We start from the raw sequence: 57357 nt of genomic DNA on the forward strand, positions 1-57357 counted from the left end.
AATATGTTTGCCTTGCTGGGCAAGCCGGGCTACGAGCGGCAGAAAGCGGAACTGGAGGCTAGATTGCGCGAGAATAAGACGTATTTGACCGTCGAGGAGACAGCTGCCTATTTGGAGCTTCCCGAGGCGTTTATTATGGAAAAAATCAAGCAGGGGCGTATCCGTGCTGTCCATGACGGCAATGAGTACATCATCAACAAAGAGCAATTCAATCATCATCTGGAGGAAATTCGCAAGCTCCAGGAGTTCGAGGATGCCGCGCGTCATGAGCCGATTCCGGAGAGCTACGATGTGAAGGATGAGGATTAACCAGCGACGTGCTTGTCAGATGGTTGCAAACAGGACTATACTTACAAAGGAATATGATAATGAACAAGCAACTTGGGGAGTCCTTCATGCGGGGCTGAGAGGATGGAAGCAATCGACCATCGACCCATTGCACCTGATCCGGATCATGCCGGCGCAGGGATACGGTTGCCGGCAGACAGCGCTTTTTTGCTTGATTGTTACCTATGCGCGTGTAGCCCACCTTTTCCTGCTCGGGAACTGGTGGGCTTTTTGTTATGGAGCTTACAGGTGCTCCAGTGGAGAGAAGAATATTTCCAGTCTAGGCTCCAGGCTCCGTCCTGCTGGGGGCTGGGACTGCCCGCTCCGAAGGGATTCGCGGGGAAACGCAAAAGTGGTAGCCGCTTCGTAGCCCGGGCACGGTTGCGTTTCTTTTGCCCGCGAATCCCTTCTCCGCTCGGTAGGACTCCACAAGTCGCTACGTCTGGAAATATTCTTCTCTGGCGTAACTGATTGCGTTCTTCAACATTTTTAAAGCTTTAAAAGACCGGATCACACGGAAAGCTCGTAGAGGAAACAGGAGAAATAAGCGAAGATCTTAGGGACACCGACCGAGACGCAATGCAAAAAGCGAAACACGCTTTTAAGCGTCCACCTCTGAAACACATCCTGAAGAGACCACTTTGGACGCTGTTTCGCTTTTTGCATGGAGTCGTGCAGTCAATCCCCCAGGGAGTGGTCCTAGAAGCTGAGCGTTTTCTCCTGTTTCCTCCACACCGCAACAGCAACGAAATTGATGTTTTTATTAGACGTGCAACTTAGTGAGGAGAGAAAAAAGATGAGTGATTGTCTGGTAGTGGGTGGAGGAATTATCGGATTGAGTTTAGCATACGAGCTGTCACGGCGTGGGGTGAGCGTGACCTTGGTCGAGCAGGGTGAATGGGGAGGTCAGGCATCTTCGGCCGCAGCCGGAATGCTCGCTCCTTTGAAGGAATTCACGGCACCTGGACCGATGCTCGATTTGGGCATGGAGTCACTTGCGCTATACCCGGAATGGGTAGCAGAGCTGGAGGAATTGACTGGTGGAGATGTACAGCTAAGCCTGGATGGGTTACTGACCGTCGCTTTAAATGAGGAGGAAGTCCAACAGCTCGCCGACAAGTACCGTTGGCAAAAAGAAGCGGGACATGCTGTGCAATGGCTCTCGAATACAGCGCAAGTGAAAGAGGTAGAGCCGCTTCTGACCGATCAAGTGCAAGCCGCTATCTATTCGCCGTACGAAGGGCACATCAACAATCGAATGCTTCTTCGCGCCTTGGCTACTGCTTGCCAATTGCAAGGAGTGAAGCTATTGTCTGGCTGCGTGGTGAGCGGCATTGCGGTTAAAGGCGGAAAAGTGATCGGGATCGAGACCTCTTCAGGGTCACTGCGTGCCACACAGACGGTGATTTCCTCGGGAGCGTGGGTTGGAATGATGCTTGAGATGCTGGGCGTTTCCGTGCCGATTCGCCCTGTACGCGGACAGATCGCGGCTGTCTCGTCCGTAGGGATTCCACTGCGAACGGTGATTTTCGGAGCGACAGGCTACATCACTCCGAAAAAGGACGGAAAAATTGTCATTGGTGCCACTGAGGATGAAAGTGGTTTCCAGCGGGACGTCACAATGGCGGGATTAGCCAGTATCCTGCAAGGGACCATGCCGTATGTTCCTGCGCTGCACTCCGCTACCTTTCTGGAGGCTTGGGGTGGACTTCGACCTGCGACACAAGATGGCAAGCCGCTCCTGGGCCCCGTTCCTGGCTGGGAAGGACTGTCGATCGCAGGTGGACATTTTCGCAATGGCATCCTGCTTTCCCCCGTCACGGCTAAATCGATGGCGGACTTTGTGGAAAAAGGAGAAACGGAGCGCCTTTTGCCATTTTTACCTGCCCGCTTTCTGTAAATTGGGCTAGTCTCGCCTAGATTCCGGTAACCTCCCCATGGGCACTTGTATATGGTAATAAAGAAACACCAGAAGGGGAGGAGTTTCCATGCAGTCTGATTCTGATAAAAACCTGTATCAGGCTGACATTCAGTTTGTCAGCCTGTTAAAGGATATGCGAGAAAATGTGCACAACATTTGCAAGGAGCACGTGGAGAAAAAAGTGCGCATCGAAGCAATTGACGGGCAAGTGTTTGAAGGCGTCATTGTCGATTATGATGATCAGAACGTATACGTAGAAGTTGTAGACCAGGATGCGGAGGAAGAAGAAGTTTTCGAAGAGTATGATTATGAGGACTATGAGGACTACAATCCTTATCAAGTAATGGAAGTAGCCAATCGGCAGCCGTATGGAGGATGGGGGCAATATCCTGATTATTACTTTCAGTATGTGAGCTATAATCCGTATGCAGGTTATCCTCCCTATGGCGATCTCAGTCCTTATGGGGGCAATCCATACTATCCGCAGGTCAGTCCCTACGGAGATGAGTTCAATCCTTACAGTCAGGTCAGTCCTTTCGGCAGTTCCAACAACTCACGGGTCAGCCCATTTAGCAGCAGCAATCGTCCCGCCCCCCAAGTCAGCCCATTTAGCAGCAGTAACCGTCCCGCCCAAGTCAGTCCGTATAGCGAGCAGAAGCCGCAGGTAAGTCCTTGGGAGCAAAATATTTCGCCATATCCACCATTCCCGCCGTATCCGCCATTTTTTTGTCCGCCACCACCACCCCCACCGCCATATGTTTTGCCAAAAGTACAAGGGAGAAGGAGACGGAAAAGATGCAGGAATGGACGTAAAATCATTCCATTGGCGCTCTTTACGCTCCTGACAATTGTCTTGATTTAATGGCGGGAAACTTACAAGCCTCTCAAGGCCATCACGGCTTAGGAGGCTTGCTGCTTTTTGTAAGTGTGAGAGTACAACCTCTCCTTTTGTCACACACTACGAACAAAACGGTGGACGTTTCTCACAGAATAAATAAAGGCAGGGATGGACGATGAAACAAATAAACAGCAGCTTGCCAGGCACGCGGGCGACATTCGGTTATTTTCGTGAAGCACTTCAGCCGCATTTTACATTATCCAACTGGGATTATGAGCAAGGGTATTTTGACCGGGCGCTGGATGACAAGAACACGGTCTTTTTGCGCTTGCCTGTAAAAGTCTTGCAAGGCGAGCTCGACAGCCCGGATGCCTGGCTGGAACTCGGGCGGCCGTTTGTGATCCGGCATGTGTACCAGACTGGGGTAGAAGAAGATATCGGCTACACGGAGGCACTCGCTTCGGGCTTGATGAATCAGTTTCAGGAGCCGGTAGACAAGGACGCACAGATTGATTCGAGATGGATTCGAAAAGCAGAGGCGGTTGTCAAAGAGCTGGAGAATCGCCTCGCGTGAGACAGGCCGCCGATAGGCCTGTTTTTTCTTGTTCCTGGCAGGGAAAATATAGGTGGCTAAAGAATGGTAGCACATGGAAAAAGTGAGGTGGAAATATGGCCTGGTACCATGCAGTGGCGAAATGGTATTGGAAAATCCGCAAACCTCTTACCTTGGGTGTCCGTGTCATTGTAACGGATGAAGAAAAGGGAGTCTTGTTAATTCGGCATACGTATGTCCATGGCTGGTATTTGCCGGGAGGAGGAGTAGAGCGAGGAGAGTCGTTTGGGGATGCTGCTCGCAGGGAGCTGTGGGAGGAGTGCGGAATACGAGCGGTCGAACTTACCCTCTGCCATCTTTTTTATAGTGAGCGGGAAGGGAAACGAGACCACATTGCCTTGTATCATGTCGACCTCACACCTGGCCAAGATTTGCATAAGGATGACAAGGAAGTAGCGGAAATGCGTTTTTTTGCTTGGGATGAGCTTCCGCGGGAAATATCACCAGCTACAGAGAGGCGCTTATCTCAATTTCGCAAGCAGTCTTTTCAGAGTGACCGCTGGTGACAGGTGGGATTTTATGCAAGTCGATTTTTCCTATGGTATAGTGAAGACAAACAACAGAGCGTACAAGACCGCTTGTAAGGATAAAAGTGAGGGCAGACCAGCATGAAGATTGCGACTGTACTGCGAAATGACGATTTTACACGAGAAGTGGAACAAGCATTAAAAGAAAAGCTCCATGCAGCCAATAGCCCATTTACCTTTGTGAAGGGACCAGGTGAGCAGCCGGATATGGTGTTGTCCATCGGGGGAGACGGGACACTTTTGGAGGCCGTCCATCAATACGGAATCGAGCCGTCTTATGTGGGGATTCATACGGGACATCTCGGCTTCTATGCGGACTGGCGGCCTGAGGAGCTGGACGAATTCGTTGAACGTCTGATGAACGATGAGCCTCTGATCGCGGAATACCCGACGGTCCAATGCCGGATTAGTACAAGAGATGGAAAGCAGTATGAAAAGTGGGCGTTGAATGAAATGGTTTTGCGTAACGCGAATTTGTCTACCTTGGTGTCGTGCGTCTATATAAACGGCGATGAGCTGGAGACGTTTCGCGGTGACGGCTTGATCGTTTCATCACCTTCAGGAAGTACAGCCTACAACAAGGCCGTGGACGGAGCGATTGTTCATCCGTCTATTGAGGCGATTCAGTTGTCCGAGATCGCTTCGATCAATAACCAGGCGTATCGGACGATCAACAGCTCGCTCGTATTGCCGAAGCATCATGAAGTAGAGCTGATCGTCATGAATCCTGAGATTATGATCGGCTTGGATCGTGAGCAGGCTGTATGGAGAGATGTGTGTTCCATTCGTTGCCGAGTGGGACCTGACAAAGTGAAATTCGCTCGCTACAAGCGACTGACGTTTTGGGGGCGGGTTCGTAATTCGTTTATATCCGGATAGAGAAAGCGTTGGGGAGGGGAACCAAATGAAAAAAGTAGGAACACTGCAGACCATTTTCCGTCATCCTGTCAAAGGGATGCGGGGGGAAGAGCTATCATCAAGTACGGTCGATGAATTTGGCTTGTATGGAGACCGTGCCTATTATTTTTGGGATCATGCCCGTCAAGGTAAGTATCTCAGTGCGGATGTTGTGCCTGCTCTTATCGGGTATCACGCCAGCATGAGCGAAGGGACAGGAAAAGAAGCGTATCCGCCGATTCGGATTGAAGCCCGAGATGGCAGTGTACATACGTGGGATGATGCTTTATTTGCCCATGTCGCAGAGACGGCGAAGCGCTCCATTACGCCTATGATTAGTAGTCCGCAAGAAGGTGGCGTGAACTGGGAAGACCACATTCTGCTGGTTACGGATGCCTCTCTTAGAGAGATCGCACGGCAGATTGGCGCAGAACAGATAGATCCACGACGTTTTCGGGGGAATTTGGTCGTGGTCCTGGAGGATGATGAGCCGTTTGCGGAAGACAAATGGATCGGCAAACAGATCAAAATCAATGATGTGACCTTGCAAGTCAACAAGCACTGTGAGCGCTGTGTATATGTCAATATCGACCCAGATACGTTGGCGATGACTCCTGCCGTATTGAAGGCATGCGTCAAGCGTCACAATAATCACTTCGGTGTATATGCTTCGGTTGTCACGACAGGCAGTGTGTCACAAGGCGATGATGTTTTTTTAGTGGAGATGGGAAGTGACGGGGAATGATTGCAAGCCCTCTGGAAAAGGTTCGCAGTTACGTACAACGCTATGACTCGAGCATCGAGCCGATATTGTTTGAACAGCCCTTACCTACGTCCGAAGTGGCTGCGCAGGCATTAGGTGTCGAGATTGGCCAAATTGCAAAGTCAATTTTGTTTCGGGTAGATGAGCAGTTCGCCTTGTTCGTGGCAGCAGGCGACGTACGTGTCCATCCCAAGCAAGTGAAGGCAGCTTTTGGCCAAGGAAAGCCAAAGATGGCTACACCGGAAGAGGTAGAAAAAATGACAGGCTTTCGTGTTGGAGCGGTTTGTCCGTTTGCTTTACAGGAAGAAGTGCCTGTCTATGTGGATCGGTCCTTGAAACGCTTTGCTGTGGTTTATACAGCGGCTGGCATCGCTGAATCGCTTTTACCGGTATCTTATGAAGCCTTGTTGGAGATGACAGGGGCGAAAGAAATCGATGCCGCTTCGGCAGAAGGGAGCGCATCATGAAAAAGGTTGCAGTCGCCATCGCAGTAGTAGCCATCGTCGTAGTCGCGGGTCTTTCCATGCTGGGAATGTCTAATCAAACGACTGCAATTGAAAACAACATCTCCCATTCTGCTTCCTCGTTTAAAGAGATGACAACAGACACGTATCTGAGTCATTACAACAAAATCAAAGAAGAGTTAGCTGTGAAAGGAATTCATACCCTGCCTTTTCAGCTTGAGCTGGACAAGCAAACGAATTACTACCGCTTTTATTATCCAAAACAAGAAAGTGCGGCAAATGAAAAAGCGATATGGGTAAGCGTCATGCTGAGCGGTGATCAAAAAACAATAGACGGTATCATGTATGAAGGGGTTCCTGACGTTCATACAGTGAAGGCGATGATCCAAGCTACTGGACTTAACTGGACACCGGAGCTGGATCAGTTCATTGCGGTTACCAACGTTGCAAAAACGCCAAAAGAAATGGTTGTTTCCGATGTGAAGGTAACGATTGAAGGAACGTCAACACAAATAAAAGTAATGGTTGACCCCGTGAAATTAGAAGCTCCGAAAAAATTATAATGCTGAATGAAAAAGTGGTTGGCAGGAGGCTATGGCTGCGCAACCACTTTTCGTTGTTGTAGTTTAGCTGCAAGGAGAGGACTCGCGTTTCAAAACGATTTGGAATAGCCTCCCATAAAGAAAGGCACTTAAGAGGGAGCATAACAAGATAAACCCAAAAACGCCAATCGGCATGATCCACTCCGAAAGAATGACGGTCACGGGAGCGAGGAAGCGGCCGAGCGAGTACTGCAGGTTAGCGGCACCCATGTACTGTCCTCGTGCATGTTCTGGTGCGTATTTGCTGACGAAGCTCTGCTCGACCGGAGTTCGCATCACTTCCCCTACTGTAAAAATGACCACGCATCCGAACAACAGCCATGCATTCGTCGTGAATCCCACCAAAAACATGCCTATGCCAAATAGCAAGGAGGACAAGAGGAAGACATTCCGATCGCTCCAGTTCTCAAACCATTTGGTAACAGGCAGGGCACACAGAACAAACAGAAGGCCGCTGATTCCCAGCATCCATCCGAAAATCTCCGTACTGCTAAGCGAGAGTGACCAGGTATTCCACGAAAGCAGTGTCTGCGCTGGAACGAATTCCTTTACATAGACTGCCAAAAATAAATCGAGCTGCACGATTGCAATCGTTATCAGCATGCCTGCGAAAATATAGATGGCAAAAGCTTTGTCGCGTAGAATGACAGCATAGCTCTGCCATTGCTCCTTCATAACGGAAGGGAAATGGATAGAGGCGACAGAGCTTTTTACGGTCGGTGGCAGTGTCTCTCTCACATTAATCCAGATCGCAATCGAATACAAAAAAGTGACAAGCGCACAAGTCCACAGCAGTTCACTGCGGTATTGAAAGAAAAAGATGGCCCCCAAGGCGGGTCCCAATACGGCGCCAATGTTCATAGCTGTAACGAAGGTAGCGAAGGTTCTGCGTCTGTCTTTTTCGGAGGTGAGATCAGCGACCATCGCAGAGCTCGCCGGGCTGTATATCGCTTTGCCGAGCCCGATTCCAATAAACGCAAGATAATCGATCCAAGAGGAGAGGGAGAAGGCAAACAGAACAAACATGCTTGCCTGCAAAAATGCTCCTGAAAGCATGACGTATCGACGACCAAAGCGATCAGCTAGATAGCCGCCAAAAAGATTGCCGATCATACTCATAATCGGTGGCACTGTCATGAGTAACCCGGCAACATTTTTGCCAAAGGTATCACTAAAGTGGAGGGTAAGAAAGGGAAAGTACATCCAAAACAACAGGTTAAAAAGCGTCTCGCCGATCAATCGGGTCTTCAAATTCAGATCCCACTTCAGCCATTGCACAGCAGGTGTACCTCCTGTTTTTGATTCCCTGGCCAGGTACACCTACTTTAGTGCAAATTTTCAAAAAGATATAGACTTATAATCATCCGTCGGGTACACTAATATCATAAGGGCTAAGGGATTAGACCCTGACTTAAGATGTGCCACTTTTAGGTATTCGCTTCCTACACAACAAATAAGCCGACACTTCCTTGTGGAAAGGGGTGTCGGCTTTTCGCATGCTGTTACTTGACCATCCATTGATAAAAATGAACATCGTGCCACTCTCCGAATTTAAATCCCACCTCTTGAAACTTCCCTGCCAAGGAAAAGCCGAATTTCTCGTGCAGCTTCACACTGGCATCATTGCCACCTACGATTCCGCTCACGATCGTGTGGTATTCGAGTTGTTTGGCGCGCTCCAGAATCGCACTCATCAAGGCAGTGCCGACACCTTTCCCGCTTTGATCAGGGGCGATATAAATAGACAGTTCCGTAGATTTTTGATAGGCGGGCTTCTCACGGAAAACGGACAGACTGCAATATCCGATCACTTTCCCTTCGTATTCGGCGACGATGATCGGATGTTTGCCACCGTGCTTGTGAAACCACACTTCACGCTGGGCCAAGGTCTGTGGCTCCAAGTCAAATGTTGCAACAAGGTTTTCCACCGCGTAGTTGTAAATAGCGAGCATAGTGGGCAGGTCACCCAGAACTGCGTCTCTGATCTGTAACATGATATTCTCTCCTCATGTTGGTTGGTAGGACTTGTTGAACTTATTCGAACTACTTCTAGCGTACGGCCTCGTAAACCTGCCGCAGATTTGTAAAGCCTTGGGATTGTGCTTTTACCAAATACTTCGCCCAGAGAGCACCAGCGGCAACAGCGTCACAGTAAGCGTGATGCCTGCGTGAGATCGGGATGTCGTGTGCCGTACAGAGTGCGTCCAGCGAGCCGTTGCCAATGGGATTACTCAACAATCGGATGAGCAGCATCGTATCCAGCATGCGGTGCGTAAGCGGACGTCGGCTCGTTTTCCAAAGCCCAGATCGTAAAAATTCACGCTCATGGCGAGAATGATGGGCGACGAGCGGACGATCTCCGACGAATTGAAAAAAACGGGACAAAGCTTCTAATAGCGGCGGGGCATCGGCAACCATATCATCGGTAATCCCTGTGAGAGAGCGGATGTGTGGAGGAATCGCCCGCCCGGGATTGACCAGCGTATAAAAAGAATCACCAAGGAGGAGGTGCTCTCCTCTCATGGCGACGGCTCCCATCGAGATAATCGCGTCTCCGTGATCGGGATAAAAACCGGTCGTTTCCAGATCGACGACGACAACCTCTAGATCGTGCAGAGGAATATCGGCACTGGAATCGACTGGTTTATTCGCTTTGGAGATGGAGCGCAAATAGGCGATGTGCTGTTTGTCATCTGTTATATCTGGAAGAGCCTGACTCATATGCCAAATACGATCAAATAAATCCCATTTTGCCACGCAAATCGCCTCCTATCCCCCAAAAACGGACGGGAGCTTTTCTGTCATTTTTTGCAGGCGGATCGCTAGCTTCATTGACTGTCGCACCATCACTTGGGTGTCAGGAGAAAGCTCCCCTAGTTTGATATAGCTATTGCTCGTGTATTGCCCATCTTCCCAATGGAGGGGAGCAATCAGTCGCAGACCTTGAATTTGTCGGAAGTACGCGGCTACCTCGTCACAGAAGCTTTTGCTCCAGACTCCTTTTTCGCCGAGTAGATCCAATCGTTCCAAGGTAGAGCTGGCAAAGATGCCATGCGCCAGGGCAAAATGCCGTACGCAATTCACCAGTGGCAAATAAATGCCGTACTTCACATTGATGGCGCCGCGGAAGCGTCCATGGACCTCAGGTAAAACTCTGCCGAATATTCCGAGTGGCACCCGATAATGCAAAGTATTGCTCACCAGTCGATTTAGCAAGAAGCCATTCCCTGCAAGCAATTGACGGAAGCGGTCATGGACGGGAGTAAAAATGGCAGATTCGCCCCATAAGACACGCACATCACTTGCGAGCAGTAAATAACGAGCGTTTTCCCAGATGGGGTGAGAGACCCATCTGTCTATTTGGTCCAGCCATTGTTCGGTGCTGCCTCGCCATTTTGGAGAGAGGCAAGTGACATTCCCTTGGCAGGGAGGATAGCCGGCTACCTCCAAGCCAGCAACGATCGTCGCTCCCAGCAACTGAAAGTAGCCATGTATCTTTTCTGTGTCCTGTTCGCCCAGATGATCTGGCAGTTGATAGACGAGGCCGTTATCCTGATCGCTGATGAGTGCTTGCTCTGACCGGCCACCACTGCCGAATTGCAAAAAGGCAAAGGGGACGGGAGGGGTACCCAAGCCCCTTTTGGCAAGGTCGTTCACTGCGAGGAGCACCCCTTGTCGGATGAGATTGTCGTGAATCAGATTGACGACGATCGAAAAGGGGGCCAATTCCCCTGCGCGATTCAATGGACGCAAGACAGAGGGATTCAGCAATTCTCGTCGCAATAAGGCCAGCTCGCCAAAGGAGTCAACATTCCGTATTTTTTCCACTTGTTCAGGTGAGAGAGTGAGAGGTGCTGCTTTGAGTAGATGCAGCCGGTCGTACGCGTTCAGGCTGGAGTAGTTCGGGATAGCCGTATCCCCCGTGTTCGCTAAGGTCAAGACCAACCACCTCTTCCTCTTCTGTGACTCGCAGGCCAATGGTTACTTTTAACACATACAAAATGATGAAGGCTACTAAGAAGACGTAGAGCGCGGAGCCAGCCAAGCCCAACGCTTGAATCCCTAACTGGTGCAGGCCGCCGCCATAAAACAGCCCAGGACCGCCTACGCCGACCTTTTCGGCAAGCTCCGGAGTAGCGAATAAACCCGTGGACAACGTTCCCCAAATACCAGCCACCCCATGCACGGAAAAAGCGAAGACAGGATCATCAATTCCCATGCGGTCAAACCAAATGGATGTATAGAATGTGAGAATACCTGACACCGCGCCGATCACGACAGCTGCCCACGGATCGACGAAGGCGCAGGATGCTGTAATCGCGACGAGAGCAGCGAGTACGCCGTTGAGCATGCTTGGGATATCTGCTTTTCCCATGACGATCCAGGAGATGGCGAGAGCGGCGACAGCTCCTGCTGCGGTAGCGAGATTGGTAGTGACGGCGATATAGCCGAAAAATCCAGATGTGCTACCGAGCGTGGAACCGGCGTTAAAGCCGAACCAGCCGATCCAAAGAAACAGGACACCTAAGACAGAGTAGACTTGGTTGTGACCAGGAATCAGATTGGAGCTGCCGTCGCGATTGTATTTTCCGATGCGAGGCTTCAAAAGGATAGTGGCGACGAGTGCGACGATGGCACCTTGGAGATGGACAACCGTAGAACCAGCGAAGTCTTGCATTCCGAGCTGTGCCAACCAACCGCCGCCCCATACCCAGTGACCGACGACAGGATAGATGAGGACAGTAAACAGTACGCTGAAAATAAAATAAATAGACAGCTTGGCGCGTTCAGCAAAACCGCCCCAGGCGATCGCGAGTGAAACGGCCGCAAAAGCGAGCTGAAAGAGGAAGAGAATCGAGATAGGAACAGTTGCTGCGGAAAAAGCGGAGAAAGCGTCTTTTTGCATGCCGTCAAAAAAGAATCCGGAAAGTCCGATGAAAGAGTTGCCGTCTCCAAACGTCAGACCAAAGCCAAACGCCCAAAAGACAATCGAGCAGATGCCAAAGGTAAGGACCGTTTTGCCTGCGACGTGACCAGCGTTTTTCATGCGAGTAGAACCAGCTTCCAGCAGGGCGAATCCAACCTGCATGAGAATAACCAGAATGGCTGAGACCATGACCCATGTGGCGTCAATGGCAGATGAGAGACTTGCGACAGTAGGTTCCATCCATCTACCTCATTTCTGTGTCATATAACCTGACACTAATTCATTTATGTCAGATTATATGACATGAAAATTCCGGTTGCAATTGTTTTTTTGCAAATAATGAGAAAACACCAATCCTTCCGTCTTAAGCGGAGGAGGATTGGTGTTGTGTGGTTGGTTTTCGTTTTTCAATCAGGAAGCCTGCGAAGCTCATGACCGCGAGGAATAGTCCACTGACGAGGAAGAGCTGCTCGACAGGCCATTTGCCCATCCAGATGGCGCCTAGGCTGCTGGACAAGGTAGAAAAGAAGGTGAACATGAGCATGTTGATCGCAAATATTTTGCCTGTACTGCTGCTCGTTGCTTTGATTTGAATGGCAGTCACGGTCGGGATACCAATGAGCGGTCCACCGAACCCTGCAACGGCTGCTCCGAGAAAGGCAATCCAGTGAGCGGTGCCTCCTGTCGTAAGCAACAGGAATCCAATTGCCTGAAACACCCATCCAATCAAAATGATAAACAAATAGCGGTTGTAGAACGATCGAGCCATGTACAGGCTTCCCAGCAGGTTTCCGATCCCGTAAAAGCCCAACAAGACAGCTAGTGTACTTCCGTTTCCTTGCTGCATGCGTTCGGCCATAAATGGGAAGCCCACCGTATAAGTGACCTGCCAGACGAGAAAGCCCATATTACTAAAGAGAAGAATCAAGAACAGGGCGCGATTCTGTTTTAGCTCCTGTAAACCTGAGGCAATATCCCGGGTGTACTGGCTGGGTGTCATTTTCGTCGTAGACATTCGCTGTTGATCAGTTAACGAAATACGAATGGCATAAAGAAACAAGACGGATATTAAATAGCTGCCTGCGTTCACGAAAAACAAAGTAGACAGCGGCATAATCGAAGCGACTAGTCCAATCGACATTGGCGCAATAATCCGAATCGTCCGGAAAGTCGTGTCCAAGATGGCATTTGCTCGTCCTAGCTGTTCTTGGGGAACAACTGATTTGAGCGCAACAGTCCGTGCTGGCTGAAACAGACTGGAGAACAACCCCAATAAGAATTGAGCTGCCAGAAAAAAAGCAAACTCTTCCACACCGATGTAGACCAGGATGCCAACGATGATTGCGACAACAATTCGCGCAACATCCGCTCCCACCATGAGCATGCGTGGGCTGTACCGATCAGCCATGACCCCGCCGACGAGGTAAAACATGAGACCCGCCACCATCTCCGGGATCACGAGCAAGCTCAGCACCGTACCCGATTTGGTTGCTTGCAGCAAATACCAGAGTAATGCGAAGCTGTAGCATTGATCACCGATGCTTGCCGTCATTTGCGCGAGCCAGAGTTTGAGAAACGAACTGTTTTTCCATAAAGATGGGGATGAATCCACGTTGACCCTCTCCGTCCTGCTGACTGCGATAAAATGAATTTGACCATAGCGTAGCAAGGCGAAGAGGGAAAGTAAAGGACTCATGCTCGTGCGGTTACATTTAATTTACCAGTCCTCCAGACAAAGAGAAAATAAGCGATAAGAAAAGTGAAGGAGGCGAAGGTGCTGACCCCCGCGAAACCAAAATTAGAATACAAATTGCCTGCGAAAGAAGAGGCAATGAAAGTCCCTATGTACATGCAAGCGTTGGCCAAGCTCGATATGGTACCGCGCGCGGTGTCAGATAATGATTGCAAGTAGCCCATCAGGACAGGCACGAGTACACCGCCGAAGCAGTACAGGAAGAAGAGGACAACCTGCAAAAAGCCAACTCCCGGTATGTAAGGCAAAACAAGATAGAGCAGGGCGCTGCCCAGAAACCCAACAGTCAAAATCGTATTTCTCTTCCAACGCTCGAGTAACCAACCGCTGAGTAAGCTGCCAACGGTGTTGCCAAGCCCGATAACTAGAGTAATCAAGCCAATTTCGGTAACGGATTGCTGATATTGATCGGAAAGCCATACGCCATAGAATGAAAAGACTGCATAGACACCCGTCATGAAAACGAAATAGCCGATAAAGCTGCGTGAAGCTTGTGGTAGTCGCAACAGATCCTTGTAACGCGCAAAAATAGCCACTCGGGTGTTGTTTGTTCCAAGCCCGGCTATAGAGGTAGGAGGCAATAAATCAGGAAGTTTTCGGATGATGAGTACAAAAGCTCCGAGAGAAGTAATTCCTACAGCCAAAAAAGGAAGCGACCAATGATAAGCTGACAGAAAACTGCCTATAGGTACACCGATCACTTGGGAAACGGAAAGACCTGCCATGACAACCCCCATTGCTTTTCCGATACGAGCAGGGGGAAACAAAACAGGAATGGCAGCCCACACTTGAGGACCGATAAAGGCAGAACAGATCCCGGCAAGGAAGCGAAAGAAAAGCATCGCGGTGAAACTAGGTGCAAAGGCGCATGCAAGTGTGGAAATTGCAAATCCGAGCATACCGGCTGCCATCACATGTTTTCTATTTCGATTATCAGATAGCGGACCGGCTACTAAAGCGGCCAAAGCAAAACCAAGAGCATAAGTTCCAATCAGCCAGGCTGCCTGGTTCGTGGATACGTGATATAACTCTCGCAAGGTTGGCAGCAGTGGGCTGATGATAAATGTGTTCGTACCGATCAAAAACATGGTGAAGAAAAAGATCATCAAAAATAGGCGCTCCATACTAAAACTCTCCTCTTTGTTTTATAATTATATAGTTAAATAACTTTTGAACTATCGAGTAAAAAAAGGATACCATTACAAGGTATCTAAAAAGCCAGGCAGTATTTGATCGAATGTCTCTTTATAGATGCGCATGTATCGTGTTTGCCCTTCCTTTCTGACTTTGATTAATCCTGCCTCTCGAAGTGTCTTGAAATGATAGGAGGCATTGGACTTGGAAGTGTCGCAGGTCAAGCCCACTTCCGTACAACTCAGCTCGTTGTCGGAACGATACAAGGCCTTTAAAATGGCTAGCCTTGTCTCATCTGCCAACGCTTTAAAAATCTTGATTCGCTTTTCGGTTAGTTCAAGTTGTTCAATATTCATAAAACTATCTTACTAAGGAAACTCTATCCAAGCAACCATTTTATTGCTTTTATTTTTGATTCTTCCTATTTTCGTTGTTGTGCTGATGCTGATAGGAAGATCCTTGGTTGTCTTCGGTATGCGTATCATCGGCAACTGTACTGCTGGTTAGTCCTGCTACAGCTAATCCTTTTTGATTCAGGTTTTTGGCGCTTTTGAATTTGGACATGTTACTACCCCCTGTTTGTAGATGGATGCTTCTATAAGATGTCTTGTTTCGAAAGGGAGTAGTCATCCTCATTTTCCTAGCTGGATGTTGAGGTATACTATAAAAAAGTGCGTGAGTCAGGGAGGAGGGGAGCGGATGGCAGGGTGTGTCATGATCGTGGAGGGGAAGACAGACAAAGAACGCTTGCTTCGGGTGCTGGCTGAGCCTGTCACCATTCTTTGTACATACGGTTCCTACAGCTTGGAAAAAGGGGAGAAGCTGCTCACTCAAACAGAAGATGCAGATGAGGTATACCTATTTACGGATGAAGATGACAGCGGGAAAAAATTGCGAACGCATTTAAGTGAAGACTTTCCCGATGCGATCCATCTGCATACGCCGAAAATGTACAGAGAGGTTGCTGACACGCCTCTTTCGGTACTGGCAGAAATTTTGGAGCGAGCAGGCTTTGCGGTTATTGTGCCTCATCCTGATCTTGGAGAGCGGTAAGGGGATAAAACACCGTTTCATCGGCTATAACAGTAGTAAATGGAATGGTGGAGGTGCGAAGCAATTGCGTAGTTTGATGACGTTTTTTAATCGAATGAATATTATGGTGTGGCTGGTAGGTATCTTTGTCGCTCACGCCGCGCTCTATCTAGTGCTGGGGACAGCGACGTGGCTGGCTACCTCGCTTTTGGCAACAGCATTCTACGGCGTTATTTTATTGGTGGGCAAATTAATTGCCAGCCGTTATCCAGACAAGGAAGAAAGCAGATAAAAGCCGGTGAGCAAGCAGCCGGCTTTTTTCGCATTACCAGCCCAAGAGCTGCATGAGTAAAATGAACCCACCCAATACCCATACGTAGATGGCGAAGCCCTTCATCGAGCCTGTACTGATGATGGTAAGCATCCAGCGAATGGCAACATATCCCGCTAGTCCGGCAAACATGGTGCCCACGAGCATTGGGATCAATAAAGCTGTTTCAAGCGGTGTTTCTACGAGCTTGGCTGTTTGTAGGACACAAGCCCCCAGAATCGCAGGCAAGGATATTAAAAACGAAAAGCGAGCAGCGTCAGCACGGTCGATTCCGCGCAGGAGTGCACCGGCAATCGTCAGTCCGGAGCGGGAAATAGCTGGCAGAATCGCAGCACCTTGCAGTGTCCCGATGATGAGGGCGTCCGTGTAGTTGATTTCCTCGAATCTCCGATTTCCACGGCGCATAGACTCCACCGCCCAGAGGATCGCGCCCGTCGCAAGAAATTCCCACCCAATCGTAATGCCTGTCTGGGAGATTTCTTCAAAATAATCCTCAAAGGCGAGTCCGATTACTGCCGTAGGGATTGTGCCTACGACCAATAGCTTGGTCAGCTTACTCATCGGATTCATGATGATATAACGAACCTGTGGCCAAAAGACGATAACGACAGCGATCAGCGTACCGAAATGGAGCATCGTGTCAAATAAAAGGCCTACCTCCTGCATGCCAAAAATTTTGCGAAACAGGACGAGATGACCCGTGCTCGATATCGGTAAAAATTCAGTCAAGCCTTGTACAATGCCAAGAAAAATATGTTCAAGCAACAACAGCATAGGCAAGAGTCACTCCAGTCTTGAAAAAGTAGGGTCAAGCCAGTCTTACTGTCATATGTATGTCCGTGAATGGAAGACTTGCCTATTTCGTTGGGCATCGTTATTTTGTTAGAAAAAAGTTGTGGTATTTTCTTGCGGGAGATGGGTATAGTTAGTGTGCACAATGGTAGAGAGCGAGGAAAAAATACATATGTACAAAAGACAAATGCGTGAAAAGCGTGAGCCCCAAATCATTCAGAACGACAATTTGGCGGCAGGGATGACGCTTACCATGACGGTAGCGCGAAAAACGGAAATCGGCTATTTTTTAAGCGATGGCAAAGATGAAGTGTTTCTCCATGCCAATGAAGCGCATGAGCGTTTACATATCGATGATGAGGTCGAAGTGTTTTTGTACCATGATCACGAAAACCGACTGGCTGCGACCATGGACATGCCTCATGTCGGCATGGGTGAATACGGCTGGCTGGAAGTAGTGGACATTTCTCCGCGCATGGGTGTATTCCTGGACAACGGTATTAACAAGGATCTGCTCTTGTTTATCGATGACCTGCCCAAGCATAGTGATGAATGGCCGCGTCCCAAGGATCAAATGCTGGTAGCGCTGAAGCAAGACAAGCTCGGCAGACTCTTGGCAAAGCCGGTCACTGAAAACGAAATCGTCAAGATCGCAGCAATGGCAGATCAGAGTATGAAAAACAAGTCTGTCGAAGGTACGGTCTACAAAGTGATTCAAGCAGGTGCGTTCCTGTTGACGGAGGACGAGCATATCCTTTTCATTCATCGTGATGAAATGGTAGGGCGACTGCGCCTCGGACAAACGGTGCGCTGCCGTATCAGTTTTGTACGTGAGGATGGCCGTCTGAACGGTTCCATGAAAGAGCGCAAGGAAGTGCAGTATGGCGAAGATGCGGACAAGCTGCTGCGCTATTTGATCAATCGTGACGGGGCGATGCCTTATACCGATTCGACAGAAGCGGATGTCATCCGAGAAAAATTCCAAATGAGCAAGTCCAGCTTCAAGCGGGCACTCGGCAAGCTAATGAAGGAACGCCGCGTGGAGCAAGTAGACGGCTGGACCAAAATCATTCGAACCGACAAAGACGAATAAACAGGGAAAGCCCTTCTTTGCATGAACATGCGCAAAGGAGGGCTTTTTGTTATGTTTCACAGTGTTGTTTGCACAGATTGTTTTTGTTTGCGGGCTTTGTAATACGACAACGAAAAAACGAGCCCTAGTAAAATAATACCAGCAATATCCGTTTCGATTCCAGGAATGACCGCGAGAACACCACCTGCAACCGCGAGGATACGCTCCAAGACGTTTAGCTTGGACATCCAGTAGCCGATTAACCCTGCTCCCACCCCGATCATCCCAAGCGTTGAAGTCAGCATAACCCAAATCGATTCCAGCAAGGTAGTATTAATCAGCAGCAAGGCTGGTGAGATAACGAAAATATAGGGAGCCATAAAAGCCGCGATTGATAGCCGTGTTGATTCTACGCCTGTCCGGATTGGCTTTGACTTGGCAATGCCTGATGCGGCAAAGGCAGCAAGCGCAACCGGCGGCGTGATGTCTGCGACAATGCCGAAGTAGAACGTAAACATGTGCGCCGCGATAGGAGGAACGCCCAATTGAATGAGCGCTGGAGCTGCGATGGTCGAAGTGATAATGTAGTTCGCCGTTGTTGGCGTTCCCATTCCCAAAATGAGCGATGCGATCATGGTAAAGAACAACGTAAGCAAAAGCTGGCCGCCAGCCAGATCAATCAGACCATTTGCCAGCTTCAACCCAATCCCTGTCAACGTAATCGTACCGACAATGATTCCGGCACACGCTGTTGCAGCGACGACGCCGAGAGCCATTCTGGCACCTGAGGCAAGCGCTTCTAAAATATCAGCAATAGACATGCGGGTTTCTTTGCGGAAGGCTCCTACGATGATTGTGGAGACGATACCGATAATTGCGGCGCGCTCGGCTGATATGTTCATCATCAAGGCTGTAATAATGATCACGATGGGGAGGAGCAAGTACATTTTTTTCAAAACTTCTTTTTTGTTCGGCAGTTCTTCCTTCGAGAGTCCGCGCAACCCGAGTCGTTTTGCTTCGAAGTGCGTCATAATCCAGATGCCGACGAAAAATAAAATCGCTGGAAGAATCGCTGATTTGGCGATTTCCAAGTAAGGAACGCCGATGAACTCCGCCATCAAAAAGGCAGCAGCCCCCATGACAGGTGGCATAATTTGTCCACCAGTAGAGGACGAGGCTTCCACCGCCGCGGCAAATTCGGAACGATAGCCGAGCCGTTTCATCATCGGGATGGTAAAGGCACCGGAGGTAACCACATTGGCAACAGAACTGCCGCTAATCGTCCCTTGCAGGGCGCTGGAAAAAACGGCCACCTTCGCAGGACCGCCGATTCGTCTGCCTGCAATGACCAGCGACAAATCGTTAAAATACTCACCGACCCCTGTTTTTTCGAGAAACGCCCCGAACAGCACAAACAAAAAGATGAAGGTAGAGGAAACGGCGAGCGGCGTACCGAGAATACCCTCTAGTGTGTAGTAGCTGTGCCCAATAATCCGCTCGACATCACTGCCGCGATGCTCCAAAAAGCCTGGCATGTAAGGTCCGAAGTAGGTGTATAAAAGAAAAATGGTGGCGATTAGAGCGATTGGAATTCCGACGACTCGTCGTGCAGCCTCAAGGACAAGCACGACAGCAATACCGCCGACCACCATATCCATCGTCGTATAGTTGCCTGTTCGGGTCACAAGTCCTTCGTAGTCAATGACCCAATACAGTGACACGAAGACGCCTAACAGGGCGAGAACCATGTTCACGATTCCGATTTTGTTCTTGTTGCCTTTGGATGTCCCTGCATACAACAAATAGACAAGTACCAGTCCGAAGGCCAAGTGGATCGGACGATGAATCTGGGGAGGAAGCGTGAAGAAAAGCGTGCTGGATAACTGGTACAGGGAGAAGAGGACAAGTAGACCAAAAGAGATCCACTTCATGGGACCCGCGAGCTGGCGTGTGGCTGATTCCTTGTCGTATTGCGCGATCAGCTTATCCATTTCTTGCTGGTTCATATTTGATGTTGTGCTCATCTAGTAACCTCCTAACTCGCTCAGAATGGATCGCTTTTCTGCCTGAATCGTAATGGCTTCTCCCGGCTTGTCGATCAAGCTCAACGGAATATCCTGTCCAGCGAAAAGCAACGTATGATTAGCCCGTACTTGCCCGATAAAAAGCCGTATGGCAGGAAAAGAGCGCTGCATATTGCGAATGTGGAATCGTCCATCGGCCAGAACCAGCTCCTCGCCGGGAGCCAATTCATTTTCCATGCCGATACCATAGTCGTGAAAGCTCATCTCCGATAAAATAATTTGACCGTCTACAATCCGGTATTGCTCCTCGATTGTGGAGAGATGAATAGAATGAGTCCAGCGGATGCCAAAGGATGCTTCATCCTGGATATTGGCACTCCAAACCACCTGATTCGACCGTGTATCCCGGATAACCAGAGCGTGAATCAGCGGAGTGGAGATGCCCACATAAATGACAATGACGAGAAGAAAGAAGGAGAAAAGGCGGAACAACGTCCGCCCTCTTCCCTTTGTTACTGCCTGGATAAAAACCATCTGGCTTTACTTCACGCCTTTTTCGTCGAAGTACTTTTGGGCACCTGGGTGAACAGGGATGCTGACGCCGTTCTTCACGTTCTCCAGTTTGATTTCCTTGGCTTTGGCGTGACCGAGCTTGTCGCTGTTCTCAAAGATCGCCTTTGTTACTTTGTACACGAGGTCTTCACTGAGATCGGAGCGAATCAAGAGCATCGATTTGACGGAGACGGTTGTCACTTCTTCTGGAACGGTTTGGTATGTATTGGCAGGGACTGTTGTCTTTACGTAGTAAGGGTATTTGGCGATGATTGCATCGATTTTGTCCGCGTCAATTGGAATGATTTTTACGCCAGTTGTCGCTGCCAGCTCCGTGATTGCTGCGGTAGGTGTACCGGCAGTTTGGAAGGCAGCATCCAATTGACCGTCCTGAATGGCTTTGGCAGAGTCAGCAAAGGAGAGACGCTGGAGCTTGGTATCTTCAAAGGTCATACCGTATGCTTCCAAAATTTGCTGAGCGTTCACTTCTGTGCCGCTTCCCGGAGCGCCTACGGATACGCGCTTGTCTTTCAAATCGGCAACGCTTTTTATATTGCTGTCAGCAGAGACGACGATTTGGATGGTCTCATCGTAGAGAGCGCCCAGTGCTTGGAAGGAATCAATTTTACCGTCTTGCTGGAACATGTTCGTTCCCTTAGACGCATACTCGGCAATGTCGTTTTGCGTGAAGGCAATGTCCGCCTTTTTATCACGAATGAGGCGAATATTTTCTGCTGAAGCGCCTGTGGCTTGAGCAGTAGCAGTGATGCCAGCATTTTTCGTGATATGGTCAGCCATGCCACCACCGAGTGGGAAATAAGTGCCGCCTGTACCGCCTGTTGCAATGATTAGTTGGGAAGGATCGGCGCTTCCTCCACCTGTACCTCCTTGTGTCGAGTTGCCGCCACCACATGCCGTCATGAGCGACATGGACAGAAGCAGTGTGAGCGAGAGAAGAAAATGACGCTTATTCAAGATAATTCCCCCCAGTCTAAATGTTCTGTTTATATTGCTTTCTTTGGCATTGTAAGGGGAGGTCTATAAAAAACTACAAAAATCTATAGAAAAATATAGTAAACTAAGAAATAAACGTTAACGATTTTTTGAACAATTTCATAGGAGGAAGTGCGGGCTACATTTTATGAGAGAGACCATTTCGATCCTGCTGCTTATGCTCATTGCTGTCCCGATTGCCGGGGAGCTCAAATTTCATCCGTTTCAAGATGATTTTCGCATTAGCTTTGGTACAACGGCTTTTTTCTTTTTTTTATTGTGGCTGCGTCCTTCTTTAGTGGCAGGGATAGTAACAGGAATAATTGTTGTTCTATTTAGAATAGTCTTGGATTTTTTGTGTGGCGATGTCTTTTCATTTCTGTCATCTCTTCAGATGCACTTCCCCGCATTTTGCTATTACGCTACCTTTGCTTGTCTATTCTCGCTCTTTCGCGTTAATACACTACATCATCGACCGCTTTGGGTGGGATTGTTGGGGACAGGCGCAGAAATAGCAGCCAATTTGGTAGAGCTGTCCTTTCGTGCTGTGTCCTTGGAGGGAGTCTTAAGGCTGGAGGTCGTAGGGCCGATTGCTGTCATTGCATTAATACGCAGTTTTTTTGTTCTTAGTTTTTTCAATATGATTCAGCTGCGTCAGGCGAAATGGATGGAAAAGCAACAGCGCAATCGAAACGAGCAGATGTTGATGCTCATCTCCAATTTGTACGAGGAAGCAGTTCTTCTAAAAAAGACATTGCATCAGGTTGAGGAAATCACGCGCGACTGCTATGAGCTGTATCGCGAGATGAACGAGGTGGAACACAAGGATGGGACGACGAACAAGCGATACGCGAAGCGACTGCTGTCCCTTGCTGGGCAAGTGCATGAAGTGAAAAAGGACAATCAACGCATATATGCAGGCCTCTCCAAGCTGATTTCTGACGAGAAAGAACGTGACTATATGCCACTGGGCGAATTAATAGCCATCATTGTTCAGGGGCAACGAAAGTACGCGAAGCTGTTGGAGAAGGACATTCAGTTTGAAACGAATGTGGAGGTGCCGTATCTCGCTTGCCACATTTACACGACACTCTCACTCATCAACAATCTGGTCGGCAACAGTGTCGAAGCCATCCGCGACCGGGGGATGGTATCGATCGTGGCTTCGATTGACGAGAGTCGGGAGTGGATTCATTTTGTTGTAACCGATGATGGGCCAGGCATTGTGGTGAAGGACAAGGAGCTCTTGTTCATGCCTGGATTTACTACCAAATACGACGTATCAGGCAGGCCATCCACGGGAATTGGGCTATCCTACGTCAAGGAAGTGACAGCCAGTCTCCAAGGAATGATTGATTTATCCGAGGACTTATGCGGACAAACAACACAGTTTTGTATTCGCCTGCCAATCGCAACTCTGATTCAGAAAGGGTGACCTCATGCGCTACTTCATTGTGGACGACGATCCTGGAATTCGATTCATGCTCGGTCAAATGATTGAGGATGCTGATTTGGGAGAGGTATGTGGGGAAGCAGAGGATGGCTCACAAATTGACCACGATTTCTTGAATTGGAAGCAAGTAGACATCTTGTTGATTGATCTTTTGATGCCGAATCGAGATGGCATTGAAACAGTGCGCCAGTTGAGGCGTTTTACAGGCAAAATTGTCATGATCTCGCAAATCGAAACGAAGGAGATGATCGCTGAGGCGTATGCGACTGGGATTGAATACTACGTGACCAAACCGGTGAATCGACTGGAGGTCATCAGTGTTCTACAAAAGGTACGGGAACGCATATTGCTCCAGCAATCCATCGAGGGTATTCAGCGGTCGCTTTCCGTTCTGTCCGGCAGTATGAACGTGACGCCTGCACTTTCCAAAGAAGCATCGTATCCTGAAAAGGGCATCTTGTCTTCCGCACGGTTTCTCTTAACGGAACTGGGGATGATCAGCGAAAAAGGCAGCAAAGATTTACTCGACATGATGGAGTGGCTGTACCGCTGGGAGAAGGAAAGGGATGGGGAGGTGAATCTCCCACCTTTACGCGATATTTTTTGGGCGATTGCAGCCCGCAAGCTGGGGAAGGGAGGGACTGTCCTGATTCAAAAGGAAACAAAGGCAGCTGAGCAGCGGGTTCGCAGAGCGATCTATCAGGCATTAACGCATCTGGCTTCCCTTGGGCTGACTGATTACAGTAATCCCAAATTCGAGAGCTATGCGACCACATTCTTCGATTTTACTGAGGTGCGAAAACGCATGCTGGAGCTGGAGAATCAGATGGAAATGACGATCTCTTCTACTCGTATCAATACCAAAAAGTTTATTTTTGTACTCTATATGGAGTCAAAAAGGCGAATTGGTGTATTTCAGGGCTGACTTTTGGAGTGGGCATCCAAATGTGATAAGATAATTCTATTGGTCATGAGCGAGGGCTTCGATGTAAGCTGGTAAAAGCTTTGGAATGCCTCCGTTTTACATTTGTTTTGGGAGGGAAATAAGTGAGCGAACTACGTAATCCATGGCAGCTACTTTACCGAGTCTATCGTCATGTGCAACCTGTTCTGGAGCGAGAGTTTGCGGCCTGGTACAAAAGAGCACAGGCGATTCCCAATCCCGAGCTGAGAAAACAGGCACAAGACAGCATGAACTCCAAAAAGTTTCACTGCCAAGGGGGATGCGTTTATGCAGCACAAGTCATCCCGTATGTGGAGACAATTGTTCCGCTGATTGTCGCCTACCAAACAATCAGTGACTACTTGGATAATCTGTGTGATCGCAGCACGTCACTAGATCCGCAAGACTTCCGTCAGCTTCACGTGTCGATGCAGGATGCACTGACACCAGGCGCGCCCTTGCGAGACTATTATTTGTACCGCGAAGATAAGGATGACGGCGGCTTTTTGGTTGGGTTGGTTCAGACCTGTCAACAGCATGTCGCACAATTGCCAGCCTATGAAAAAATCCAGGCAAAGATACTCGAGTTTTCTTGTTTGTATAGCGATTTGCAAGTATACAAGCACATTGCTCCCCATTTACGCGAGGATCACTTGTTGACGTGGTGGGATCAGTACAAAGAACGCTATCACGAGTTGCACTGGCAAGAATTTGCGGCTGTCACAGGCTCGACTATCGGGATATTCGCGCTTTTTTGCTTGGCGACTGATCCAGATGTAGGGGAAGAGCAAATTCAAAACGTAAGTGAAGCTTACTTTCCGTGGCTGTGCGGGTTACATATTTTATTAGACTATTTAATTGACCTGGAAGAAGATAAAGTAGGTGGAGATTTAAACTTCGTGAGCTATTACGATTCGGAACGGATAGCGACTGAGCGCTTGAAGCTTTTTATAGAACAAGCAAAGGCAAGCGTTAAACGCTTGCCAAATCCTGCATTTCACCGTATGATCGTGGACGGGCTAGTCGCGTTTTATCTCGCGGATCGCAAGGTAAATCGGAGCCAGCCACACATTTATACTATCGCTAGACAACTGCTGAAGCAGGCAAAGGGCTTGCCCTCTGTCCTGTTTTATGTGAACAGTTTACTTGTACGGCGATAACGGAGAAGAGGTTAGCGCATATGCTTGCGCTTGTACGAAAAGCCAAATCCCATCAACGAGAAGGCAACAACGATACAGCCAAGGATACCGAGGGGGCTTTTTTCCCCAATGGCAATGCCAACTCCGATGAGACAGGCGGTTACCAAAAATGCCAAAGCCAGTGTTACCAATTGATAACGATTCATCGGTCTGTAACCTCCTATCTGTCAATGTTCCCATTATACCTTATTTTCCGCGAAAAGCATCCAGGTAAAGATTTCGGAAATCCCGGTAATATATTTGTGCGAAGTGGTGGAGAACGCAGATGGAAAGCATAATACAAATTAGAAAAGGGAATCGAGTGATAGAAGGTCATGTTACCTATGAAGAAGGGGACTTGATCGAAGCCTTATTTCCCAGCCCATTGGATGTCACGGTGGGGGATCAGATCCCTTGTCTATTGACGGCTGATTATGAAACGATTAATACGTTTGAAGCCGTAGTCGTGGCTAAAGACAAAAATCGCTTGTTTTTGTTCCACTCTCCAACAGCTACTGAGTTTCGGGAACAGCGCAGACGCTATCCCCGTTTCGACATGGAAGTTAAGGGGTGGATCCAGTATCCGACGCAGGAGCCAGACTCATTTTTTTCCGTTTATAGCCAAATGGTGTACTTGGTGAATTTGAGCCTGGGAGGCTTGGCATTCCGCTCAGACAAACAGATTCCTGCGGATCAGCAAATTGTCTTTTCTTTTGAATTGTATGGTCGCAATCGCCCGGATGGGGTAGTGAAAACTGACCTGGTTATCATTCATGAGCGAATAGAGGGTCCGAACTATTTTTACGGCTGTACGATCAAAGGAATCAATGCTCGTCATTTTCACAATCTGCGAAAGTACATTTTGCATCGGCAAATCGAGGAACGAAGACAAGTGAAAATCGAGTAGGTCTTTTTCGTGAATTGGTTCAATGGGGACCAATTTTTTTTTTTTTTTAGGGGGTGTAGTGAGGGGAAGAAGCGGATTTCCAGTCTACGCTTCGGCCTACGCCCTGCCGGAGGCGGGGGCTGTCCGCTACGGAATGAATGTCGGGAGCGCCTCAAAAGTAGAGGTTCGAGGATGAATTTTCAGAGGTTGAGGCTGAAAACCCCCGACATACATTCCTTCGCTGAGTAGGGCTCCAGAGGCGCTTGGACTGAAAATCCGCTTCTTCCTACGCGGCTACAGAAAAAACGGAAAAGACTTCTTGGCAAACCAAGCAAAAAGATCTAAAAACAGGACGACGACCTTAGCTGTGGAAGCACGGTGATATGTTTGGAAGGAGACCGCCCGAACGTAGAGAGGATACAGGCGACTGGAAAACATGTCACCGGGCTTCGGCCCCGGCACAACTGCTGGAGGGCCAAGCAGATTTTTGCGAAGCGAAAAGAGGACATAAGCGTGTACTAGCGAAGATTTGTCTAAAATGCTTCCTGGTTCCTACTGAACAAATCACGCAGGGAGGAAAACGTGAGATGTGGAAAAAATGGATGCTTTGTGTGCTTACCTTGATCCTGAGTATACCGGTTGTGGCCTGCGAGGCGAATCCTGCAACAGAATCGCAGCCAGCTCAACAGTCTCTTCCCTATCGGATGGAGGTATTGGCTGATCAATTAGATGTGCCGTGGGCGATGGATATAGCCTCGGACGGTCGCTTCTTTTTCACAGAACGGCCTGGCAGAATACGTGTGATCCAGTCAGGCAAGCTGCTGCCGGAGCCGCTCATCTCATTCCCTGCCCCGTTTATAAGCGAGGGAGAAGGCGGGCTGTTGGGCCTTGTGCTCGATCCTGATTTTGCGAATAACCACTACTTGTACATTTACCATACTTACAAAGAGGGACTGGCTACTTTCAATCGTGTCCTGCGACTACGAGAAGCAAACAACTCAGCACAGATTGACAAGGTACTCCTCGACAAAATCCCGGGAAGCTCGATCCACAACGGAGGGCGAATCAAAATCGGTCCGGATCAGCGTCTCTATATTACGACAGGCGATGCGCACGAGCCGAAGCTTGCACAAGATCGGGCAAGTCTCGCCGGAAAAATTTTGCGCATCAATCTGGATGGAACCATTCCTGCCGACAATCCTTTTTCCGGCTCACCTGTATACAGCTATGGACATCGCAATTCGCAAGGCATCGCATGGTATCCGGATACAGGGAGACTCTATAGCTCGGAGCACGGCCAGACTGCACATGATGAGATCAATCGGATCGAGCCGGGGGCCAATTACGGCTGGCCGGTCATTTCTGGTGAACAGCAAAAAGAGGGGATGAAAACCCCCCTCCTGCAAAGCGGTGATACGACATGGGCTCCTTCTGGCATGACGTTTGTATCCAAAGGGCCGTGGAAAGGACAACTGCTCGTAGCGAACCTCAGGGGCAAGCAGCTTCAGAAAATTAGCTTAGACGCTACTCGACCGGATACAGTATTGGAGGCTGGTGCTTTGTTCCAAGACGAGTTCGGACGATTGCGCGATGTGATCGAAGGAAAAGACGGTTCACTCTATTTGTTAACCAACAACCGCGATGGTCGTGGAAATCCGAGAGAAGGGGACGATAAAATTATCCGACTCGTTCCGATCCAGTCGTAGCGGAAGCAATAGCCACGTCTTGTGTTGGTTTCCCCCAAATCCATCGTTGTAAGAGGACAGCGCCTGCGCCAATCGAAGCGATTAACATTCCGACCCATAAAAAAGCAGTGTTTGGACCCCAGATGGTCATAATGACGCCACCGAGCAACGGAGCAATAATGAAAGTGGCGCTCGTCAATGAATCGATAATTCCCCTCACGCGGCCCAGTGCTTGCGGGGGGCTTTCTTTTTGTATCAGATAATTGGCACCGACCGATGTCAGACCTGTTCCGACTCCAGCCAATAGAGCGGGAATCAGCAGCCAATACATGCCATCACCCGGCTGGAACAATCCAATCCACGAAAAACTAATTCCAATGAGCAAAACACCACCGCCCAGCACCCAACCGTAGGAACGAATCTCTTTTAAGCGATGTAGCCAGGTGACGGTGGCTAGTGCGCCTAGTCCAATGACACTAACTGTAAACCCGAGCATTTCCGGATTGTCGGGTAGTTTCTCACGGAAGATCACGGGAAACTGTGTATCCGCCAACTGAATCGCCAACGAGGTAACGGTTGCGAAGATCGTGGTGAGCAGCAGGACACGGTTTTGTAAAAAGATGCGCCAGCCCTCTTGCCATGCTTGACGGTAAGGAAGAGGCTGCTCTTCTACGGATGTACGGGACAACGTATGCTCCACTTTACGAATCATGAACAGAAATCCAGTAGAGAGAAGGAATGTCGAAGCATTAATCATCAGACAAATGGCAGGGGCAAAAACGGCCGCTACCAATCCTCCGGCAAGTGGGCCGATCAATTTCCCCATCTGGTATACGGCTCCATTCAAGGCAGAGGCTTGTAACAATTGATTCTCAGGTACGATTTGGCGCGTCAAGGTCTGTTGCGCTGGATCATTGAAGACAGAGGCACCTGAACGCAGGGCAATGACCACCAAGAACCAGAACGGAGTAGGCATGGCAAGCAGGAGTAAAGTGAGAGCAGCCTGAATGATATTCATCGTCATGATCATACGTACCTTATTCACACGGTCTGCCAGCACCCCGGCAAACTGCCCGAGCAAGATGCTTGGAGCCGCATAGGCAACGGGCAGGAGAGCCATCGTCATCGGATCAACCTTCCACACAAACCCCAACAGGATGGATACCGCAATAAAATCAAACCAATCGCCGAGCGTAGACAGTCCGTAAGAGATGAACAGCGTGCGAAACGTTCTATTTTCTTTTAACAAAAAAATCCCTCCATCGATCTGTTACCTCGATGATAAAAGGGATTTGTCAGAGGAATATCAGATAGTTGATGAGATGAGGGCAAGAATCTTTTTCTGCAAGTAGTCGAACTGGTACTCTTCGGATAATTTCGCCCACATTTTCTGGTATTTGCGCTCCCATTCTGGATCGTAGCCGAAGTCTTTCAAGAACAACAAGATCATTTGTGTGCCATAAATGAGATGGGGGACGAACTTGGTGCTTCGTAAGACCTCCAGACCTTCATCGACCAAACGGCGCGCCTTGGCAAGCTCCTGTCGATGGTACAGACAAAGACCGCGTGTAATGGTAAAGCTGCCGAGCTCACGCTGCATAGGGAGTTCTTGCAAGATCACCTCAGAGTGTTGAATGACTTTCTCAGCCTCGTCAACTTCACCCATGAGCAGATACAAGAGGGCTTCTTCCGCTTGAAAAAAGAGTTGAAAGCCGGGTGAATTGACTCGCTCAACAATCTCTCTGGCAGGAAGCATTTGTTTTTTTGCTTGCTCCCATTCTTTGGCTTGGGCGTAGACACTGATTGCGGTGATTTGCATCTCATCCTGATAATTTTTAGGCATACTTTTCGCGTTTTTCAGAGCCCATTGTAAAATGTCTAATGTTTTTTGCGAGTCAATTTCTGTCATATGGTATAAATGGAACAAATAAAACAGCTTGTCGGAAATGGGGGGAGTTTTATCCTCGACAAACCAGCCGAAGTCACCGGCAACAAACCGCAAATAGGTAGCATAAAAAGAGTCCATCTGGAAGCCAAGAACTTGCTGATTCGCATAGAGTGTCTGCAAAGCTGCCCCCATCCCCATGCCGTGGTAGGTGGTTAGCATCTTCTGGATGTTCTCGGAGAAATCACTGTTTAATGCCGATGGACTAGGCGATTGCTGCTCTTTTAGCGTAAGCCGATAGCCGACTCCTCGGACCGTATCAATCGTGAGCAGATGTGACCACTTTTGCAGTTTTTTCCGCAAACGGTAAATGTGATCGTCGACAGTACGGTCAGTAGGCTCTTCCAGCGGCCAGACGCGATCCAGCAGGTCACTTCTTGAAAAGGCCCGGTTTTTCCACGTGTACAGAAATTGAAACAAGGCGAATTCCTTTGGCAAAAGGACAATCGTTTCCCCAGCATAATGGATTTGATACGTATCATCGGACCATGTTATCAATCCCATTTGAAAGACTCCTCGTTTATATTGAACTTCTTCATTTTATTGTAAAGGGTGCCGCGAGATACGCCGAGCAGCTCGGCTGCTGCTTTTTTGTTGCCGTAGGTGCGCTCCAACGCTGCCAGAATGCGCTCTTTTTCGTTTGCAGGTGGAGTAGGGGACGCAATCGAAGGACGTATAATTGTCGCCGGTGTCGGAGTCGGCGGCGCATACGTTCCCCCAGTCGGTGTCAGTACAGAGACGTATGTGGGTTCGGTGTGACTGCGTATGACGGACGGCAGATGCTCAGGCAAAATAACGCCGTTTTCTTGCAGGATCGACAGACGTTCGATAACGTTACGAAGCTGTCGGATGTTCCCCGGCCAAGTGTACTCGAACAACGCTTGCATGACCTCGGGAGAGATGCGTGGTACGGAGTGGTCATGGGCGACCGAATACTCATGAATGAAAATTTGCACGAGCTCTGGCAAATCTTCTCGTCGTTCGCGCAGCGGCGGTATTTCCAGAGAAAAGACGTTCAGCCGATAATACAAGTCCTCGCGAAAACGCCCGTCTGCAACCATTTGCTCTAGCTGTCTGTTGGTCGCCGCTACAATCCGTGTGTTGACGGTGATTGGCTCTGTTCCGCCTACGCGGTAAAACTGTCGTTCCTGTAAGGCGCGAAGCAGCTTGACCTGCAACTCTAGCGGCAGCTCCCCAATTTCATCGAGGAAAAGTGTCCCGCCATGCGCCAGCTCCAGCTTGCCAGGCTTGCCTTTTTTCTCAGCTCCGGTAAAAGCACCGCCTTGATAGCCAAATAGCTCACTTTCGAACAGAGCAGCAGGAATGGCACCGCAGTTGATCGCAATAAAGGGTTTTTCATGTCGGCGACTTGCCTGATGAATCGCTTTGGCAAACAGCTCTTTCCCAACGCCGCTTTCTCCGTAAATCAGCACAGTCGCATCCGTCTGCGCCACTTTTTTTGCGGAACCAATAGCGGATTGAATCGAGGCGGAATGCCCTTTGATCGCATAAAAAGGATCGTCTGCTGCCTGAAACCGACTCATCTCTTGCTGCAAATTGTGGAGATGAGCCGTCGTATGTGCTAATTCTTCATTGAGACGAACCAATTCGGTAATATCCTGTTCAATAGAAATCGCGCCGATAATCTCACCTTCGCGGCGAATCGGTGCCGCATTAATGAGTACATGACTATCAGGACGAGGAATATGATAGACACGTTGTACAGATGTCCCTTGACGTAGCGCATCGAGCAGGCGGATTGATTCACTCGCGAAGTGCTCATCGAGAGAAGTGCCGACGACTTGCTCGCGATCGATTTCATAAATCGTTTCTGCTGCCCGATTCCAGTGTTGGACAACGTTGCGGGAGTCCACAATCGTGACAGCCTCACTCATCGTATCCATCAAGGTACTGAGTAGGGCAGACTGATTTTGGGTCAACACGACAAAGGCAGTCATGAGCTGGTAGGGCTCAACCATTCCCGTCGGAGTCCCTTGTTCATCCACGATGACGAATGCCGGCAGATCAGAAATGCCTGTACCAGCGAGAATGTGGCTGATAGATTGTTCGAGCGTGGTTGTAGGCGAGACGATGACTACTTTGCCCTTTCGTTCTTTATCAACCCATTCACCTACAGTTTCACCTGTGCGTATTTTGACAATATCGGGTGGAAGCGGAATCGCAAAGGAAGAGAGCGTACTGTCCAACGAAAATAACGGTTTCAAATCGTCACCTCTTATCCAAACTAACAGGCAAAGGGATCGTTCCTGTTGTACATCTAATCAAAAGTGTACAAGAATAGACACGCAATGTACATATGTGTTGAATGCGTCGTATAGACATCACGATAGCGCTTACGAGAATAAGTTGGCACGATTCATGCTAGTAGAAGTGGACAGAGTACGTTGAGGAGGAGACAGTCAACGATGGAACAAGCTATGAAGGATTTCTTTCTATTTTTATCCAAAAACAAAACCTTAAATTCTGCCGCGAAAAAGTGGGGTCTGCGCTTTGGAGCGAGTCGCTTTGTATCCGGTCAAACCATTGCGGAGGCAATTAACGCCGTACGCAAGCTGAACCAGCAAGGTCTCGTGTGCACGCTGGATCATCTGGGCGAATTCGTATTCAGCGTAGAGGAAGCAAACGAGTCTGCTGACTATTGCATCAAAACGCTGGAAGCGATCCACCAATCCGGTGTCGATTGCAATCTTTCGTTGAAAATGACTTCGCTTGGTCTGGATATCAGCCGTGAGCTCTGCATGAACAACATGAGACGCATTTTGGATTCGGCTAAGAAAAACGGAAACATTTTCGTTCGTATCGACATGGAGGACTACGCACACAATCACGTGACCATGGAGATTTTGAACGAATTACTACAAGAGTACGACAACGTAGGAACCGTAATTCAGGCGTATCTCTACAAAGCATCGGACGATATCGACAGCCTGAAGGACAAAAAAGTGAACTTCCGTCTCGTAAAAGGAGCCTACAAGGAATCTCCTGAAGTTGCTTACCCGAACAAGCCAGATGTAGATGAGAACTACAAAAAAATCATCAAGCAGCATCTGTTGAACGGTGGGTACGCTGCTGTGGCAACTCATGATGACAACATCATTGATTTTGTGAAAAAGCTGGAAAAGGAACACAACATCCCGCGCACACAGTTTGAATTCCAAATGTTGTATGGTATTCGCACACAGTCCCAAATTGACTTGGCTCGCGAAGGCTATAAAATGCGTGTTTATGTACCGTACGGAAACGACTGGTATGGATATTTCATGCGCCGTTTGGCAGAAAGTCCGGCAAACGTAAAATTTGTTCTCAAAGGGATGTTTACGAAATAAGTTTTGCGAAGTATACTTGACACCTTCGGAGGATTCTCCGGAGGTTTTTATTTTATCTGGAAAGGTGAGAGTCTTGTGAATTGTTGGATTATTTCGCTTACTCCCCCGTATTCTTTTGACCGGTTGCTTCGGCGTCTTGAGACACATCCAGATACGCAGATACGTGTGAATAAAGAAAAAAATAGTCTACAGCGCGTCTTTCGTATCGGCTTACGGCCAGTTCTGGTCCATATGCAATTTGAGGGCAGCTTGGAAGAACCCGCATTGCGCTACGAGACAGAGGCGATTTTGTCCACGACAGACCAGCAGTTGCTAGAAAAAATGATCCGCCGTACTTTTAGTGTTGATTTGGATCTACCCGTTATTTACGAGCAGATGAGGGAGGAAAAGGAACTTGCCATCCTGACTGAGCGGTTTCGCGGTCTTCGTCTTATGCTGGATGCCGATTTGTTTCAATGCATGGTCAAGACCATTATCGGGCAGCAGATCAATTTGACCTTTGCAGCCAATTTGACCGAGAGGCTGGTTACACTGGCTGGCGACCCAGTAGAAAACGCAAACGGCGAGGGCATCATCGCTTTTCCGACTCCTGATGCGGTAGCGAGATTGACTGTGGAGGATTTGCGTACGCTGCAATTTAGTCAGCGAAAAGCAGAGTATATTATCGATTTTGCCCGTGCCATTGTGAATGAAACGGTAGATTTGGAAAGACTATGGACAATGAAGGACGAGGAAATCATTACTTACCTCACTTCACTACGAGGAATTGGACGGTGGACGGTAGAGTGCCTGCTCATGTTTGGGATGGGGCGTCCAGACTTGTTGCCCGCTGCTGATATCGGTTTGCGAAATGGAATTGTTCACCTCTATGGAATGAACTCGAAGCCAAATGAAAACGACATTCGCAAGCTAGGGGAAAAGTGGGCTCCATGGCGCAGTATCTATTGTCTGTACGTATGGGAAGCAGTGGGGGCGATCAAGAGAAAAGAGGTATTTGACCTGTAAAAACTTTCATTTTTAACAAAAGTTCAATAATTTTAAAAAATTAAAGGTTGAATAGTGAGTAAATTTTAAGTTATACTAATGAAAATTTTATTTTATTAAATAATATTGAGAGGATTCATATGAAAGAACTTTCTACGAAAGAAACAATTACAATTGGTTTGATGCTGTTTGCCCTATTCTTTGGAGCAGGGAATATGATTTTCCCGCCTGCACTGGGACAAGCTGCAGGAGATAATGTTTGGGTCGCAATGGTCGGCTTTTTGATTACCGGTGTAGGTCTGCCTTTACTGGGCATCATCGCGGTTGGCTTGGCTGGCGGTAACTTGCAAACGTTGGCAACAAGAGTGCATCCGCTGTTTGCAGTCGTATTCACCTTTATTGTTTATCTGTCGATTGGGCCATTCATGGCGATTCCGCGGACAGGTACAGTAACCTTTGAAATGGGCGTGCTGCCATATTTGTCTGAATCCATGAAAGACAGTTGGGTTCCGCTTTTTGTGACTACCGTCATCTATTTTGCCATCACGTTTTGGTTGAGTCTGAACCCGAGCAAGCTGGTGGATCGAATTGGTAAAATTTTGACACCTGCTCTCTTGATCATCATTGGTCTGATGTTTGTCAAATCACTCATTTCTCCTTTGGGTGAAGTGGGACAACCGACAGGTGCGTATCAGGATACTGCGTTCTTCAAGGGTTTTGTCGAAGGCTATCTGACGCTGGATGCATTAGCTGCAATGGTATTTGGTCTGGTAGTAACAACGGCTGTTCAGGCTAGAGGCATCATTGACCGCAAAAAAGTGATGTGGTCCACGATCAAAGCAGCCATTCTCGCCGCTACCGGTCTTGGACTTGTCTATCTTGCTCTCAGCTATTTGGGCGCGACGAGTGTTTCGTTTGCGAAATCGGAAAATGGTGGACAAATTTTAACCGGGGTCGTGCACCAACTGTTCGGTCCATTAGGTTCGCTCTTGCTGGGAGCAGCTGTTACGCTTGCTTGCCTCACTACTTCAGTTGGGCTCGTCACTGCGTGCAGTCAATTTTTCTCGAGTCGTATTCCTAGCATTTCCTACAAGAAAATGGCTGTGATCCTGTGCGTGTTCAGTGCTGCGGTAGCAAACGTAGGCTTGACGCAGCTGATTACGTTCTCTGTGCCTGTCTTAATGGCGATTTATCCGCTGGCGATCGTGCTGATGCTGCTGACGTTTTGTGATCGGATGTTTAATGGACATCGTGCCGTATACGTTGGCGCGATCACGGCAACGGCTGTCATCAGTCTGTTGGATGGTGCTTCCCAGCTTGGATTGTCTATCGACTCGCTGACGCCAATCTTGGAACAATTGCCACTGTACAAAGTAGGAATTGGTTGGCTGGTGCCAGCTTTTGTAGGCGCACTGTTAGGGTTGCTGTGGGCTAGCCTCACACGCAGTGTCCCGATTGTAAGAGAAACGAAGTGAAAAATATGAGCGGGTGGGCTATAGGTCCACTCGCTTTTTTATTGTCGCAAACAATTTTTGTCCTGCTTTTACCAGCTCGATAGGACTTCTATCCGTCCACAACACGGGTGATCTATGTTACCATGGAAAAACGTAAATTGTCTGAACGGCATGTTTCATTCTATGTCGTTTTGAAAGAAGGGAGGTTATTGGCTATGTCCACGATGAAAGTCTTGGTTGCCGATGACGATCCAAACGTACGCGAAATTATTCGCCTTTATTTTGAAAAACAACAAATCGAGCTCATCGCAGCAACAGATGGACGAGAAGCTCTTGAGATGATGGAAAAGGAACAGCCGGATGTGGTCATTCTCGATGTGATGATGCCGCAGTTGGACGGCTTTGAAGCATGCCGGGAAATCCGCAAGAAGTGGGATACGCCGATTATTATGCTGACGGCAAAGGATGAGGAGTTTGACCGTGTACTCGGATTGGAGCTCGGAGCGGATGATTACGTAACGAAGCCGTTTAGTCCACGTGAGATCGTTGCACGTATCCGTGCGATTATGCGCAGATTACAGCCAAAGCCAAAAGTAGAAGATGAGGCAGTGCTTCGGACTTTTGTTTTTGATCAATTAACGATCGATCTGGATAAACGGGAAGTGATCGTTGCCGGGGAAAAAGTGAGCTTTCGCCCGAAGGAGTTTGATCTGCTTGTTCAACTCGTCAAATCGCCGGGAAGTGTTTGGTCACGAGAGCAATTGCTGGAACAAGTGTGGGGCTTTGATTATTTTGGCGATGTTCGAACGATCGATGTTCATATTAAAAAGATCAGACAACGTTTAGACAAGCTCCCTTATGAATGCATTCAAACGGTTTGGGGGATCGGCTACAAGTTTGGGGTGGATAACTGATGCTAGGCATGTCGAAAAGTATCTACCGCAGACTGCTGGTCAGCTTTTTGGCTACCGTTTTGGTAGGGTTGGGGATTACAGGGATCGTTCTCTCCTTTTTTACGAAAGAGTATATTTACAACGCGAAAGAAGAAGAGCTTTTGCGGATGGCCAAAAAAGTAAATGCCGCTATTCATAACAGCAATGAAGTAAACAAAAAGCTCTTGGACAAGCTGGCGATGCTGGACGAGTCATTTGATACCCGCATCTGGCTATTTGATACGGAAGGAAAAATTGTCGCGACTTCGATGAAGGATGAGATGCTTACGGGCAAGTCCGTGGCAGTTTCCATCGCGGGTAACGTGCTGAACGGAAAAAGCGCGGTAACCGAGCTGCAAATCGAAGGTCTGGATGACCCGATGTTGTCGGTCTCCGTCCCGTGGGGCGAGGGCGAAAACGTCTATGGCGGAATTATTTTGCATGCGCCGATAGAAGGAATTGAGAAAACCTTTGGTCAAATGCGCGAATCGATTCTGTGGGCGACATTATTTGGGGTGCTTCTTTCTACGATCATGGTTTCGTATTTGTCATGGTCAATCTCCCGCCCATTGCGAACAATTGAGAGAACAGCGGCTGAAATTGGTCGCGGGAATTATGCAGAGCGCGTCCAGGTCGATACGTCTGATGAGATTAGCGACTTGGCGCAAACGATCAATACGATGGCACAGAAGCTGGAGAAGGTAGAGCAGGAGCGTCATCATCTAGAGCAAGTGCGCAATGATTTTTTGGCGAACGTCTCCCATGAATTGCGTACGCCTCTCACCGCGATCCAAGGTTTTCTCGAGGCGTTGCAAGACGGCTTGGTAGAGGAAGAAGAGGCGCGGCAGAAGTATTACGCTGTGATGTACACCGAAACGATGCAAGTGAACCGCTTGGTGGATGATCTGATGGACTTGATGAAGCTGGAGAACAATGAAGTAAATCTGGCCAAGTTCCCTGTCGATGTGGCAGATGTCATGAATCGGGTTGCTTTTTCCTTCCATCCAGAAGCAGAGGAAAAAGGGCTTCGCTTGGAGGTAGAGGTAGAGGACGAGCTGCCGCGAATTTATGCCGACAAGGACCGGATCGCGCAAATTCTGAAAAATCTGGTGAAGAATGCACTCAAGTTTACGGCTGCGGGTGAAATTCGCATGCGCGCTTCGCTGGAAGAGGAATACGTCCAGATTCAAGTGATCGATACAGGGATGGGAATTGCAGCAGATGATCTGGATCGCATCTGGGAACGTTTTTTCAAAGTGGATCGGGGACGTTCCAAGAACAATAAAGGGACAGGGCTTGGACTTGCCATTGTAAAAGAGCTGGTAGAGCTGCATGATGGCAAATGCAGAGTGGATAGCACGCCTGGGAAGGGCAGTACTTTTACGATATGGCTTCCCAGGATTAAGCCGGAGAACTAAATCATGATCCGATCAAAATGATCATGGTCATACTTTTTTCATATTTTGATCATCGTTTTTTCCTACTTTCCTTACAGAATGGTTATCTTTAACCGTTACGATATAGGTGTGACAGCGAGAAGGTCACGAAGCCAAGGAATGAAAGGGGAATGAACATGAACAAAAAATGGCTCTCCATTGCCACTGTCGCATTACTCCTGTCTGGCAGCTTGGTTGCCTGCTCTAACACAACAGGAACTCCTGAACCGGCGACACAACCAGAGGGCACGACAAGCGAAACCGCTCCGGGGTCCTCCACTTCTGATAGCGGACAATCGACCGATAGCTCGGTTTCGCAAGATCAGTCTACAACGGATGCTTCTACGGGCAGTTCTGATGCATCGAAGGACACAGGTTCGTCTACGGTAGCACCTGCGACAGATGCCAATTCTGATGCAGGTACCAGCACTGGATCACCTAGTGCTGCGGGAACCGAAAGCAGTGGTTCCACTGGACAGTCTACAACGACTGACGCCAGCAAGAAGTAATCATTCACGAACCGGAAACACGTTCGTTTGAACTCCTCTACTTCCCTCCCGTTTTATATACCTTGATGACGGCTATAGGCCGTCTTTTTTTTGTTCTATTTCATGGTATGATTATCCAAAAACATACATAGTGAGCGGGAGGGAGAAGCATGATCACGTATCCATCGTTAAAAAACGGCGCTACTATAGGGGTAACTGCGCCATCATCTGGTGTACCAGAGTATTTGCATGAACTGATCAGGCTGGCATGCAGTCGTATGGAGAGCAGGGGGTATTCCATCGTTTGCAAAGATACAGTCTGGACACAGGAAAAAGCCAAGTCAGCTCCTGCCACAAATCGCGCAGCCGAATTCAACGCCCTGATGCAAGATGAAGACGTCGATATCATCATCCCTCCCTGGGGTGGCGAGCTGCTGATTGAGATTTTAGACAAGCTTGATTTCCAGTCCATGCAACCAAAATGGGTGTTAGGCTATTCAGATGTGAGTGTGCTGTTGTTTGCGATTACATTAAAAACGGGGATGGCTACGGCCCATGGCACGAATCTGGTGGATATGCGTGGAGCACATATGGATGAGACGACGGCCATGTGGGAAACGGTTCTGTCCACGCAAAAGGGCGAGTCGGTTTTGCAGTACTCTTCCCCGATGTATCAAAAGGAATGGCAGCATGCGAATCCTTCGCCGCATATCTTTCACCTGACGGAACCGACTGTATGGAAAACCACAGAGACTACTCCCCACGTAAACATGCAGGGACGGCTACTTGGTGGCTGTATCGATATCCTTCGGCATGTGATTGGCACACCGTATGGGGACGTGCAAACGTTTCAAAGAGAACAGATCGGGAATGAAGTGATCATCTGGTATTTGGAAAACTGTGAGCTATCTGCGACTGATCAGCGCAGATCTTTGGTACAAATGAAGCTGGCCGGATGGTTCGATCATTGTGCGGGGATCATGTTTGGGCGCAGTCCAGTGAATCAGGCGGTCGACGGCTACACCGTGGAAGATGTCTATCAGGAGCTGGCTTGTGAGCTGCAAGTCCCTGTTCTCTACGATGTAGATTGTGGGCATATGCCGCCACAAATCACGTTTATTAATGGCGCATTTGCTGAAGTGGAGCTATCTTTCGAAAAAGGAAGCGTCCGGCAATATTTTCGGCCATAAGCATAAAAAACGAGGGCTTCCCAACGAATGGGAAGTCCTCGTAGCATGTAAGCATACATGATTTTTAGCCTTGCTTCTCGTTGTAATGGGGGAGAGGATGTTCCTCCGTCGTTTCACGTTTATTTTTGGCCGATTCACGTGTACGCAGAGTGGACAAGGCGACACCGAGGAAAATAAATGCGCCACCAGCGAAAAAGCCAACACCCAAATGTTCATGTAGCAACAGCCAGCCTAAAAATGCACCGACAATGGGCTGAACAAAAAAGAATCCGGCCCCACTCCCTGCGGGCAGCAGCTCGAAGCCTTTGTTCCACAAATAAAAAGCACCTGCGGTAGAAATCATCCCAATATAGAGGACGCCTGCCCATATGTCCCAACCAAATTGCCAGGAGACAGGCGTGACAGACAACTCCCAAAACATGAGCGGACTCGTAAAGATGATGCCAAACAATGCTACGTAGGTAGTGACTAGCAGGGACGAATAGCGCTGCGTTGCCTTTTTGCTGAGAACGGTATACAATCCCCAGCTAATCGCTGCTACGAACAAAATCAGGTTGCCTGCCAGGGAAGACTGGGCGTCAGTTTGATCTGGAACACCGATGACGATGATGACACCAATCGTCGCTAACAAAATACCCGCTGCCTGCTTCAGATGGATGCGCTCCTTTAATAGCCAAACTGCGAAAATGGCAATAAAGGCAGGGGATGCAGAGGTAATCAATGCACCCATGTGGGCAGTAGACAGCTTGGTACCAAGAAATTGTGCGGCGATTGAGATCGTGACCCCAACGAAGGCGATGGCCATCAGCAGAGGATAATCTTTTCTCGCGACACGCTCCTTGCGACCAATGGTAAATGCCCCCAACACGACTAAAGCAATGCAAAAGCGAAAAATCAATAGCGTGAACGGTGGAATCACTTCCAACACGACCTTGCTGACGACATAAACACCGCCCCAGATCGCTGCGGCGAGTGTTAGACAGACAGCCCCCAAAAACATTTGCTTCCATTGTGATTGTGACATAACAAGTCCCTCCCGGAATAATGAATCAATCATTCGAGCGTTATTCCGTAGCCGGGAGGCAGTAAGAGAACTACTTCCTCACCGACTAGGAGAGGAGGGTGGGCACATCATTTTCAAAAAGGCGACGGTTCATATAGTTCACCTCCTTAAATTGTAGGGGTTAGCCACTTGGCTACCAGCAGCACCGGTTGTGTCAGACGACCGACTGGTGCCTCCACCTGACGATACTGCTCATAGCCAAGCCGTCCCCAGAAAAGAAGAGCGGGTTCATTATGCGCAATGACACCGTGATGAACATGCTGACTGCCATGTTGGATGCAGTAGGCTTCTATGAGTGTCACTGCTTCTTTTCCAAAGCCCTGTTGCTGATAATCAGCATGCAGGAGCAAGAGACTAATCCAGCTTTTTGAATCGTTTTCGCTGGAGAGGACGATATGGATGACTCCGATGATTGTACCTTCACGAGTAATAGCGAACCAATGCCCGGAAGGTATGCTTATCGTGGCATCATATTCGGCTTGCAGTTCAGAAAGACTTATTGTGCTCGTGCCGTTTCGAAGCTGATTGTACTTTGGATTACTGTTGTAGGTGGCGAGTAAGTCGGGTAAGTCCTCGCGCAGCAATTCGCGAATGATGAGCCGCTCACCTGTCAGAATGAGACTCATTGAGGTCCTCCGTATTTGCGGATAAGTCCAATCTGCCCGCCGTGGTAGCCCATATGATAGATCAGACGACCAAGTGCCTGACGGGGAGTCAAAGTCGCAATCGGTGCTACACAGGGGATGTCCCACGCGTCTTTTGGCAGAGCAGCCAGAGAATCCAGCAAGTGATGGTAGGCAGCATCTTTGAAAGCAAGCAGGGCAGACAATTCGGTAAAATTCCCTTCATCCTTTACAGGTCCAATTGTAGTGAGGGTGATGCCGGACGGGATTGCTCTTCCGAAAAACATCATACAGAATCGATATTCGACTTCTGCGATGTGATGAATCAAAAATCCGATGGAATTGGAGCCCGGAGCCAGCTTCCAGCCAAGCTCGGATTCATCCAATTGGACGAGTGCATCCTGATAACGGGAGCGAGCTGTTTGCAAGGTCGGCAATAGTTCTTGTTCGAACATCCAATCTTCCTTTCTGGTGTTTATTTTTATTATAGGAAAAAGTTCAGGAAAGAACAGCATGACCATTCGGAATATTTTGAATGAATGTTCACTCAGCTACCTGAATTCGGTATACTGAAGAAAAACAAGGAGTGAGAACGATGGCTCATCGCTATCATCTAACGGTTCGATCTACTGATATTGACGTAATCGGACATGTGAACAATGCCAAATATTTAGAGTACATGGAGTGGGCGCGTTTTGAGTGGATATGGGAGCAAGGATTTACGCTGGATGAATTGAGGCGACGGGCCATCATGCCGGTAGTGGTCAATATAAACATTAACTACCGTAAAGAATTGAAGATGCGTGAAGAGGTAACGGCGATTACGACAGTGGTCAAGGTGGGTGAAAAAAGCTTCGTCATCCGCCAGGAGCTGTACAACGCTGTAGATGTATTAGTAGCGGACGCCGATGTGACAATGGTCATGATCGATGCGAATACACGCCAATCTATTTCTTTGCCAGTTGAGTTGAAAGAGGCATTGCTTGTGGAATTGCCTAAAAGCTAAAGGCTTCAGGATGTTTTGCGAATGAAATCGAGGCGGAAATTATTCCATTCAAGAGCACGCAGCGCCAATGTCTCCAAGATACGCTCATGACGATCTTGACCTTCCTTTAACTCAGCAACATCTTGTTTCAACATGGCGACATCCTGCTTTAGTTCCGCAACATCGGCTTTTAACTGGTGAACTTCCATAGTCAAAGCTTCCATCTTGGCATCCAATTCGTCCTGCCGATCCATAAGAGCATAAGCAATCAGACGCAACTCATTCATACCCTCTATCAAAATATCCAGTTTTTCATTAGACATGTTTCCACCTCCTTTTTCCGTTACAATGATCATAACAAAAGACAGAGTCATATGCACAATGAAAACAGCAAGAAAAAGGGAAGGGGACGCAACTCAGCCATGTCCAAATTTACGACAATCCTATTTGATCTCGATGACACTCTCTTCGACTTTTCAGCTTGCTGGGAGAAAGGGATGCAGCAGACGATTGCGACCCATGCACTTACAGCAGAATTAGACCAAGAGAAATTCCTTGAGGCTCTGCGGCGCCACGGAGATGATCTGTGGGTCGATGTTATTGCCAAACGCTACGATTTTACGCAATACAGGAGGCTGCGTTTTCAGCGAGCCATGGCTGATTGCAACCGACAGATTGAAGCGGAGCAGGTAGACGATTTTCAACGCGCCTACCAGGCGGCATGTATGGATGCAGTCCAGCCAGATGCCACTGTCCAGTCTACTATTGCGAGGTTGGCAGAAGAGCATACGCTAGGGATTGTCACCAATGGTCCTGTCGATATGGCGTTTATCAAGCTGGAGCGGTTGGGATTGTCTATGTATTTTCCGCGGGAGCGGGTGTTTCTCTCCGAGATTATCGGGCATCATAAGCCTGATCTGCGCATATATGAACATGTTCGTGAAAAACTCGGTGTTGAGAGCAAGCAGGTGCTGTTCGTCGGAGATACGTGGGAGGCAGATGTAGCAGGGGCGATGGACGCAGGCTTCTCAGCAGTCTGGATCAATCCACGAGGGAAGAAGCCTACTTCCGAACATCAGCCACTCGCTGTCATTGAACGACTGGATCAGCTTCTCGCAATCTTGTAGAAAAAAGCAGCTCATTGCCCCATAGCCGCATAACTTGCGAGCTGTTTTCGGTGGCAATCAAGCTGCTTTTTTCTACCTATTTTCTTGCTTCTTTTGTTCCTCGCGTTTTGCGTACTGTTTTCTCATGAAAAGGATGAGAGTAACAATAATTAGCCCAATTAAAATCCCGATAGCTCCCGGTGTAAGATTTCCCCAAAAGATTTTAAACAGCAAAATCCCTGTCAGGATAACGGCGAATTCCAGATACCTACTGGCCATGCGAATCTTCCCCCATTTACATGAGCCTGATTATCGTTCGTATCTACTAACCTGATCTTTCATTTTTTCATGCTGACTCTTCCTGTACTTTGTGATGAAGAAGATGAGATTGAGGACAATCAGGCCAATTGTGATTGACATACTTCCGGTGGTCATGCTTTTTCCTATCGAGATGTTGAAAAGCAGCATCCCGGATAGGAGCAGGGCAAAAACGAGATTAAGCATCATGAGACTCTTCCCCCATAAAAATTCGTTCGAGTGAAGGGACTTCAACGTTCACGCCATAAATATCCACGCGCGCCTGGACAAGAGCACGAACGAGGGTTGCCACTTTTTGATCATCATCGACCTGGATCGATAGACGTCCGTCTTCCCAAATCGTATTGCGCCCAAGGGACTCAATAAAGGTGCGCAGGTTTCCAGAATCCTCCGTAGCAAAAGCCGAGTGACGCACATGCACAGATCGCCATGCCTGATGGGCAGCTTGCAGCTCATCGAGAGTACCGAGTGAACTGATCTTTCCGCTTTTCATGATGGCGATGCGGGTACAGATTTTCTCGACTTCATTCAAATTGTGCGAGGTCATGAAGAGCGTTTTTCCTTGTTGATGGAGCTTGCGCAGCAAATTTTGAATATGCAGGGCTGATTCGACGTCTACGCCAGAAGTAGGTTCATCAAGGAAGATGAGCTCCGGGTCTCCGACTAATGCTTGGGCAATACCCAGCTTCTTTTTCATCCCGAAGGAAAAGGTTTTGGCTTTGCGGGATGCATGCTCCTCAAGCTCAACGTCTGTCAGGATGCGCATGCATTCTTCTTTTGTCAGTGTGACGCCTTTTACCTGAGCGAAATAGTGCAGGTGCTCCGCAGGAGATAAATGGTCGTAGAAGGTGGAGTAATCCGGCAGTACGCCAATTCGTTTTTTCCAGCCTTCTGTATGGGCATCTTCTCCAAACATGCGAATGGTGCCCGCAGTCGGAATCAGAATGCCTGTCAGCATATTGATAAAGGTCGATTTTCCTGCGCCGTTTCGACCGAGGAATCCGAAAATCTCCCCGCTGTGTACAGTAAGACTAACATCATTCACGACCGTTCGATTGCCAAAGCGCTTGTTTAACTGTATGGTCTCGATCATTGCCATTAACAATCCCTCCGTCGGAATAAGTACATAGAAGCGATCAGAAAAGCTGCTGCATAGAGCCAAATGAAGCCGGTCCAGGCGCCGCCTTTTTCCATAAATGAAAAGGGTGTCAAATATTTAATCCATGGAGCTGCTGGGTGACTGGAGAAGGTACTCCACAGCCCGAGACCTGGCAAGATCAGTGCGATCACAATTCCCAAAAACATCGTGTAGCTGGGGCGAGGTATCACGAGCGAGAGCAGCAGCGCCAGCGAGATGCAATAGATAAGCAGGGATACGCAGAGGTAAAAGGTCTTGGCGTCAAACGTTTGCACGGTGGCGAAAACGACGCCAAACGTAATAATCATGCAGGTTAACCAGAAGAACGCCACTCCGAGAAATTTCCCAAAAATGATCTGATTGCGTGAAGTCCGGGTGACGAGAAAGCGAATCGTCCTGCCCGCTAGCTCACGATTTATGACATCATGAGACAGGCTGAATACAAACAAGGGCCCGAACAGCATGATGAGTGCAAAGATACCAAGCGCGTGTCCCTGAGCCAGCTCCTTTTGTGGGAGAAAGCTTGCTGCCTGATTGACGAGATCAGAAACCAAGTACGAGATGCCTACGATAAAGGCAACGGTAATTAACGATTTAATACTTTTAAATAGCCGAAAAAATTCGTGTTGGCAAATAGCCCACATAGGTAAATCCGCTCCTTTCTCCTTCATCATAATGGCTAGACCTTTCCCCTACTAAAACGCTACCTTACCATTTCCTTATCTTTTTTGTTGGCGTCGGTTCTCATGGTAGAATGAATGACAGCAAGGGAGGGAACGGATATGGAGAAAGAAGCAAGAATCTTGCTGGTAGATGATGAAGAAGCGATTTTGCAGATGCTTCAAACAGTGCTGAAAAAGGAAGGCTTTGTCCAGATCGATACATGTACGACAGCAGCAGAGGCGATTCGTCTCGTGGAGGAGAAGACATACGACTTGTTGATTCTGGATGTCATGCTCCCTGATAAAAATGGATTTGAGCTGTGCGGAGCCGTGCGCCAGCGAACAAAGGCACCGGTCTTTTTTCTGACGGCAAAGGGCACGGATTTTGATAAATTAAGCGGATTCGCTTATGGAGCGGATGATTACATAACGAAGCCATTTCATCCACTAGAGGTCGTTGCCCGGATGAAGGCTCATCTGCGCAGAACCTTGGGGGGATCTGCTCCAGCCCAGGAAGAAAAGCGCTTTGATTTTGGCCGTTTTCAAGTAAATCTGGAGGCAGCCGAGCTGTTCGTGAACGGAGAACGAGTGGACTGCCCGGCGCAAGTATTTTCATTGCTCGTCTTTTTCTGCCAGAATCCGAACCGGGTATTTACGAAAGAACAAATATACGATCATGTATGGAAAGACGAGTACGGGATGTTTGATGAAAATACAGTCATGGTGCACATTCACAAGCTGCGCCAGCGCATAGAAGAAAATCCGGGACAGCCAAAGCTCCTGGTTACGGTAAGAGGGCTGGGCTACAAGCTGGTTAGTCCGGCAAGACAGTCATGAATTTGCGAAACAAGCTGATCTTTCAATATGTCCGGCAACTGTTCGGGTTTCTCCTCATCTTGCTGCTGTTTTTGATTATCGCGATGCTGGGGTTAGGCTGGCGCATAATGAACGAGCAGTTGGCCGTCGATTTGTCCAGGCTGGAAGCGTCCGATTTGACATTGAAGATGGATTACGAGGGGAAGCGTGTTCGCGTCGAACCGGAAATCGAGCAGAGCGTGGCGAGGCATCAAGGCTGGTTGCAGATTATCGACAAGCATGGAAAAATCCTGTACAACTATCGGACGCCTGCTGATGTTCCCAGCCAATTTGGGCCAGGAGAGTGGATTAGTTATGTAGAAGACCGTGATGCTTCTCCCTATCACATCACGCACTGGGTTATAAACCAATTTGACGAAAATATGATCATCCTCTATGGAACACCCGCTCCAGAAAAAGAAATGATGAAGCGACTGATCGCAGCAAAAACGGGAACCAGCAAAGAGACATGGGATACGTTGAACAAAAGCTTTTCCCAAGAAAAGGCATGGTACTTGGTATACGATCATACGGGGAAACTCATTCATCAATGGAATCACCCGAGAGCTTCTGCCCAGTTAGACATGACGGAAGTACTTCAGAACGGCGAGACAGCAAAAAATGTTCCTGTCCGCATCACAAGTCGATATGACACGAAGAGCGACTTGACGTACGTAGTGGGCACTCCGAATCCAAACTATCAGTCTGGTGTCCAAGAGACGTCGGAGGATGCCATGGTCAAGGAAACGTTCCTTCAGATCGGTGTGATTTTGATCCTGGTCGTTCTATTCGCAGGAAGCTGGTATGCGTGGCGGGTAGGTAAGCCGCTCTTGCACATGGTGAATTGGCTGGAAAGACTGGCCCAAGGTCGCTATGAGGAGCCCATCGGGAAAAAAGGAAAACCAATCGGAAGGAATTGGCGAGGGAAAGAAAAGAAGTCATTTCGTGTGTTCAAGGATGTGTTTGACGCTCTCCGGCATCTGAGTGAAACCTTGCGTTCCAATGAAAAGCTTCAGCAAGAGATCGAGCAGACGCGAGAGGAATGGATTACCGGGCTCTCCCATGATCTCAAGACACCGCTGAGCTCGATTTACGGTTATGCTACCTTTTTGGAGTCCGAACAATATGAGTGGGACAGAAAAGAAGTCAGCGAATTTGGGAAAACGATACGGGAAAAGTCAGACTACATGAACGGACTGATTGAAGATTTGAATTTGACCTATCGACTCAAGAACCAAGCTTTGCCGATGGTCAAGCAACCTGTCGCGATCGTAGAAAGCATTCGCAGGATTGTGGTGGATATGGTGAACGATCCGAGCTCGTCCTTGCATGACATCGAATTTTTGGCGAATGTCCAATCGTTAAGGGCCGAGGTCGATCCAATCTGGTTTCGCCGCATCATCGTCAACATTTTGACAAACGCGATCAAATATACCCCGGCAGGTACACACTTGCTCGTAGAGGTACAGTCGATTGCAACCGATCAGTTTATGGTCAAAATTGCGGATAATGGACCGGGCATGGATGAGACGACATTGGCCAATCTGTTCGAAAGATACTACCGAGGTGGGCATACAGGAGAGAACACCAGTGGAACGGGGCTGGGGATGGCGATCGCCAAACAGCTCGTCTTGGCTCACGGTGGAGAGATTACGGTGGAGAGCAAGCTGGGTAGCGGAACTGTTGTCGTGATGACGTTTCCTGCGGTCATCAGCTAGTTGGTTTTCTTACTAAAAGCCAAGGGATTTGCGCTGTCCCTTGGCTTTTTTCTGTTAAGGTCTAGACATGAACGTTTGTATGACTTTGCCATCCTCTTGACGCTCTTGATAGTGATTGGCTGTGTAATCGCGGATGCTGGCACGCCAAAAGCCGATGGCAGGCACGTTGTTTTCCAATTGAAAGACTTCCCAGGCACCCGGGAACATTTTGAAGATTTGATGGGAGGCCGCTTTTCCGATGCCCAGTCGACGGTAGCGCTTCATGATAAAAAATTCAGCAATGGAGTAAAGCGGGTGGGTCGTTGAATCGGTATTGGGGAGTATGCGAACAAGGACAAACCCTGCGAGCTTGCCATTGACTTTGATGAAAAAGGGATGACGCTCAGGTTCGATCCAGTACTCTTCAAAGTAGTCATAGCCAAACAAGCCGTTTTCATCGACTTCAAAAGGTTCAAACTCAGTGAAGTCATATGTATACAGCTCTAGCAATTGCCCCAGAACGTGCTTTTGGTCAAAAGGAACTCGTTCTATCGAAAAAGTGTGGTTCACGGGAGAAGCCTCCTTTTGGCATAAAATTGTATCGTATCTCAGGCCAACATACGAATAGCGTACTCTATTTTAAAGGCTGTGGGAACAATTGGAAGACATTTCTTTACACAATGGAACACTAGCGTTCATTTCGCAAGGGAAGGTCCCATTCAGTCTACACTAGAGTCAAACGAAAAATATGAATACGAAGCAAGTCAGCAGCCATCTGGTAATCGCCGGGTGGCTGTTTGCGTGTGATGGTTCGTTTTTTCGTTTAATCAAAAACCAAAAGAAAGGGGTACAGAATTCTATGAAAAGGAAGCATCTCATTTTTTTCCTGATTTGTTGTCTCATGCTGCAGCCCATTTCAGCAATTGCCGAAGGAAGCAGCAAGTTGACCAAAAAGGCTTTGCCAATGGCGGCGGAAGATCGTTCTATCCAGCAATTCGATCATGAACTGGTTCGTTATCAAAATGAATGGGATCTGCTCATGAAGCTTTCTGTGAAAAACAAGGACCACGAATTGGCCAAAAAGCTGAATCGGGACAGAAATGAGCTTTTCGCAAGAATGAAGGACAAAAGAGCAGCAGAAAACGGGCCGCATGAACTGCTCGAAAAATACAAAGCGGAACTGAAAGTGGCACGGGAACAATTAACACCTCCGACCGTGAAAGCCTTGGCTGTGAAAAGCGTGGCAACACGATCATTGGCCGATCATTATGAGCCGAATGACGACATTTCGCAGGCATCCCCAGTCAGCATCGGAAATTCACTCACAAGCTATTTGTCATACGCAGATGATCAAGACTTTTATATGTTTGAGGAGAAGAAAAATTCTGCGATAACGGTTAGCCTGCAAGTACCTGCTGCTATGGATTACGACATTTATGTTCTTGACGAGCTGGGGGAGGTAGTAGCCAGCAGTGCCAATGGTACGGGTGAAGAGGAAATTTGCACGTTCCAGGCAACTGCGGGGAGTAGGTATTACCCCGTCGTCTATGGGTTTGGCTTTACAGCAGACGAATCGTATCAACTTCGTTTGGCGGAAGATCAGTTGTATCTGTTTCAGCCATATGATGTCAGTCTTCTCGAAGGTGTCGAGCAGGTTTTTCAATTGACACCGACAACAGATGGAATCTATCGGATTTATACAAGACCATATGGTGATGTTGGGCCCGAAAACGACACAGTGATCGAGCTGTATTCCGATTCGGGTCTTACGAATTTGCTTGCCAATAATGATGATGCTTCCGATCTGACACGCTTCTCGGAAGTCACGCAATTTTTGGTTGGTGGCCAACCGTATTATGTCAAGCTGGGTGCATTTGGTGAAAATGTTCATGCAAGAATTCAGGCTGATCTCGATCCGCTTTCTTATCCTGAACTGACGACGAACAACCCACTGGACGTTACGTTAGAGGGCGTCTCCCGAAATGTGTACAAATTTACTCCGCAAGTCTCGGGAAATGTAAAATTCTCCACGGGTCCTTTTGGTGGCGGGGTTATGGTTGTGGATACCGTTCTCGAACTGTATGCGGACGAGAATTTGTCCAATCAGCTTGCAACGAATGATGACAACGGAGAGTCGCTGTTTTCTGAGATCCAGATGAATGTAACAGTCGGAGAACCTGTCTATGTTGTGCTTTGGGCATACAGTGATGATTTCTCTTTTGTCAGGCTGAGTGCGAGCTTGGATTCACCAGCGATCCCAACGATTACTGTAGACACATCGGTTATTCAGGAAAGCTCGATCAATGATGGAACCATCACAGCCACACAGATTGTCACTCTTACTAACGGAACATTCGTTCAAAACATGTCTACCGGGGTAAGCGTGAATAATTTACCCCCTGGCTTAGGGATTCAAGTTACGAGGGTAAGTAACACGCAAATTTTGATCGCATTTACAGGCAAGGCAACCAATCATGCGAACGTCAATGACGTATCGAACGCAACCGTAACCATTAATCCTGCGAAAGTCGTCGGTGCGACTGCCAGTCTTGTGAGCAATCCGTTTCAGTTTGATTTTATCGATAAAGCAAGCAACGGGTCATCCCAATACATCTACAATAACCGGAATCAACTGACGCACATTTACGAAAACGGGTCTTTGATCATCGAGATCACCTACGATGAAAACGGGAACGTGTTAACAAAAACAAGAGTGAATTAAGGGAGGGATAACGAACATGAGGCTACAAAAATGGCTGATGTCATTTGTAACAGCGGCTTTGGTCGCGACTGCGGTTTTTCCAAGTATGACATATGGGGCACCAACCAATAAGTCGGCAAAGAAGGATACAAAAGAATGGGTCATTGAGAAAATCAATAACGTCCCAGCCAAAAGCGCAGAGGAAGCTGACCCTGCTCAAGTGCCCGTGTTGACTCAAGCAGAGATGAAGGCTCTGTCGTGGGACCCGTTCTCTGTTGAGACAGTAATCGAGATGAATAAAAAGCTTGATCGCAAATCGATTCAGATTGCCTCTTACTTCTACCCAAAACTGAGAAAGCTGTTGAGCAACAAGGAAAAGGTAGAGCAAAATACTTGGAACGATAAAGTGGTTCAAGATTTGCTGAAAAGTGTATCGAATAGTCAACGGGAACATTTAATGACCCACGTTCCTGATATTTTTACTTTGGAGAAAAAACAAGAAGTAGCTGAATTGAGTAAGCAATCGATTGCACTCGCGCTCGCGGCTGAAGACGTCCAATACTCAGTGGGGCAAATGGCGCAGTATTACACGAAAACGTACACGGGAAAACCCGTAGACGAGTTTTATCGTGCTGCAAATCTGGTTGAGACAGACCTGGCTTTGTCAGGGAAGAACGGAATGGATCTGGTCATTCAACGGATGTACAACCAATTGGACAGCAAAACGAGAGAACCTGTATTGAAATACGACAGTAGGAATGAGGTTTGGGAAAATCGCAGGGAAACCAAGCTGTTTAAAAACGAGTTTATTCCCTTTGCAACAGGGTGGACATTCAACATTCCGACGTTTGAATATTATGACGAGATTACGACAGAAGAAGTCAGTTTCTTTACGGAAAATGGGGAGGAGAAAACGCAATACCGTTTAGCCGTTCAGGACGATGAAGCAGGGAGAAACGTATCTCGCTATGTTTTCCAACTGGAGGACGGTACAACTCTCATCCGGGAAGGGAATGAATGGGTGAATTATCCCTATGAGGGAATCTCCTTTTCCGAACAAGCTGAGGGGCAAGATGTGGAATTAATTGTCAATGGATTTCGTTATACGTTTGAGCGATCTGGCAGTGAGCTGTTGGTCACCAAACGCAACCCATTTGGCGATACGATCCGATATCACATGGATGAACAAAATGACTCTGTCGTCGAAATCGAGGATACCTATGGTCGCTTTGTCGTTATGGAGCGTGACACGGCAGGCGGAATTAAAAACCTGAAGCTGTACAGAGATGAAACGGATAAAGATCAGGATGAGCCAATCAAAAGGATTGACTATGATGTCGTGTACAGCAACGATACGAATCCTGAGCGCAGCTCATCTGCGGAACTGGTTTCCGTTGAACAAAACAATGAAGTCATGGCAACCTATGAGTATGAAATGAGGGAGGCGGAATTTAACCTCATTAGCGATTATACCTTCAACCGAGACGATTCCTTCTCTTTTGAATCGGATGATTACTTGGACCAGGACAACGAAAATCGCAGCAAAAATTTGGATTACATGCTGCTGCGATCGGTTCATTATCCGATCAATGGGTTAACGATGACCTATTACTATTCCATCTACCAAGAAGATAAATTGACACAAAGCCGTGGTGTTGTTCGACTTTACCAGGATGACAATATTTTGTCCTATGTCAGCTACCATCCGGTAAGCATGGTTGATTTCAGTTACGTTCCGTACGGGAAGACAGAAGAAGAAATCATGTACAGCCTGGAATATAGCATGGTAAACGGTGCGGGGCAAAAAACGTGGGAAATTTGGAAGAAGCCAAGAACCTGGTCGTTCCATCGATTGATCGACGCAGATGAGCGTTTCGGTGATATGGTTTCCACGATTGAATACGATTCCTATGCACACGGAGTCGAGCAAACCTTCTACACTGATGATAGTGGGAACCACCTATTGAAACGGGTTCGAACCAGAACGCTGCGGGACAACCCTGATTTGCAAATCAGCGACGGAAACACAACCTACAAATACAATCCTGTTCAGTATACAACCTATGCCTACCAGGATAAGAAGCCGCTCTATCAATTCAGTTTCATGGATGGTGTCCCCAACGAGACAGTTCGTGAGTTCTTGATGGACCCACAAGTAGATTCTGACGGTTCGTTACAGATTGATTCTGCGACCGAAGAGATTTTACCCAATTATGCAAATATCTCGAAGTTCCGCTATAACGACTTCGGGGAGATCACTGAGCATGTCGACGCCAGCGGTATTGTGACGAAATGGAATTACGAGTTTTTTACCGTATGGGGAGAAGATCAAGTATATCGTCCTGTTGAAAAAGTTACCAAGAAATCAAGTGACAACACGTTGAAACAGACCAACTCGTTCACCTTCAATGCTGATATGCTGATTGATCAGGAAACCGAAGAACGAACGTATCCAACCAGTACGGGTGAACGAACAGATACCGTTGTACGTAATTTCGAGTACAACACAGATGAACAGGTATCGAAAATAGAAGAGACTACCTCTACGACCGATCCTGCGATAGCGGATAGCTATTTGGAGACAACATTTGATCAGTACGACAATTATGGACATGTGATCGAAAAGGCTATCAAAGAGGTTGATTTGGGCAATCAGAAGACCGATCTTGTTTTCTACTATGATTATGTGAATGGCCTCGATTTGCTAGAGGAACAAACTTTCAGTGATGGCAGCACCGTAAACTACTACTATGACCATTTAGATCGCCTTAACGAAGAAGTTTTTGATCGCGAGGGGGAGAAGAAAAACATTACGTACACCTTCGATGATGCTTCGCGTAGTGTGACCAAAGAAGTATTTACGAATGGAGAAGCAGACCCAAATGGATTGAAACAGGTAACGTATTATACTGTTCACGGCGATGTGGAGTTTCAAGAAGAAGTGACTAACAGTGGCACAAGAACGCTGGTTGCCAACGAGTATAGCAGTGGCCTGTTTGACGGCAGACATGTTCGCTTCACTACCCCGAATGGGATGGAAGAACGCAAGCTTGAATATGACTACTATACGGACGGAAGCCTGAAATCTGTTACGAATTCACAGGGAGAAGCAACGACTCATTCCTATGCGAACACAGCCGTAACAGACAACAGCTATCTGCCGCAAGGAGCTGCTGTCGTACAGTACCCGAATGGTCTGCAAAAGGTACAGTTACTTGATCCATTCGGTTATGTACAAGTAGAGCAGGCAAAGGACCTCAGTCAAACAAGACGTATCGAGTATGACTATGACGGATGGGGCAGACTCTCTGCGAAAGAGGTCTATGGCTACGATGGTGAAGTCCGTTATTGGAACTATTTGTATGATGTTTCTGGAAACCTTCTGTATTTGAATGATCCACTGAGCCAAGAGTATCGTTACGATTACGACCCTCAAGGTAACCTCGTCAAGGTAACGGAAAATGGCATAGAGACCAGACAGTATGCCTATAATAATCTCTCTTGGAAATTGGGGGAAGCCGATGTACAGGGAAATCAGAGTGAGAGCATACGCTATCAGTTGAACGGTGAGATAGACTCGGTCACGGATAAAGCAGGGAATGTTCACCATTACACCTACACGCCGTTTTATGAAGTAGCCGAGCTGCGCGTATACAGACCGGATGGTACCACTGTTTATACGAGTACAAACCAGTATGATCCCATTACACGCCAGGTTACCAAACAGTCCAATAGTGATGGGCAGGAAATCGGATACAGCTACGATGCTTTTGGCCGCTTGAAAAATCAGACAGCGTTTAACCGCAACTACACGATTGGCTACGAAAACGACGATAGTGCCATGGATTACCTGACATATCCAGATGGCACGAGAGTCAACTATTCCTACGATTATGAAGGCAGAATCAAGAGCGTGGACAGTACGCTCTCAGGGCTGATCACCTATCAATACACACGCAGCTCCTCGGGTGACACGGAGACGGTTCGCTATCCGAATGGCGTAGAGGCTCGGAAAGAATACAACTCTTTTGGGGAAGCCGTCACGACAGGGCATACGCAAAATGGTGCTTCTTTGTGGTCGGAACAATTACGCTATGATGCATTTGGCAACAAAATCGAGATTCAGCAAAACGGAAAGACCTATCGCTATGCCTACGATCAGATTGATCGAATTGCGACAGAGTCGAATCCGCAGGGCGAGCGCACCTATCGTTACGACACGAGAGGCAATCGGGAACATGTGGAGGGCACCGAGCCACATACAAAAGACAGCTATACATTTACCTATGATGGATTGAACCGCTTGAAAACCTATTCGAAACAGAATGGGGACAGCGGTTCTTTTGCGTACAATCCGGATGGATTACGTGCTGTGAAGGAATCCAATGGGGATGCTACGAAATATGTTTACGTAAATGGGTATGTGATTGAAGAATTAGATCAAAACGGTAACGTGAAAGCCCAAAACATCTGGGGCAACGGCATTTTGTTCCGCAAGCTCCATAGCGGTGGGCAGCAAGGCGGCTATTACCTTGGAGACAGTCTGGGCAATGTCAAAAAGATCGTAGATAAAAACGGACAAGCACTCAACACCTACGAGTACGATATTTGGGGCAATATTGTTGCGAAGTCAGAGTCCATGGCAAATCCGTTTGCGTATACGGGAGAGATGTACGACGCGGAAACAGGCCTCTATTATCTACGCGCTAGGTACTATGATCCGAGTGTTGGGCGGTTTATTTCGGAGGATGCGTATAAGGGGAAGGTGGATAATCCGCTTTCCATGAACCGGTATACGTATGTGCATAATAATCCGCTGAGGTTTGTTGATCCTAGTGGGCATTGGGTAGAAGGAATTGATAATCAGCTGCCTACAAGTGAGCAGTTAAAGATCAGGCAACTGACCAGAGATTGGAACAATGCTAAAGGTAATACAGGCTTACAAGCTAATATTCAAAAAGCGGCTACTGATCTAAGAAAGGCCTATTTTATTGAGAGAGCAAATCAAATTAGAGAAGGCTTGAGAAATGATGTTGCGGAAGCAGTTGCTGATTTAATTCCAAATGCCAAAAGTCTTGGAAAAAAATTAAGTAAATCAATTATGAAGAAATTAGTTGGCTCGGATGATATTGATGCGACTTTTGTTTTTAGAAGATCAAATACTTTAGATGCTCAAAGCTTAACCGCAGAGCATAAAAATGTTATGAAATTAAGAAAAGGAGTTTTAACACGAAAAGGTAGAAATGATGAAGCATTATCATGGTCTACAAATGTAATGTTACCAGGATGGGTATCGACACAAGAGGCTATCAACGGAACAGGTATATTCCGTGCTGTCATTGATAGTGATGATGGACACGTGTCTGTTTTCCCAACGGTAGCGGCACAGCAAGCTTTTGGATCAATGGCAGAATGGAGAAATAGTTATGATAATGCGAATAACAGCCCCCATTTCTATTCATCAATTCTTAAGACTATTAGCATACCAATAGACTAATTGTAAAGAGGATGATTGTTATGAATTCTTACGTAAATAGGGAGATTGTACCTGGAGAACGTGTTGGAGAGTTTTTTTTAGGATGCACCAAGAATGAGTTACTTCAAAATATACAATCCCCGTATTCTATAACGGATTCTCCAGAAGTCCTACAAATGAAATTAAATGACATGGAGTTTTTTATTGAGAAAAAATCCGGGAAATTATCTACAATTTCAGTATTTGGTAGATTTCAGGGGAAATTTTTAAATCAGATAGGTTTGGGCTCTACTTTAACTGATCTAAAAGGAATAGTGGGAGAAGAATTGGAATATGATCCAATAGGTAATGAATACAATCTGAACGGTATTACATTCTTCTTTTCATTACCAAATGAATCAGGTGATAAGTTAGTTGAACATATAGTGATATGGAAGCCAATTGAGTAGCTGGAGTTTTCTTACCCCATTCGAGACACAATCTCGTCTGGGGTTTTTTTGTGTTTTGGAATTGTCCCACCCGCTGACAAGAAATAAAGAGCAATGGTCACTGCAACAAAAATACCCTATAGACCGACGTTCCCAAACGTCCACTCTATAGGGTACATTTTTTTCCCTTTAATGAATCGCTTTCTTCTTAAACTGCCCGCCGCGCACATCGTGAATATTGCCGACAGCCAAGAAGGCATTCTCGTCTACTTCTTCCACGATCAGCTTCAGCTTGGCTTCTTCCAATCGTGTAATGATGCAGAAAATTACTTTCTTGTCGTCTCCGGTATAGCCGCCTTCCCCATTCAAATAGGTAACGCCACGGCCCAGACGAGCAACAATCGCATCTCCCAAATCCTTGTGATTGTCGCTAATGATCCATACCGCTTTAGACTCCTGGAAGCCTTCGATGGTCAGATCGATCATTTTGAATGCAATGTAGTAGGCGATCAGCGAGTACATCGCGCGATCCCAACCGAATACAAATCCGGCACTGCTCAAAATGAATAAGTTCATGAACATTACGATCTCACCAACGGAGAACGGAGATTTCTTGTTAAGCAGTACAGCGACGATCTCTGTACCGTCCAGAGAGCCTCCATAGCGAAGAACAAGTCCCACGCCAATTCCGAGAAGTATACCCCCAAATACAGCCGCAAGCAGGGGATCATCCGTTAGCCCTGGGACAGGGTGAAGGAGTGTCGTACCAATTGACATGATCGTAACCCCAAAGAGGGTCGAGAGTGCAAACGTTTTTCCGAT

The 57357-nt window shown here is 47.9% G+C and carries 57 protein-coding genes, 1 pseudogene and 1 riboswitch (2 of these 59 cut by a window edge); of the genes and pseudogenes, 32 read left to right on the forward strand and 26 right to left on the reverse strand.

Annotated elements, in window-relative coordinates; translation table 11 throughout:
- The 10 genes and pseudogenes from AB432_RS04980 to AB432_RS05025 all read left to right on the forward strand — a co-directional run.
- Positions 1–69 (forward strand): annotated as a pseudogene (locus tag AB432_RS04980) (glucose-6-phosphate isomerase); its annotated part reaches 1281 nt to the left of the window's first position; the annotation flags it as partial.
- 15 nt (positions 70–84) lie between these two features.
- The gene (locus tag AB432_RS31390; RefSeq protein WP_327377969.1) at positions 85–309 is read left to right on the forward strand and encodes an excisionase family DNA-binding protein; all 225 of its coding nucleotides are present in this window, start codon (positions 85–87) and stop codon (positions 307–309) included.
- 63 nt (positions 310–372) lie between these two features.
- Positions 373–489, forward strand: a riboswitch (TPP riboswitch).
- Between the two features lie 634 nt (positions 490–1123).
- Positions 1124–2227: a glycine oxidase ThiO gene (gene thiO / locus AB432_RS04990; RefSeq protein ID WP_048031310.1), complete on the forward strand. Its 1104-nt coding sequence runs from the start codon at positions 1124–1126 to the stop codon at positions 2225–2227.
- A gap of 88 nt (positions 2228–2315) precedes the next feature.
- Positions 2316–3110: an LSm family protein gene (locus tag AB432_RS04995; RefSeq protein ID WP_048031311.1), complete on the forward strand. Its 795-nt coding sequence runs from the start codon at positions 2316–2318 to the stop codon at positions 3108–3110.
- A 151-nt stretch (positions 3111–3261) separates the two neighbouring features.
- The gene (locus AB432_RS05000) at positions 3262–3660 is read left to right on the forward strand and encodes a YugN-like family protein (RefSeq protein ID WP_048031312.1); all 399 of its coding nucleotides are present in this window, start codon (positions 3262–3264) and stop codon (positions 3658–3660) included.
- Positions 3661–3755: 95 nt separating this feature from the next.
- Positions 3756–4205 (forward strand): NUDIX domain-containing protein, encoded by a 450-nt coding sequence (locus AB432_RS05005; protein WP_048031313.1) that lies wholly within the window; start codon positions 3756–3758, stop codon positions 4203–4205.
- A gap of 102 nt (positions 4206–4307) precedes the next feature.
- Positions 4308–5105 (forward strand): NAD kinase, encoded by a 798-nt coding sequence (locus tag AB432_RS05010; RefSeq protein WP_048031314.1) that lies wholly within the window; start codon positions 4308–4310, stop codon positions 5103–5105.
- A gap of 25 nt (positions 5106–5130) precedes the next feature.
- On the forward strand, positions 5131–5868 hold the full coding sequence (locus AB432_RS05015; protein WP_048031315.1) for an MOSC domain-containing protein: 738 nt from the start codon (positions 5131–5133) through the stop codon (positions 5866–5868).
- A complete protein-coding gene (locus AB432_RS05020; protein ID WP_048031316.1) occupies positions 5865–6353 on the forward strand; it encodes a YbaK/EbsC family protein in 489 nt (162 codons plus the stop codon). The genes AB432_RS05015 and AB432_RS05020 overlap by 4 nt, the downstream gene beginning before the upstream one ends.
- Positions 6350–6913: a hypothetical protein gene (locus AB432_RS05025; protein WP_048031317.1), complete on the forward strand. Its 564-nt coding sequence runs from the start codon at positions 6350–6352 to the stop codon at positions 6911–6913. Before AB432_RS05020 ends, AB432_RS05025 begins: the two co-directional genes overlap by 4 nt.
- 63 nt (positions 6914–6976) lie before the next feature.
- On the opposite strand, the gene AB432_RS05030 is transcribed toward AB432_RS05025, so the two are convergent.
- From AB432_RS05030 to AB432_RS30655, 9 genes are all read right to left on the reverse strand, one after another.
- Positions 6977–8230, reverse strand: coding sequence for an MDR family MFS transporter (locus tag AB432_RS05030; RefSeq protein WP_048031318.1), 1254 nt, complete (start codon positions 8228–8230; stop codon positions 6977–6979).
- Between the two features lie 224 nt (positions 8231–8454).
- A complete protein-coding gene (locus tag AB432_RS05035; RefSeq protein ID WP_048031319.1) occupies positions 8455–8946 on the reverse strand; it encodes a GNAT family N-acetyltransferase in 492 nt (163 codons plus the stop codon).
- A 55-nt stretch (positions 8947–9001) separates the two neighbouring features.
- A complete protein-coding gene (locus tag AB432_RS05040; protein WP_048031320.1) occupies positions 9002–9709 on the reverse strand; it encodes an exonuclease domain-containing protein in 708 nt (235 codons plus the stop codon).
- A gap of 12 nt (positions 9710–9721) precedes the next feature.
- Positions 9722–10735 (reverse strand): DUF294 nucleotidyltransferase-like domain-containing protein, encoded by a 1014-nt coding sequence (locus tag AB432_RS05045; protein WP_173628295.1) that lies wholly within the window; start codon positions 10733–10735, stop codon positions 9722–9724.
- Positions 10736–10784: 49 nt separating this feature from the next.
- Complete coding sequence (locus AB432_RS05050) at positions 10785–12119, reverse strand: ammonium transporter (protein ID WP_048031321.1); 1335 nt, start codon at positions 12117–12119, stop codon at positions 10785–10787.
- A gap of 124 nt (positions 12120–12243) precedes the next feature.
- The gene (locus AB432_RS05055; protein WP_048035702.1) at positions 12244–13491 is read right to left on the reverse strand and encodes an MFS transporter; all 1248 of its coding nucleotides are present in this window, start codon (positions 13489–13491) and stop codon (positions 12244–12246) included.
- Positions 13492–13571: 80 nt separating this feature from the next.
- Complete coding sequence (locus AB432_RS05060; RefSeq protein ID WP_048031322.1) at positions 13572–14756, reverse strand: MFS transporter; 1185 nt, start codon at positions 14754–14756, stop codon at positions 13572–13574.
- A gap of 75 nt (positions 14757–14831) precedes the next feature.
- Positions 14832–15122: an ArsR/SmtB family transcription factor gene (locus AB432_RS05065; protein WP_048031323.1), complete on the reverse strand. Its 291-nt coding sequence runs from the start codon at positions 15120–15122 to the stop codon at positions 14832–14834.
- Positions 15123–15171: 49 nt separating this feature from the next.
- Positions 15172–15330, reverse strand: coding sequence for a hypothetical protein (locus AB432_RS30655; RefSeq protein ID WP_017250025.1), 159 nt, complete (start codon positions 15328–15330; stop codon positions 15172–15174).
- 135 nt (positions 15331–15465) lie between these two features.
- On the opposite strand from AB432_RS30655, the gene AB432_RS05070 reads away from it, so the two are divergent.
- Both AB432_RS05070 and AB432_RS05075 read left to right on the forward strand, forming a co-directional pair.
- Positions 15466–15819, forward strand: a complete 354-nt coding sequence (locus AB432_RS05070) for a toprim domain-containing protein (protein WP_048031324.1) — start codon at positions 15466–15468, stop codon at positions 15817–15819.
- Positions 15820–15913: 94 nt separating this feature from the next.
- Positions 15914–16090: a hypothetical protein gene (locus AB432_RS05075; protein ID WP_235617619.1), complete on the forward strand. Its 177-nt coding sequence runs from the start codon at positions 15914–15916 to the stop codon at positions 16088–16090.
- Between the two features lie 33 nt (positions 16091–16123).
- Here AB432_RS05075 and AB432_RS05080 read toward each other — a convergent pair whose 3' ends face one another.
- The gene (locus tag AB432_RS05080) at positions 16124–16903 is read right to left on the reverse strand and encodes an undecaprenyl-diphosphate phosphatase (RefSeq protein WP_048031325.1); all 780 of its coding nucleotides are present in this window, start codon (positions 16901–16903) and stop codon (positions 16124–16126) included.
- Between the two features lie 190 nt (positions 16904–17093).
- Here AB432_RS05080 and AB432_RS05085 point away from each other — a divergent pair, with 190 nt between their 5' ends.
- A complete protein-coding gene (locus AB432_RS05085) occupies positions 17094–18014 on the forward strand; it encodes a CvfB family protein (protein WP_048031326.1) in 921 nt (306 codons plus the stop codon).
- 56 nt (positions 18015–18070) lie between these two features.
- On the opposite strand, the gene AB432_RS05090 is transcribed toward AB432_RS05085, so the two are convergent.
- The 3 genes from AB432_RS05090 to AB432_RS05100 are packed head-to-tail and all read right to left on the reverse strand — an operon-like array spanning position 18071 to position 21544.
- Positions 18071–20017 (reverse strand): TRAP transporter permease, encoded by a 1947-nt coding sequence (locus tag AB432_RS05090; protein WP_048031327.1) that lies wholly within the window; start codon positions 20015–20017, stop codon positions 18071–18073.
- Positions 20018–20551, reverse strand: coding sequence for a DUF1850 domain-containing protein (locus AB432_RS05095; RefSeq protein WP_048031328.1), 534 nt, complete (start codon positions 20549–20551; stop codon positions 20018–20020).
- 6 nt (positions 20552–20557) lie between these two features.
- A complete protein-coding gene (locus tag AB432_RS05100; protein WP_048031329.1) occupies positions 20558–21544 on the reverse strand; it encodes a TAXI family TRAP transporter solute-binding subunit in 987 nt (328 codons plus the stop codon).
- A 166-nt stretch (positions 21545–21710) separates the two neighbouring features.
- On the opposite strand from AB432_RS05100, the gene AB432_RS05105 reads away from it, so the two are divergent.
- From AB432_RS05105 to AB432_RS05115, 3 genes are all read left to right on the forward strand, one after another.
- A complete protein-coding gene (locus AB432_RS05105; RefSeq protein ID WP_048031330.1) occupies positions 21711–22997 on the forward strand; it encodes a sensor histidine kinase in 1287 nt (428 codons plus the stop codon).
- A gap of 4 nt (positions 22998–23001) precedes the next feature.
- Positions 23002–23940: a response regulator gene (locus AB432_RS05110; RefSeq protein WP_048031331.1), complete on the forward strand. Its 939-nt coding sequence runs from the start codon at positions 23002–23004 to the stop codon at positions 23938–23940.
- A 122-nt stretch (positions 23941–24062) separates the two neighbouring features.
- Positions 24063–25118: a tetraprenyl-beta-curcumene synthase family protein gene (locus AB432_RS05115; protein ID WP_048031332.1), complete on the forward strand. Its 1056-nt coding sequence runs from the start codon at positions 24063–24065 to the stop codon at positions 25116–25118.
- Positions 25119–25129: 11 nt separating this feature from the next.
- On the opposite strand, the gene AB432_RS30455 is transcribed toward AB432_RS05115, so the two are convergent.
- Positions 25130–25303 (reverse strand): YlaF family protein, encoded by a 174-nt coding sequence (locus tag AB432_RS30455; RefSeq protein WP_007722723.1) that lies wholly within the window; start codon positions 25301–25303, stop codon positions 25130–25132.
- 119 nt (positions 25304–25422) lie between these two features.
- Between AB432_RS30455 and AB432_RS05120 the strand changes: the two genes are divergently transcribed.
- Together AB432_RS05120 and AB432_RS05125 are read left to right on the forward strand one after the other, a co-directional pair.
- Positions 25423–26043: a PilZ domain-containing protein gene (locus AB432_RS05120; protein WP_048031333.1), complete on the forward strand. Its 621-nt coding sequence runs from the start codon at positions 25423–25425 to the stop codon at positions 26041–26043.
- Between the two features lie 566 nt (positions 26044–26609).
- The gene (locus AB432_RS05125; RefSeq protein ID WP_082196034.1) at positions 26610–27728 is read left to right on the forward strand and encodes a PQQ-dependent sugar dehydrogenase; all 1119 of its coding nucleotides are present in this window, start codon (positions 26610–26612) and stop codon (positions 27726–27728) included.
- Here the strand turns inward: AB432_RS05125 and AB432_RS05130 are convergent.
- The 3 genes from AB432_RS05130 to AB432_RS05140 are packed head-to-tail and all read right to left on the reverse strand — an operon-like array spanning position 27700 to position 31877.
- Positions 27700–28956, reverse strand: a complete 1257-nt coding sequence (locus AB432_RS05130; protein ID WP_048031334.1) for an MFS transporter — start codon at positions 28954–28956, stop codon at positions 27700–27702. The two genes, AB432_RS05125 and AB432_RS05130, sit on opposite strands and share 29 nt — an antisense overlap.
- 57 nt (positions 28957–29013) lie before the next feature.
- On the reverse strand, positions 29014–30156 hold the full coding sequence (locus tag AB432_RS05135) for a winged helix-turn-helix domain-containing protein (RefSeq protein ID WP_048031335.1): 1143 nt from the start codon (positions 30154–30156) through the stop codon (positions 29014–29016).
- Positions 30147–31877 carry a sigma-54 interaction domain-containing protein gene (locus AB432_RS05140; protein ID WP_048031336.1) on the reverse strand — a complete coding sequence of 577 codons (1731 nt, stop codon included), beginning with the start codon at positions 31875–31877 and terminating at the stop codon, positions 30147–30149. The genes AB432_RS05135 and AB432_RS05140 overlap by 10 nt, the downstream gene beginning before the upstream one ends.
- Before the next feature lie 201 nt (positions 31878–32078).
- Between AB432_RS05140 and AB432_RS05145 the strand changes: the two genes are divergently transcribed.
- The 7 genes from AB432_RS05145 to AB432_RS05175 all read left to right on the forward strand — a co-directional run bounded on the left by AB432_RS05145 (position 32079) and on the right by AB432_RS05175 (position 39483).
- A complete protein-coding gene (locus AB432_RS05145; RefSeq protein WP_048031337.1) occupies positions 32079–32999 on the forward strand; it encodes a proline dehydrogenase family protein in 921 nt (306 codons plus the stop codon).
- A 75-nt stretch (positions 33000–33074) separates the two neighbouring features.
- The gene (locus AB432_RS05150; RefSeq protein WP_048031338.1) at positions 33075–34004 is read left to right on the forward strand and encodes a DNA-3-methyladenine glycosylase family protein; all 930 of its coding nucleotides are present in this window, start codon (positions 33075–33077) and stop codon (positions 34002–34004) included.
- Between the two features lie 119 nt (positions 34005–34123).
- Positions 34124–35458, forward strand: a complete 1335-nt coding sequence (gene brnQ, locus AB432_RS05155) for a branched-chain amino acid transport system II carrier protein (protein ID WP_048031339.1) — start codon at positions 34124–34126, stop codon at positions 35456–35458.
- A 194-nt stretch (positions 35459–35652) separates the two neighbouring features.
- Positions 35653–36351 (forward strand): response regulator transcription factor, encoded by a 699-nt coding sequence (locus AB432_RS05160; RefSeq protein ID WP_048031340.1) that lies wholly within the window; start codon positions 35653–35655, stop codon positions 36349–36351.
- A complete protein-coding gene (locus AB432_RS05165) occupies positions 36351–37787 on the forward strand; it encodes a sensor histidine kinase (protein ID WP_048031341.1) in 1437 nt (478 codons plus the stop codon). Before AB432_RS05160 ends, AB432_RS05165 begins: the two co-directional genes overlap by 1 nt.
- A gap of 155 nt (positions 37788–37942) precedes the next feature.
- Positions 37943–38314: a hypothetical protein gene (locus AB432_RS05170; protein ID WP_048031342.1), complete on the forward strand. Its 372-nt coding sequence runs from the start codon at positions 37943–37945 to the stop codon at positions 38312–38314.
- A gap of 149 nt (positions 38315–38463) precedes the next feature.
- Positions 38464–39483 carry a S66 family peptidase gene (locus AB432_RS05175; RefSeq protein WP_048031343.1) on the forward strand — a complete coding sequence of 340 codons (1020 nt, stop codon included), beginning with the start codon at positions 38464–38466 and terminating at the stop codon, positions 39481–39483.
- Positions 39484–39547: 64 nt separating this feature from the next.
- On the opposite strand, the gene AB432_RS05180 is transcribed toward AB432_RS05175, so the two are convergent.
- The 3 genes from AB432_RS05180 to AB432_RS05190 form a co-directional block, all read right to left on the reverse strand.
- Complete coding sequence (locus tag AB432_RS05180; RefSeq protein WP_048031344.1) at positions 39548–40507, reverse strand: DMT family transporter; 960 nt, start codon at positions 40505–40507, stop codon at positions 39548–39550.
- 146 nt (positions 40508–40653) lie between these two features.
- A complete protein-coding gene (locus AB432_RS05185) occupies positions 40654–41172 on the reverse strand; it encodes a GNAT family N-acetyltransferase (protein ID WP_048031345.1) in 519 nt (172 codons plus the stop codon).
- Positions 41169–41624: a DinB family protein gene (locus tag AB432_RS05190; RefSeq protein ID WP_048031346.1), complete on the reverse strand. Its 456-nt coding sequence runs from the start codon at positions 41622–41624 to the stop codon at positions 41169–41171. The genes AB432_RS05185 and AB432_RS05190 overlap by 4 nt, the downstream gene beginning before the upstream one ends.
- A 140-nt stretch (positions 41625–41764) precedes the next feature.
- Between AB432_RS05190 and AB432_RS05195 the strand changes: the two genes are divergently transcribed.
- Positions 41765–42175 (forward strand): acyl-CoA thioesterase, encoded by a 411-nt coding sequence (locus AB432_RS05195; protein ID WP_048031347.1) that lies wholly within the window; start codon positions 41765–41767, stop codon positions 42173–42175.
- A gap of 5 nt (positions 42176–42180) precedes the next feature.
- Here AB432_RS05195 and AB432_RS05200 read toward each other — a convergent pair whose 3' ends face one another.
- The gene (locus tag AB432_RS05200) at positions 42181–42477 is read right to left on the reverse strand and encodes a hypothetical protein (RefSeq protein ID WP_048031348.1); all 297 of its coding nucleotides are present in this window, start codon (positions 42475–42477) and stop codon (positions 42181–42183) included.
- A 99-nt stretch (positions 42478–42576) separates the two neighbouring features.
- On the opposite strand from AB432_RS05200, the gene AB432_RS05205 reads away from it, so the two are divergent.
- Positions 42577–43281 carry an HAD family hydrolase gene (locus AB432_RS05205; protein ID WP_048031349.1) on the forward strand — a complete coding sequence of 235 codons (705 nt, stop codon included), beginning with the start codon at positions 42577–42579 and terminating at the stop codon, positions 43279–43281.
- A 288-nt stretch (positions 43282–43569) separates the two neighbouring features.
- Here AB432_RS05205 and AB432_RS05215 read toward each other — a convergent pair whose 3' ends face one another.
- From AB432_RS05215 to AB432_RS05225, 3 genes are read right to left on the reverse strand one after another with little or no spacing between them, the layout of a single operon-like run.
- Entirely contained in the window at positions 43570–43767 is a 198-nt protein-coding gene (locus AB432_RS05215; RefSeq protein ID WP_048031351.1) for a hypothetical protein, read from the reverse strand.
- Positions 43757–44677, reverse strand: a complete 921-nt coding sequence (locus tag AB432_RS05220) for an ABC transporter ATP-binding protein (protein WP_048031352.1) — start codon at positions 44675–44677, stop codon at positions 43757–43759. The genes AB432_RS05215 and AB432_RS05220 overlap by 11 nt, the downstream gene beginning before the upstream one ends.
- Complete coding sequence (locus tag AB432_RS05225; protein WP_053079548.1) at positions 44677–45390, reverse strand: ABC transporter permease; 714 nt, start codon at positions 45388–45390, stop codon at positions 44677–44679. The genes AB432_RS05220 and AB432_RS05225 overlap by 1 nt, the downstream gene beginning before the upstream one ends.
- 108 nt (positions 45391–45498) lie before the next feature.
- On the opposite strand from AB432_RS05225, the gene AB432_RS05230 reads away from it, so the two are divergent.
- Both AB432_RS05230 and AB432_RS05235 read left to right on the forward strand, forming a co-directional pair.
- Positions 45499–46215: a response regulator transcription factor gene (locus tag AB432_RS05230; protein WP_048031353.1), complete on the forward strand. Its 717-nt coding sequence runs from the start codon at positions 45499–45501 to the stop codon at positions 46213–46215.
- Positions 46212–47951, forward strand: a complete 1740-nt coding sequence (locus AB432_RS05235) for a sensor histidine kinase (protein ID WP_048031354.1) — start codon at positions 46212–46214, stop codon at positions 47949–47951. The genes AB432_RS05230 and AB432_RS05235 overlap by 4 nt, the downstream gene beginning before the upstream one ends.
- Positions 47952–48005: 54 nt before the next feature.
- On the opposite strand, the gene AB432_RS05240 is transcribed toward AB432_RS05235, so the two are convergent.
- Positions 48006–48500 carry a GNAT family N-acetyltransferase gene (locus tag AB432_RS05240; protein WP_048031355.1) on the reverse strand — a complete coding sequence of 165 codons (495 nt, stop codon included), beginning with the start codon at positions 48498–48500 and terminating at the stop codon, positions 48006–48008.
- A gap of 331 nt (positions 48501–48831) precedes the next feature.
- Here AB432_RS05240 and AB432_RS05245 point away from each other — a divergent pair, with 331 nt between their 5' ends.
- The 3 genes from AB432_RS05245 to AB432_RS05255 are packed head-to-tail and all read left to right on the forward strand — an operon-like array spanning position 48832 to position 56556.
- Entirely contained in the window at positions 48832–50652 is a 1821-nt protein-coding gene (locus AB432_RS05245) for a hypothetical protein (protein ID WP_162630228.1), read from the forward strand.
- A 16-nt stretch (positions 50653–50668) separates the two neighbouring features.
- The gene (locus tag AB432_RS05250) at positions 50669–56128 is read left to right on the forward strand and encodes an RHS repeat domain-containing protein (protein ID WP_048031357.1); all 5460 of its coding nucleotides are present in this window, start codon (positions 50669–50671) and stop codon (positions 56126–56128) included.
- A 20-nt stretch (positions 56129–56148) separates the two neighbouring features.
- Complete coding sequence (locus tag AB432_RS05255) at positions 56149–56556, forward strand: hypothetical protein (protein WP_048031358.1); 408 nt, start codon at positions 56149–56151, stop codon at positions 56554–56556.
- 168 nt (positions 56557–56724) lie between these two features.
- On the opposite strand, the gene AB432_RS05260 is transcribed toward AB432_RS05255, so the two are convergent.
- Positions 56725–57357: the 3' portion of a YitT family protein gene (locus tag AB432_RS05260; protein ID WP_017250060.1), read on the reverse strand. It continues 249 nt past the right edge of the window; the window shows 633 of its 882 coding nt (coding positions 250–882); its start codon lies off the right edge, out of view — the gene reads right to left on this strand; it ends in the stop codon at positions 56725–56727.

It is taken from the genome of Brevibacillus brevis, from assembly GCF_001039275.2.
Taxonomy (GTDB): domain Bacteria; phylum Bacillota; class Bacilli; order Brevibacillales; family Brevibacillaceae; genus Brevibacillus; species Brevibacillus brevis_C.

What these genes read in the sequence shown, in the direction of transcription:
- AB432_RS05180 (WP_048031344.1), bottom strand. Translation starts at nt 40,507, where the DNA reads ATGTCACAATCACAATGGAAGCAAATGTTTTTGGGGGCTGTCTGTCTA.
- AB432_RS05035 (WP_048031319.1), bottom strand. Translation starts at nt 8,946, where the DNA reads ATGTTACAGATCAGAGACGCAGTTCTGGGTGACCTGCCCACTATGCTC.
- AB432_RS30455 (WP_007722723.1), bottom strand. Translation starts at nt 25,303, where the DNA reads ATGAATCGTTATCAATTGGTAACACTGGCTTTGGCATTTTTGGTAACC.
- AB432_RS05080 (WP_048031325.1), bottom strand. Translation starts at nt 16,903, where the DNA reads ATGCTGTTGTTGCTTGAACATATTTTTCTTGGCATTGTACAAGGCTTG.
- AB432_RS05230 (WP_048031353.1), top strand. Translation starts at nt 45,499, where the DNA reads ATGGAGAAAGAAGCAAGAATCTTGCTGGTAGATGATGAAGAAGCGATT.
- AB432_RS05020 (WP_048031316.1), top strand. Translation starts at nt 5,865, where the DNA reads ATGATTGCAAGCCCTCTGGAAAAGGTTCGCAGTTACGTACAACGCTAT.
- AB432_RS04995 (WP_048031311.1), top strand. Translation starts at nt 2,316, where the DNA reads ATGCAGTCTGATTCTGATAAAAACCTGTATCAGGCTGACATTCAGTTT.
- AB432_RS05135 (WP_048031335.1), bottom strand. Translation starts at nt 30,156, where the DNA reads ATGGGATTGATAACATGGTCCGATGATACGTATCAAATCCATTATGCT.
- AB432_RS05120 (WP_048031333.1), top strand. Translation starts at nt 25,423, where the DNA reads ATGGAAAGCATAATACAAATTAGAAAAGGGAATCGAGTGATAGAAGGT.
- AB432_RS05000 (WP_048031312.1), top strand. Translation starts at nt 3,262, where the DNA reads ATGAAACAAATAAACAGCAGCTTGCCAGGCACGCGGGCGACATTCGGT.
- AB432_RS05075 (WP_235617619.1), top strand. Translation starts at nt 15,914, where the DNA reads ATGAATATTATGGTGTGGCTGGTAGGTATCTTTGTCGCTCACGCCGCG.
- AB432_RS05255 (WP_048031358.1), top strand. Translation starts at nt 56,149, where the DNA reads ATGAATTCTTACGTAAATAGGGAGATTGTACCTGGAGAACGTGTTGGA.
- AB432_RS05245 (WP_162630228.1), top strand. Translation starts at nt 48,832, where the DNA reads ATGCTGCAGCCCATTTCAGCAATTGCCGAAGGAAGCAGCAAGTTGACC.
- AB432_RS05125 (WP_082196034.1), top strand. Translation starts at nt 26,610, where the DNA reads ATGTGGAAAAAATGGATGCTTTGTGTGCTTACCTTGATCCTGAGTATA.
- AB432_RS05090 (WP_048031327.1), bottom strand. Translation starts at nt 20,017, where the DNA reads ATGAGCACAACATCAAATATGAACCAGCAAGAAATGGATAAGCTGATC.
- AB432_RS05200 (WP_048031348.1), bottom strand. Translation starts at nt 42,477, where the DNA reads ATGTCTAATGAAAAACTGGATATTTTGATAGAGGGTATGAATGAGTTG.
- AB432_RS05175 (WP_048031343.1), top strand. Translation starts at nt 38,464, where the DNA reads ATGATCACGTATCCATCGTTAAAAAACGGCGCTACTATAGGGGTAACT.
- thiO (WP_048031310.1), top strand. Translation starts at nt 1,124, where the DNA reads ATGAGTGATTGTCTGGTAGTGGGTGGAGGAATTATCGGATTGAGTTTA.
- AB432_RS05185 (WP_048031345.1), bottom strand. Translation starts at nt 41,172, where the DNA reads ATGAGTCTCATTCTGACAGGTGAGCGGCTCATCATTCGCGAATTGCTG.
- AB432_RS05085 (WP_048031326.1), top strand. Translation starts at nt 17,094, where the DNA reads ATGTACAAAAGACAAATGCGTGAAAAGCGTGAGCCCCAAATCATTCAG.
- AB432_RS05215 (WP_048031351.1), bottom strand. Translation starts at nt 43,767, where the DNA reads ATGATGCTTAATCTCGTTTTTGCCCTGCTCCTATCCGGGATGCTGCTT.
- AB432_RS05170 (WP_048031342.1), top strand. Translation starts at nt 37,943, where the DNA reads ATGAACAAAAAATGGCTCTCCATTGCCACTGTCGCATTACTCCTGTCT.
- AB432_RS30655 (WP_017250025.1), bottom strand. Translation starts at nt 15,330, where the DNA reads ATGTCCAAATTCAAAAGCGCCAAAAACCTGAATCAAAAAGGATTAGCT.
- AB432_RS05110 (WP_048031331.1), top strand. Translation starts at nt 23,002, where the DNA reads ATGCGCTACTTCATTGTGGACGACGATCCTGGAATTCGATTCATGCTC.
- AB432_RS05190 (WP_048031346.1), bottom strand. Translation starts at nt 41,624, where the DNA reads ATGTTCGAACAAGAACTATTGCCGACCTTGCAAACAGCTCGCTCCCGT.
- AB432_RS05225 (WP_053079548.1), bottom strand. Translation starts at nt 45,390, where the DNA reads ATGATGAAGGAGAAAGGAGCGGATTTACCTATGTGGGCTATTTGCCAA.
- AB432_RS05105 (WP_048031330.1), top strand. Translation starts at nt 21,711, where the DNA reads ATGAGAGAGACCATTTCGATCCTGCTGCTTATGCTCATTGCTGTCCCG.
- brnQ (WP_048031339.1), top strand. Translation starts at nt 34,124, where the DNA reads ATGAAAGAACTTTCTACGAAAGAAACAATTACAATTGGTTTGATGCTG.
- AB432_RS05250 (WP_048031357.1), top strand. Translation starts at nt 50,669, where the DNA reads ATGAGGCTACAAAAATGGCTGATGTCATTTGTAACAGCGGCTTTGGTC.
- AB432_RS05060 (WP_048031322.1), bottom strand. Translation starts at nt 14,756, where the DNA reads ATGGAGCGCCTATTTTTGATGATCTTTTTCTTCACCATGTTTTTGATC.
- AB432_RS05205 (WP_048031349.1), top strand. Translation starts at nt 42,577, where the DNA reads ATGTCCAAATTTACGACAATCCTATTTGATCTCGATGACACTCTCTTC.
- AB432_RS05160 (WP_048031340.1), top strand. Translation starts at nt 35,653, where the DNA reads ATGTCCACGATGAAAGTCTTGGTTGCCGATGACGATCCAAACGTACGC.
- AB432_RS05195 (WP_048031347.1), top strand. Translation starts at nt 41,765, where the DNA reads ATGGCTCATCGCTATCATCTAACGGTTCGATCTACTGATATTGACGTA.
- AB432_RS05005 (WP_048031313.1), top strand. Translation starts at nt 3,756, where the DNA reads ATGGCCTGGTACCATGCAGTGGCGAAATGGTATTGGAAAATCCGCAAA.
- AB432_RS05095 (WP_048031328.1), bottom strand. Translation starts at nt 20,551, where the DNA reads ATGGTTTTTATCCAGGCAGTAACAAAGGGAAGAGGGCGGACGTTGTTC.
- AB432_RS05165 (WP_048031341.1), top strand. Translation starts at nt 36,351, where the DNA reads ATGCTAGGCATGTCGAAAAGTATCTACCGCAGACTGCTGGTCAGCTTT.
- AB432_RS05065 (WP_048031323.1), bottom strand. Translation starts at nt 15,122, where the DNA reads ATGAATATTGAACAACTTGAACTAACCGAAAAGCGAATCAAGATTTTT.
- AB432_RS05015 (WP_048031315.1), top strand. Translation starts at nt 5,131, where the DNA reads ATGAAAAAAGTAGGAACACTGCAGACCATTTTCCGTCATCCTGTCAAA.
- AB432_RS05025 (WP_048031317.1), top strand. Translation starts at nt 6,350, where the DNA reads ATGAAAAAGGTTGCAGTCGCCATCGCAGTAGTAGCCATCGTCGTAGTC.
- AB432_RS05070 (WP_048031324.1), top strand. Translation starts at nt 15,466, where the DNA reads ATGGCAGGGTGTGTCATGATCGTGGAGGGGAAGACAGACAAAGAACGC.
- AB432_RS05050 (WP_048031321.1), bottom strand. Translation starts at nt 12,119, where the DNA reads ATGGAACCTACTGTCGCAAGTCTCTCATCTGCCATTGACGCCACATGG.
- AB432_RS05235 (WP_048031354.1), top strand. Translation starts at nt 46,212, where the DNA reads ATGAATTTGCGAAACAAGCTGATCTTTCAATATGTCCGGCAACTGTTC.
- AB432_RS05145 (WP_048031337.1), top strand. Translation starts at nt 32,079, where the DNA reads ATGGAACAAGCTATGAAGGATTTCTTTCTATTTTTATCCAAAAACAAA.
- AB432_RS05010 (WP_048031314.1), top strand. Translation starts at nt 4,308, where the DNA reads ATGAAGATTGCGACTGTACTGCGAAATGACGATTTTACACGAGAAGTG.
- AB432_RS05220 (WP_048031352.1), bottom strand. Translation starts at nt 44,677, where the DNA reads ATGGCAATGATCGAGACCATACAGTTAAACAAGCGCTTTGGCAATCGA.